The sequence below is a fragment of the Limnohabitans sp. genome (assembly GCF_030158565.1).
In the GTDB taxonomy this organism is placed as follows: Bacteria; Pseudomonadota; Gammaproteobacteria; order Burkholderiales; family Burkholderiaceae_C; genus Limnohabitans_A.
The window spans coordinates 1-55,185 of sequence record NZ_JAOASQ010000070.1 but is presented as its reverse complement, the minus strand read 5'-3'; the positions used below and the strand labels follow the sequence as shown (position 1 = coordinate 55,185).

The 55,185-nt window shown below is 61.3% G+C and carries 58 protein-coding genes and 1 tRNA gene (1 of these 59 only partly in view); 27 read left to right on the top strand and 32 right to left on the bottom strand.

The window, feature by feature from the left end; translation table 11 throughout:
- The 4 genes from Q1W40_RS14340 to Q1W40_RS14325 form a co-directional block, all read left to right on the top strand.
- Window positions 1–48, top strand: the 3' end of a protein-coding gene (locus tag Q1W40_RS14340) for an FAD-dependent oxidoreductase (RefSeq protein ID WP_300713220.1). Its footprint begins 999 nt before the window's first position; 48 of the gene's 1,047 nt are visible here — the last part of the coding sequence; its start codon lies off the left edge, out of view; the stop codon is at window positions 46–48.
- 6 nt (window positions 49–54) lie between these two features.
- A complete protein-coding gene (gene gluQRS, locus Q1W40_RS14335) occupies window positions 55–945 on the top strand; it encodes a tRNA glutamyl-Q(34) synthetase GluQRS (protein ID WP_300713219.1) in 891 nt (296 codons plus the stop codon).
- Window positions 946–1,012: 67 nt separating this feature from the next.
- Entirely contained in the window at window positions 1,013–1,744 is a 732-nt protein-coding gene (trmB, locus tag Q1W40_RS14330) for a tRNA (guanosine(46)-N7)-methyltransferase TrmB (RefSeq protein ID WP_300713217.1), read from the top strand.
- Between the two features lies 1 nt (window position 1,745).
- On the top strand, window positions 1,746–2,657 hold the full coding sequence (locus tag Q1W40_RS14325; protein WP_300713216.1) for a pseudouridine synthase: 912 nt from the start codon (window positions 1,746–1,748) through the stop codon (window positions 2,655–2,657).
- A gap of 1 nt (window position 2,658) precedes the next feature.
- Here Q1W40_RS14325 and Q1W40_RS14320 read toward each other — a convergent pair whose 3' ends face one another.
- The 3 genes from Q1W40_RS14320 to alaS all read right to left on the bottom strand — a co-directional run bounded on the left by Q1W40_RS14320 (window position 2,659) and on the right by alaS (window position 7,175).
- Entirely contained in the window at window positions 2,659–3,777 is a 1,119-nt protein-coding gene (locus Q1W40_RS14320; protein ID WP_300713214.1) for a transglutaminase domain-containing protein, read from the bottom strand.
- Window positions 3,778–3,936: 159 nt separating this feature from the next.
- Window positions 3,937–4,506 (bottom strand): TlpA disulfide reductase family protein, encoded by a 570-nt coding sequence (locus Q1W40_RS14315; protein WP_300713213.1) that lies wholly within the window; start codon window positions 4,504–4,506, stop codon window positions 3,937–3,939.
- Window positions 4,507–4,550: 44 nt separating this feature from the next.
- Window positions 4,551–7,175, bottom strand: a complete 2,625-nt coding sequence (alaS, locus tag Q1W40_RS14310; protein WP_300713212.1) for an alanine--tRNA ligase — start codon at window positions 7,173–7,175, stop codon at window positions 4,551–4,553.
- A 146-nt stretch (window positions 7,176–7,321) separates the two neighbouring features.
- Between alaS and Q1W40_RS14305 the strand changes: the two genes are divergently transcribed.
- Window positions 7,322–8,800, top strand: a complete 1,479-nt coding sequence (locus Q1W40_RS14305) for an NAD-dependent succinate-semialdehyde dehydrogenase (protein WP_300713211.1) — start codon at window positions 7,322–7,324, stop codon at window positions 8,798–8,800.
- A 64-nt stretch (window positions 8,801–8,864) separates the two neighbouring features.
- Here Q1W40_RS14305 and Q1W40_RS14300 read toward each other — a convergent pair whose 3' ends face one another.
- Complete coding sequence (locus tag Q1W40_RS14300; protein ID WP_300713209.1) at window positions 8,865–9,887, bottom strand: tripartite tricarboxylate transporter substrate binding protein; 1,023 nt, start codon at window positions 9,885–9,887, stop codon at window positions 8,865–8,867.
- A 154-nt stretch (window positions 9,888–10,041) separates the two neighbouring features.
- Here Q1W40_RS14300 and Q1W40_RS14295 point away from each other — a divergent pair.
- Together Q1W40_RS14295 and Q1W40_RS14290 are read left to right on the top strand one after the other, a co-directional pair.
- Window positions 10,042–10,115, top strand: a tRNA-Gly gene (locus tag Q1W40_RS14295).
- A 59-nt stretch (window positions 10,116–10,174) separates the two neighbouring features.
- A complete protein-coding gene (locus tag Q1W40_RS14290; protein ID WP_300713307.1) occupies window positions 10,175–10,972 on the top strand; it encodes a plasmid replication/partition related protein in 798 nt (265 codons plus the stop codon).
- A gap of 63 nt (window positions 10,973–11,035) precedes the next feature.
- Here the strand turns inward: Q1W40_RS14290 and Q1W40_RS14285 are convergent, their stop codons facing one another.
- The 3 genes from Q1W40_RS14285 to Q1W40_RS14275 form a co-directional block, all read right to left on the bottom strand.
- Window positions 11,036–11,941 (bottom strand): helix-turn-helix domain-containing protein, encoded by a 906-nt coding sequence (locus Q1W40_RS14285; protein WP_300713208.1) that lies wholly within the window; start codon window positions 11,939–11,941, stop codon window positions 11,036–11,038.
- Between the two features lie 158 nt (window positions 11,942–12,099).
- The gene (locus Q1W40_RS14280; protein WP_300713206.1) at window positions 12,100–12,741 is read right to left on the bottom strand and encodes a 3-oxoacid CoA-transferase subunit B; all 642 of its coding nucleotides are present in this window, start codon (window positions 12,739–12,741) and stop codon (window positions 12,100–12,102) included.
- A 1-nt stretch (window position 12,742) separates the two neighbouring features.
- The gene (locus Q1W40_RS14275; protein ID WP_300713204.1) at window positions 12,743–13,450 is read right to left on the bottom strand and encodes a CoA transferase subunit A; all 708 of its coding nucleotides are present in this window, start codon (window positions 13,448–13,450) and stop codon (window positions 12,743–12,745) included.
- Window positions 13,451–13,590: 140 nt separating this feature from the next.
- On the opposite strand from Q1W40_RS14275, the gene Q1W40_RS14270 reads away from it, so the two are divergent.
- Window positions 13,591–14,151: a LuxR C-terminal-related transcriptional regulator gene (locus Q1W40_RS14270; RefSeq protein WP_300713202.1), complete on the top strand. Its 561-nt coding sequence runs from the start codon at window positions 13,591–13,593 to the stop codon at window positions 14,149–14,151.
- 12 nt (window positions 14,152–14,163) lie between these two features.
- Here Q1W40_RS14270 and Q1W40_RS14265 read toward each other — a convergent pair whose 3' ends face one another.
- From Q1W40_RS14265 to Q1W40_RS14255, 3 genes are all read right to left on the bottom strand, one after another.
- Entirely contained in the window at window positions 14,164–16,482 is a 2,319-nt protein-coding gene (locus Q1W40_RS14265; RefSeq protein WP_300713200.1) for an acyl-CoA dehydrogenase family protein, read from the bottom strand.
- Window positions 16,483–16,552: 70 nt separating this feature from the next.
- On the bottom strand, window positions 16,553–17,224 hold the full coding sequence (locus Q1W40_RS14260) for a nitroreductase (protein WP_300713198.1): 672 nt from the start codon (window positions 17,222–17,224) through the stop codon (window positions 16,553–16,555).
- Between the two features lie 78 nt (window positions 17,225–17,302).
- Complete coding sequence (locus Q1W40_RS14255; RefSeq protein ID WP_300713196.1) at window positions 17,303–17,725, bottom strand: carboxymuconolactone decarboxylase family protein; 423 nt, start codon at window positions 17,723–17,725, stop codon at window positions 17,303–17,305.
- A 67-nt stretch (window positions 17,726–17,792) separates the two neighbouring features.
- On the opposite strand from Q1W40_RS14255, the gene Q1W40_RS14250 reads away from it, so the two are divergent.
- Entirely contained in the window at window positions 17,793–18,389 is a 597-nt protein-coding gene (locus Q1W40_RS14250) for a peroxidase-related enzyme (protein ID WP_300713194.1), read from the top strand.
- 181 nt (window positions 18,390–18,570) lie between these two features.
- Here the strand turns inward: Q1W40_RS14250 and Q1W40_RS14245 are convergent, their stop codons facing one another.
- Window positions 18,571–19,257, bottom strand: coding sequence for a TetR/AcrR family transcriptional regulator (locus Q1W40_RS14245; RefSeq protein WP_300713192.1), 687 nt, complete (start codon window positions 19,255–19,257; stop codon window positions 18,571–18,573).
- A gap of 97 nt (window positions 19,258–19,354) precedes the next feature.
- Here Q1W40_RS14245 and Q1W40_RS14240 point away from each other — a divergent pair, with 97 nt between their 5' ends.
- A complete protein-coding gene (locus Q1W40_RS14240) occupies window positions 19,355–20,260 on the top strand; it encodes a metal-dependent hydrolase (RefSeq protein ID WP_300713190.1) in 906 nt (301 codons plus the stop codon).
- 12 nt (window positions 20,261–20,272) lie between these two features.
- On the opposite strand, the gene Q1W40_RS14235 is transcribed toward Q1W40_RS14240, so the two are convergent.
- Together Q1W40_RS14235 and Q1W40_RS14230 are read right to left on the bottom strand one after the other, a co-directional pair.
- Window positions 20,273–20,695, bottom strand: a complete 423-nt coding sequence (locus Q1W40_RS14235) for an acyl-CoA thioesterase (protein WP_108322506.1) — start codon at window positions 20,693–20,695, stop codon at window positions 20,273–20,275.
- Window positions 20,696–20,706: 11 nt separating this feature from the next.
- A complete protein-coding gene (locus Q1W40_RS14230) occupies window positions 20,707–21,489 on the bottom strand; it encodes an SDR family oxidoreductase (RefSeq protein WP_300713187.1) in 783 nt (260 codons plus the stop codon).
- Window positions 21,490–21,633: 144 nt separating this feature from the next.
- On the opposite strand from Q1W40_RS14230, the gene Q1W40_RS14225 reads away from it, so the two are divergent.
- The 5 genes from Q1W40_RS14225 (at window position 21,634) to gcvH (ending at window position 26,811) form a co-directional block, all read left to right on the top strand.
- Window positions 21,634–23,325, top strand: coding sequence for an electron transfer flavoprotein-ubiquinone oxidoreductase (locus Q1W40_RS14225; RefSeq protein WP_300713185.1), 1,692 nt, complete (start codon window positions 21,634–21,636; stop codon window positions 23,323–23,325).
- A 189-nt stretch (window positions 23,326–23,514) separates the two neighbouring features.
- Complete coding sequence (locus tag Q1W40_RS14220; RefSeq protein ID WP_108322503.1) at window positions 23,515–24,486, top strand: TRAP transporter substrate-binding protein; 972 nt, start codon at window positions 23,515–23,517, stop codon at window positions 24,484–24,486.
- Window positions 24,487–24,574: 88 nt separating this feature from the next.
- Entirely contained in the window at window positions 24,575–25,087 is a 513-nt protein-coding gene (locus Q1W40_RS14215; RefSeq protein ID WP_300713183.1) for a TRAP transporter small permease, read from the top strand.
- On the top strand, window positions 25,084–26,376 hold the full coding sequence (locus Q1W40_RS14210) for a TRAP transporter large permease (RefSeq protein ID WP_108322501.1): 1,293 nt from the start codon (window positions 25,084–25,086) through the stop codon (window positions 26,374–26,376). The genes Q1W40_RS14215 and Q1W40_RS14210 overlap by 4 nt, the downstream gene beginning before the upstream one ends.
- A gap of 72 nt (window positions 26,377–26,448) precedes the next feature.
- A complete protein-coding gene (gene gcvH / locus Q1W40_RS14205; RefSeq protein WP_300713181.1) occupies window positions 26,449–26,811 on the top strand; it encodes a glycine cleavage system protein GcvH in 363 nt (120 codons plus the stop codon).
- Between the two features lie 34 nt (window positions 26,812–26,845).
- Here the strand turns inward: gcvH and Q1W40_RS14200 are convergent, their stop codons facing one another.
- Entirely contained in the window at window positions 26,846–28,000 is a 1,155-nt protein-coding gene (locus tag Q1W40_RS14200; protein WP_300713179.1) for a hypothetical protein, read from the bottom strand.
- A gap of 125 nt (window positions 28,001–28,125) precedes the next feature.
- On the opposite strand from Q1W40_RS14200, the gene Q1W40_RS14195 reads away from it, so the two are divergent.
- On the top strand, window positions 28,126–30,051 hold the full coding sequence (locus Q1W40_RS14195) for a radical SAM protein (protein WP_300713176.1): 1,926 nt from the start codon (window positions 28,126–28,128) through the stop codon (window positions 30,049–30,051).
- Between the two features lie 119 nt (window positions 30,052–30,170).
- Here Q1W40_RS14195 and Q1W40_RS14190 read toward each other — a convergent pair whose 3' ends face one another.
- The 11 genes from Q1W40_RS14190 to Q1W40_RS14140 form a co-directional block, all read right to left on the bottom strand.
- Window positions 30,171–30,869 carry an SDR family NAD(P)-dependent oxidoreductase gene (locus tag Q1W40_RS14190; protein WP_315168516.1) on the bottom strand — a complete coding sequence of 233 codons (699 nt, stop codon included), beginning with the start codon at window positions 30,867–30,869 and terminating at the stop codon, window positions 30,171–30,173.
- Window positions 30,866–31,624: an SUMF1/EgtB/PvdO family nonheme iron enzyme gene (locus Q1W40_RS14185; RefSeq protein WP_300713174.1), complete on the bottom strand. Its 759-nt coding sequence runs from the start codon at window positions 31,622–31,624 to the stop codon at window positions 30,866–30,868. Before Q1W40_RS14185 ends, Q1W40_RS14190 begins: the two co-directional genes overlap by 4 nt.
- Window positions 31,621–31,980: a thiol-disulfide oxidoreductase DCC family protein gene (locus Q1W40_RS14180; protein ID WP_300713303.1), complete on the bottom strand. Its 360-nt coding sequence runs from the start codon at window positions 31,978–31,980 to the stop codon at window positions 31,621–31,623. Before Q1W40_RS14180 ends, Q1W40_RS14185 begins: the two co-directional genes overlap by 4 nt.
- A 24-nt stretch (window positions 31,981–32,004) precedes the next feature.
- Window positions 32,005–32,577: a histidine phosphatase family protein gene (locus Q1W40_RS14175; RefSeq protein ID WP_300713172.1), complete on the bottom strand. Its 573-nt coding sequence runs from the start codon at window positions 32,575–32,577 to the stop codon at window positions 32,005–32,007.
- The gene (locus Q1W40_RS14170) at window positions 32,570–33,379 is read right to left on the bottom strand and encodes a class III extradiol ring-cleavage dioxygenase (protein ID WP_300713170.1); all 810 of its coding nucleotides are present in this window, start codon (window positions 33,377–33,379) and stop codon (window positions 32,570–32,572) included. Before Q1W40_RS14170 ends, Q1W40_RS14175 begins: the two co-directional genes overlap by 8 nt.
- 17 nt (window positions 33,380–33,396) lie before the next feature.
- Window positions 33,397–34,056 (bottom strand): DsbA family oxidoreductase, encoded by a 660-nt coding sequence (locus Q1W40_RS14165; protein WP_300713168.1) that lies wholly within the window; start codon window positions 34,054–34,056, stop codon window positions 33,397–33,399.
- A gap of 196 nt (window positions 34,057–34,252) precedes the next feature.
- Complete coding sequence (locus Q1W40_RS14160; protein ID WP_300713166.1) at window positions 34,253–34,552, bottom strand: hypothetical protein; 300 nt, start codon at window positions 34,550–34,552, stop codon at window positions 34,253–34,255.
- A 152-nt stretch (window positions 34,553–34,704) separates the two neighbouring features.
- Window positions 34,705–35,565 carry an alpha/beta fold hydrolase gene (locus Q1W40_RS14155; RefSeq protein WP_300713301.1) on the bottom strand — a complete coding sequence of 287 codons (861 nt, stop codon included), beginning with the start codon at window positions 35,563–35,565 and terminating at the stop codon, window positions 34,705–34,707.
- A 2-nt stretch (window positions 35,566–35,567) separates the two neighbouring features.
- The gene (locus Q1W40_RS14150) at window positions 35,568–36,755 is read right to left on the bottom strand and encodes an MFS transporter (RefSeq protein WP_300713164.1); all 1,188 of its coding nucleotides are present in this window, start codon (window positions 36,753–36,755) and stop codon (window positions 35,568–35,570) included.
- Window positions 36,755–37,852 (bottom strand): chorismate synthase, encoded by a 1,098-nt coding sequence (aroC, locus tag Q1W40_RS14145; RefSeq protein WP_300713162.1) that lies wholly within the window; start codon window positions 37,850–37,852, stop codon window positions 36,755–36,757. The genes Q1W40_RS14150 and aroC overlap by 1 nt, the downstream gene beginning before the upstream one ends.
- 86 nt (window positions 37,853–37,938) lie before the next feature.
- The gene (locus tag Q1W40_RS14140; RefSeq protein WP_108322488.1) at window positions 37,939–38,403 is read right to left on the bottom strand and encodes a CBS domain-containing protein; all 465 of its coding nucleotides are present in this window, start codon (window positions 38,401–38,403) and stop codon (window positions 37,939–37,941) included.
- Window positions 38,404–38,517: 114 nt separating this feature from the next.
- Between Q1W40_RS14140 and Q1W40_RS14135 the strand changes: the two genes are divergently transcribed.
- The 4 genes from Q1W40_RS14135 to Q1W40_RS14120 all read left to right on the top strand — a co-directional run bounded on the left by Q1W40_RS14135 (window position 38,518) and on the right by Q1W40_RS14120 (window position 42,438).
- Window positions 38,518–39,816, top strand: a complete 1,299-nt coding sequence (locus tag Q1W40_RS14135; protein WP_300713159.1) for an O-acetylhomoserine aminocarboxypropyltransferase — start codon at window positions 38,518–38,520, stop codon at window positions 39,814–39,816.
- A 172-nt stretch (window positions 39,817–39,988) separates the two neighbouring features.
- Window positions 39,989–40,807 carry an alpha/beta hydrolase gene (locus Q1W40_RS14130; protein WP_300713157.1) on the top strand — a complete coding sequence of 273 codons (819 nt, stop codon included), beginning with the start codon at window positions 39,989–39,991 and terminating at the stop codon, window positions 40,805–40,807.
- On the top strand, window positions 40,804–42,117 hold the full coding sequence (locus tag Q1W40_RS14125) for a cytochrome P450 (RefSeq protein WP_300713155.1): 1,314 nt from the start codon (window positions 40,804–40,806) through the stop codon (window positions 42,115–42,117). Before Q1W40_RS14130 ends, Q1W40_RS14125 begins: the two co-directional genes overlap by 4 nt.
- Window positions 42,118–42,138: 21 nt before the next feature.
- Entirely contained in the window at window positions 42,139–42,438 is a 300-nt protein-coding gene (locus Q1W40_RS14120) for a DUF962 domain-containing protein (protein ID WP_300713153.1), read from the top strand.
- Between the two features lie 43 nt (window positions 42,439–42,481).
- Here Q1W40_RS14120 and Q1W40_RS14115 read toward each other — a convergent pair whose 3' ends face one another.
- The gene (locus Q1W40_RS14115; protein ID WP_300713151.1) at window positions 42,482–43,741 is read right to left on the bottom strand and encodes a YihY family inner membrane protein; all 1,260 of its coding nucleotides are present in this window, start codon (window positions 43,739–43,741) and stop codon (window positions 42,482–42,484) included.
- Between the two features lie 21 nt (window positions 43,742–43,762).
- Here Q1W40_RS14115 and Q1W40_RS14110 point away from each other — a divergent pair, with 21 nt between their 5' ends.
- Window positions 43,763–44,170 (top strand): DUF2069 domain-containing protein, encoded by a 408-nt coding sequence (locus Q1W40_RS14110; RefSeq protein WP_300713148.1) that lies wholly within the window; start codon window positions 43,763–43,765, stop codon window positions 44,168–44,170.
- Between the two features lie 34 nt (window positions 44,171–44,204).
- The gene (locus tag Q1W40_RS14105; protein ID WP_300713147.1) at window positions 44,205–45,647 is read left to right on the top strand and encodes an FAD-binding oxidoreductase; all 1,443 of its coding nucleotides are present in this window, start codon (window positions 44,205–44,207) and stop codon (window positions 45,645–45,647) included.
- 55 nt (window positions 45,648–45,702) lie between these two features.
- Here the strand turns inward: Q1W40_RS14105 and Q1W40_RS14100 are convergent, their stop codons facing one another.
- The 5 genes from Q1W40_RS14100 to Q1W40_RS14080 are packed head-to-tail and all read right to left on the bottom strand — an operon-like array spanning window position 45,703 to window position 50,169.
- Window positions 45,703–46,794 carry a sulfate ABC transporter ATP-binding protein gene (locus Q1W40_RS14100; protein WP_300713145.1) on the bottom strand — a complete coding sequence of 364 codons (1,092 nt, stop codon included), beginning with the start codon at window positions 46,792–46,794 and terminating at the stop codon, window positions 45,703–45,705.
- A 23-nt stretch (window positions 46,795–46,817) separates the two neighbouring features.
- Window positions 46,818–47,735, bottom strand: a complete 918-nt coding sequence (gene cysW, locus Q1W40_RS14095) for a sulfate ABC transporter permease subunit CysW (protein WP_300713143.1) — start codon at window positions 47,733–47,735, stop codon at window positions 46,818–46,820.
- Window positions 47,732–48,595, bottom strand: a complete 864-nt coding sequence (cysT, locus tag Q1W40_RS14090; RefSeq protein WP_300713141.1) for a sulfate ABC transporter permease subunit CysT — start codon at window positions 48,593–48,595, stop codon at window positions 47,732–47,734. The genes cysW and cysT overlap by 4 nt, the downstream gene beginning before the upstream one ends.
- Window positions 48,596–48,607: 12 nt before the next feature.
- A complete protein-coding gene (locus tag Q1W40_RS14085; protein ID WP_300713139.1) occupies window positions 48,608–49,600 on the bottom strand; it encodes a sulfate ABC transporter substrate-binding protein in 993 nt (330 codons plus the stop codon).
- Window positions 49,597–50,169: an alpha/beta hydrolase gene (locus tag Q1W40_RS14080; protein WP_300713137.1), complete on the bottom strand. Its 573-nt coding sequence runs from the start codon at window positions 50,167–50,169 to the stop codon at window positions 49,597–49,599. Before Q1W40_RS14080 ends, Q1W40_RS14085 begins: the two co-directional genes overlap by 4 nt.
- 253 nt (window positions 50,170–50,422) lie before the next feature.
- On the opposite strand from Q1W40_RS14080, the gene Q1W40_RS14075 reads away from it, so the two are divergent.
- A complete protein-coding gene (locus tag Q1W40_RS14075; RefSeq protein WP_300713135.1) occupies window positions 50,423–51,937 on the top strand; it encodes an acetyl-CoA hydrolase/transferase family protein in 1,515 nt (504 codons plus the stop codon).
- Between the two features lies 1 nt (window position 51,938).
- On the opposite strand, the gene Q1W40_RS14070 is transcribed toward Q1W40_RS14075, so the two are convergent.
- On the bottom strand, window positions 51,939–52,946 hold the full coding sequence (locus Q1W40_RS14070) for a sulfate ABC transporter substrate-binding protein (protein WP_300713133.1): 1,008 nt from the start codon (window positions 52,944–52,946) through the stop codon (window positions 51,939–51,941).
- Window positions 52,947–53,122: 176 nt separating this feature from the next.
- Here Q1W40_RS14070 and Q1W40_RS14065 point away from each other — a divergent pair, with 176 nt between their 5' ends.
- The 4 genes from Q1W40_RS14065 to Q1W40_RS14050 form a co-directional block, all read left to right on the top strand.
- A complete protein-coding gene (locus Q1W40_RS14065) occupies window positions 53,123–53,965 on the top strand; it encodes a thymidylate synthase (RefSeq protein WP_300713131.1) in 843 nt (280 codons plus the stop codon).
- Entirely contained in the window at window positions 53,965–54,453 is a 489-nt protein-coding gene (locus tag Q1W40_RS14060) for a dihydrofolate reductase (protein ID WP_300713129.1), read from the top strand. Before Q1W40_RS14065 ends, Q1W40_RS14060 begins: the two co-directional genes overlap by 1 nt.
- Before the next feature lie 10 nt (window positions 54,454–54,463).
- Window positions 54,464–55,036 (top strand): DUF4337 domain-containing protein, encoded by a 573-nt coding sequence (locus Q1W40_RS14055; protein WP_300713127.1) that lies wholly within the window; start codon window positions 54,464–54,466, stop codon window positions 55,034–55,036.
- 15 nt (window positions 55,037–55,051) lie between these two features.
- A partial coding sequence (locus Q1W40_RS14050) for an endonuclease/exonuclease/phosphatase family protein (protein WP_300713299.1) occupies window positions 55,052–55,185 on the top strand: 134 nt, incomplete at its 3' end.

Below are 55,185 nucleotides of genomic sequence, written 5' to 3'. Positions count from 1 at the left end.
TTTGTCTCGGGTCTGGAGCTGGCGCTGTCAGTCCTGCAAAAACGCTGACCCCGGATGGGTGTGAGGTACACAGGCCGGTTCGCGCCCTCGCCGACCGGCCTTTTGCATGCAGGCTCTCTGGTGGCGGCGCTGGCCAGCTGGCTGGACGCCCGCGCCCACGCAGGCCGCTGGCTGGTGCGCATCGAAGATGTGGACACGCCCCGTTGTGTGCCGGGCGCCGATCAGCGCATCCTGGAGCAACTGGCCCAATGCGGCCTGCAGCCAGACGAAGCCCCCGTCTGGCAAAGCCAGCGCAGTGATGTTTACCAGGCTGCGCTGGACACGCTGATCGCCCAAGGCTGGGCTTACCCCTGCGGCTGCTCCCGAAAAGAGATCGAAGCCGCCCAAAGCCAGGCCGTGGCTCGGCACCATGCAGCGGTCTATCCCGGCACCTGCCGCCAGGGGCTGCAAGGCAAAACCGCACGGGCCTGGCGGCTCAATGTACAGGCTGTGCAACAAGCCTTGAACTTGCCTGCCCTGACCCATTGGCAAGACCGCCGATTGGGCGCACAAGTGCAAAACGTGAGCGAAGAAGTGGGCGACTTCGTGCTGCGCCGGGCTGACGGCCTGTGGGCCTACCAACTGGCCGTGGTGGTAGACGATGCGGCGCAAGGCATCACCCATGTGGTGCGCGGCCAAGACCTGGCCGACAACACCGCACGGCAGATCGTGCTGCAAGGCGCCCTGGGTCTGCCCACCCCGCAGTACCTGCACACGCCCTTGGTGCTGGGCCCCAATGGCGAAAAACTGAGCAAGCAAAACGGTGCAAAAGCGCTGGATCTGAATGCGCCACTGGCCTCGCTCAACCAGGCAGCGCAGGCACTGGGCCTGGCTGTGGTGCCTCAAGACACGCCCCTTGCACAAGCCCTGGCCCTGTGGTGTCAGGACTGGGCTGCCCACTGCTGAAGCACAGCAGGGGGCGACGCGTGGCCAACCGCGATAATCAGGGCTTACGCGAAACACTGACCGCCCCATGACCACGCCAGAAGACACCACGACCGCATCTGCCACCGCGCCCGCAGAGGCCCCTTTCATGCGCACCATCAAAACCTATGTGCTGCGCGCCGGGCGCATGGGCTCGGGCCAAGTGCGGGCGTTTGAGCAGTTTGGACCGCAATTTCTCGTGCCCTACAGCGCCGAGCGGCTCGATGTGCAAGCCGCCTTTGGGCGCAGTGCGCCACTGATTCTGGAAATCGGTTTTGGCATGGGCGACGCCACCGCCAAGATCGCGCAAGTGCGCCCGGATGACAACTTTTTGTGCTGCGAAGTGCACGAGCCGGGTGTGGGCGCTTTGCTCAAGCGCTGCGGCGAAGAGCACATCGACAACATCCGCATCGTGCGTCACGACGCCATTGAGGTCATGGACCACATGCTGGGCACGGACAGCCTGGACGGCGTGCACATCTTTTTCCCGGACCCTTGGCACAAAAGCCGCCACCACAAGCGCCGCCTGATCCAGTCGCCCTTCATTCAGCGCTTGGCCCAGCACATCAAGCCCGGCGGTTACCTGCACTTGGCCACCGACTGGCAGCCTTATTCCGAGCAAATGATGGGGGTGCTGCGCGCCGAGCCCTTGCTGGTCAACACCAGCACTGCCGCCGACGGCTTTGCCGCCAAGCCCGACTACCGGCCTTTGACCAAGTTTGAAAACCGGGGCCTGAAACTCGGCCACGGCGTGTGGGATCTGGTGTTCCGCCGGGTCTGACATGAACGCATCAGGGCACATCGTTCAGCTGCCCATGCGCGATGGCGTGAGCGCCAGTGTGGTGTCGGTGCCCGCAGGCCACTGGCCCAGCGTGCTCGATTTTTTGGCCCAGCGCATGCCCGGCATCGCCCGCAGTGAGTGGGCCGATCGCTTGCAACAAGGCCTGGTGCTGCACCCCAACGGAAAATGCGCACTGCCAAACCAAGCCTGCCAGCCGGGCGAGCGCCTTTACTACTACCGCAACCTGGCCGATGAACCCGTCTTGCCCGTGCAAGCGCACATCGTGTTCGAAGACGAACACCTGCTCGTGGCCGACAAACCGCACTTCATGCCCGTGACGCCTTCGGGCCGGTATGTGCAGCAAAGCCTGCTGGTGCAACTCAAGCGCCTGACGGGCTGCGCCGATTTGGTGCCGCTGCACCGCATTGACCGCGAAACCGCTGGCCTGGTGCTGCTGGGCAAACGCCTGCAAGACCGCGACGCCTACCACGCGCTGTTTCGGGACAAAGACATCCACAAGATTTACCACGCGGTCGCTGCTGCGCCGCTGGGCCGTGATTTACCGTCCGTTTACGCCAGCCGTCTGGTGCCCGGCGAGCCGTTTTTCAGAACGCAAGAAGTGCCTGGACAGGCCAACAGTGAAACCCGCATCCGTGTTCTCAAAACCGAGGGCGCGCGCGCGCTGTACCAACTCGAACCCATCACCGGCAAGCGCCACCAGCTGCGGGTGCACATGAACGCTTTGGGCATACCCATCGAGGGCGACTTGTTTTACCCCACGGTGTTGCGTGGGCCGGATGCACCGGAAGACTTCAGCCAACCCTTGCAGCTGCTGGCCCAGTCGGTGCAGTTCACTGACCCCCACACGGGGCAAGCCCGTGTGTTTGAAAGCCAGCTGCAACTCACGCTGTGAGTCAGCCTTTGACTTCGGTGGCCGAGATCGTGTACTTGAACGCGTCGGGCGTGTAAGAGTCCAAACGGCCTTCTGCCGTTTCGGCCACGGGGTACATCAAGAAATTGACAGGCCCGCCCTTGGCACCCGGCAAGCTCACATCGTGCGATGTGTTCCAGGCCATCCAGTTGCCTTCCCAGCCGCCAAACAGATGTTTGTACACCGGGGCCACCACGGGGTGGTTGGTCTTCTTGATCCACTCGGCGGTTTCCAGGCGCATGACCTTGGCCACATCGGCCGGGTCCATGGCCACCCAGCCATAGGCTTGCAAATACACCTCGGCGCGGCAGTGCTGTGCGCCCTTCAGGCTGGCCGGATTACCAGACAGTTCTTTGTAGCCAAACGCCGACGGGGCCAGGCGGATGCCATACACATCGCGCGCAGGCAGGCCCACAGCGCGGCACAGGCCCACAAACAAGGCGTTCAGGTCAGCACACTTGCCGCCCAGGTTGCCGGTCTCCAGCATGGTCTTGATGTCGCCCTCTCCACAACCGCGAGTTTTGGGGTCGCGGAAAGCATTGCTCACCACCCAGTCGTAAATCGCACGGGCTTTTTGCTCGTCGGTTTTGGCCCCCTTGGTGGCGGCCAGCGCGGTGGTGCGCACGATGCCATCGGTAGGCAACATCTGGGTGGCACGGGTGTAGTGGCGCAGCGTATCGGCCGCCTCTGCGGTGAAGCTGCGGCCAGGGGTCAACTCGGCCGCGCGGTTTTGGGTTTGAACGCGGCTGGTGATCTCGATCACCGGACGCACACCGGCGGCGAACTCGGCCGTCACAAAGCGCGCGCCTTCGACCAGGTCGCTGCCCATGCGGGTGTTGCCGTTGCTGCTGAAACGGGTGTCAAGCGAATGCTGCCAGTCGGTGTTGACGCTTGGCACGGGCAACCAAACGCGAGTGGCCCCCTGGGGATCGGCGATTTCGACACGGGTGGTCACATCAAAGGTACGCCAGGTGCCCACTTCGGGGGCAAAACGGCGTTCGGCTGTGGCAGCCGAAGTTTGGGCGTGCAACCAGGTGGGTGCAACGAACATGGCGCCCAGAGCGGCGCCTCCTTTGAGCAAAGAGCGGCGAGCGGTGGTCATGGAAAAGAACTCCGAAATTGGGATGAGACCTGTCGGCACACACAAGGCGCTGAACAGCGCCAATGCCCCGAAGGCAGGTCGCCTGGCACAAAGCGAGCAAGGCCCGGCGATTATGACCGACCGCGTCGGCCTGATTGAACGGGTGCGGGCACCAGAGGTTTACTTGGAGCCCGACTTGGATATCGCGGGCAGGGCTTGCAACTCCTTCACCCAAGCCCGAGCGATGGGACCATTCCAATCCAGGTCGCCCACCACACGCCAACGCGCCCGGCCATCCGCCCCGATCAAGACCGTGGTCGGGTAAATGCGCACGCCCCACTGCCGCGTCAAATCGCCTTGAGGGTCCAGCACCACCGGCAAATCCAGGTGCTGCGCCGCCAAAAATCGGCGTACCGTACTGGGCATTTCTTTGACATTGATGCCGATCACGACCGCTGGACTCGCGTCGCTTGGGCCTTGGCTTGGGTCTTTTTGCAAGGCCTGCAAAGAGGGCATTTCCTCTTTGCATGGCCCGCACCAAGTGGCCCAGAAGTTGAGCACCACCACCCGGCCTTTCAGCGCAGCGCTGGTCCAGCGGTGGCCATGAAGGTCGACCATGTCGATGGCGGGCGTGGCCTGCGTGCGGAGCCAAGGGGTTTTGTCGAACTGGGCATGCGCCAAGCTTTGCGCCAGACAAGCCAGCAAAGCCAAGCACAGGCGCAAGAAAAAGCGGCGTCCGTTTTTCAACATGACACCGCCTGAAGCTTGAAAAAGAGTTTCAAGCCGGACCCCGATCAGAGCCGTTCAGTCACCCAAGCTTGCACGCTGGCCAGCGCTGCAGGCAAAGCTGCGGGGTTGGTGCCACCGGCCATGGCCATGTCGGGCTTGCCGCCGCCTTTGCCGCCCACCTGGCCCGCCACATAGCTGGCCAACTCGCCGGCTTTGACTTTGCCCATGGTGTCGGCGGTCACGCCCGCAGCAATCTGCACCTTCTCGCCGTCCACAGCGGTCAGCACGATCACAGCGGTCTTGATCTTGTCTTTGAGCTTGTCGACGGTGTCGCGCAGGGTTTTGGCATCGGCCCCTTCCAGTGTGGCCACCAAGAGCTTGATGCCTTTGATGTCCACGGCCTGCTTGGCCAACTCGTCGCCCTGGGCCGAAGCCAGCTTGCCTTTGGCAGCGGCCAGTTCTTTCTCCAGCGCTTTGACCTGGTCCAGCACTTGGGCGATGCGGTTGTTCAGCTCGGCGGGCTGCGCTTTGAGCACACCAGCCGCTTGCGTCACGGTGTCTTCGAGCGATTGCAGATAGGCCAGTGCGTTGGCACCGGTCACGGCTTCGATGCGGCGCACGCCTGCGGCAACGCCGCCTTCGCTCACAATTTTGAAGAGGCCAATGTCGCCGGTGGCTTTGACGTGGGTGCCGCCGCACAGTTCTCGGCTGGAACCGATGTCGAGCACGCGCACGGTCTCGCCGTACTTCTCACCAAACAGCATCATGGCGCCGGTTTTCTGGGCGCTTTCGATGTCCATCACACGCGCTTGTGCCGCAGCGTTGGCCAAAATTTCGGCGTTGACCTGGGCTTCGATCTGGCGGATTTCGGCGTCGGTCACGGGTGCGTTGTGCGCAAAGTCAAAACGGGTGCGCTCGGCGTTGACCAAGCTGCCCTTTTGCTGCACATGGCTGCCCAATACTTCGCGCAAGGCCTTGTGCATGAGGTGGGTGGCGCTGTGGTTGCGCACGGTGGCGGCGCGCAGGTCCATGTCCACATGGGCTTGCACCGCGTCACCCACTTTCAGGCTACCGGATTTGACTTCGCCGTGGTGGCCAAACACATCGGCCTTGATCTTGAGCGTGTCGGCCACGTTGAACTGGCCGCCCGCGTTGTGGATCATGCCCTGGTCGCCCACCTGACCGCCGGACTCGGCGTAGAACGGTGTCGTGTCCAGCACGACCACGCCCGCCTGACCGGCCTTCAGTTCGGTCACCGCATTGCCGTCGGCGTACAAAGCCAGCACCTTGGCGTTGGCCGTCAGGTCTTCGTAACCCACAAAGTCGTTGCCCTCGCCGGTGTAGTCCAGCGCCTTGTCCATCTTGAACTTGCCTGCTGCGCGGGCCTGGGCCTTTTGCTTTTCCATGGCCACGGCGAAATCGGCTTCGTCCACGCTCAGGTCGCGCTCGCGGCACACGTCGGCCGACAGGTCAAGCGGGAAGCCATAGGTGTCGTGCAGCTTGAAGGCCACTTCGCCGGGCAGCACTTTCACGCCGCCTTCGAGGGCCGAATCCAGAATCTGCATACCGCTTTGCAGCGTCTCGAAGAAACGCTCTTCTTCGATGCGCAAAATGTCGGTGATGCGGTCGGCCTGGTCGGCCAGATTGGGGTAAGCCGCGCCCATGAGCTTGACCAGATCGGGCACCAGCTTGTGGAAGAAAGGCGACTTCTTGCCGAGTTTGTAGCCGTGGCGGATGGCACGGCGCACGATGCGGCGCTGCACGTAGCCACGACCTTCGTTACTGGGCACCACACCGTCGCTCACCAAAAACGCGGTGGCGCGGATGTGGTCAGCGATCACGCGCAGGGACTTGTTGCTCAGATCGGTGCAACCGGTCTCACGGGCGGCGGCCTTGATCAGTGCGTCAAAAATGTCGATTTCGTAGTTGCTGTGCACGTGCTGCAGGATGGCGGCCAGGCGCTCCAGGCCCATGCCGGTGTCCACGCAGGGCGCGGGCAGCGGCGTGACCGAGCCGTCCTCGGCCATGTTGAACTGCATGAACACGTTGTTCCAGATCTCGATGAAACGGTCGCCGTCCTCATCGGGGCTGCCCGGGGGGCCGCCGGCGATGTGGTCGCCGTGGTCGTAGAAGATCTCGGAGCACGGGCCGCAGGGGCCGGTGTCGGCCATCATCCAGAAGTTGTCGCTCTTGTAACGCCCGCCCTTGTTGTCGCCGATGCGGATCACGCGCTCGGGCGGCAGGCCGATCTCTTTCGTCCAGATGTCGTAGGCCTCGTCGTCCTCTTCGTACACGGTGGCCAGCAGACGCTCTTTCGGCAGCTGGTAGACCTCGGTCAGCAGCTCCCAGGCCCACTTGAGCGACTCGCGCTTGAAGTAGTCGCCAAACGACCAGTTGCCCAGCATCTCGAAGAAGGTGTGGTGGCGCGCGGTGTAGCCCACGTTTTCCAGGTCGTTGTGTTTGCCACCGGCGCGCAGGCAGGCCTGCACGGAGGCTGCGCGCACATAAGAGCGCTTGTCCGAGCCCAAAAACACGTCCTTGAACTGGACCATGCCCGAGTTGGTGAACATCAGGGTCGGGTCGTTGCCCGGCACCAGGGGGCTGGACGCCACCACGGTGTGCCCCTTGGACGCGAAAAAGTCCAAAAAGGTCTTGCGGATGTCGGCAACGGAAATAAGGGCTTGGCTCATGGTCTTGACAGCTTTCTAGTGCAACCGGTGATTATAAGTTTGCCCCTGCCCCAGTTGTCTGTGTGACAGCCCCGGCTCGGCCTGAGCGATAAGCTCGCAAACATGGCACAATTTATTTAACAGGTTAAATAATTAAAGGAGACCCCATGGACATGAAGACTTCACCCTTGGCCCTGCTCAAGGACGCCACTTTGCTCAAGACCGACTCGCTGATCAACGGCCAGTGGGTGGCCGGTAGCCAGCGCTTTGCCGTAACCGATCCGGCCACGGGCGGCCACCTGGCCGATGTGGCTAACTTGGGCGCTGCTGAAGCCGAAGCGGCCATTGCCGCCGCCAATGCCGCCTGGCCTGCCTGGCGCGCCAAGACCGCCAAGGAACGCAGCATCATCCTGCGCAAATGGTTTGACCTGTTGATCGCCAACACCGAAGACCTGGCCCGCTTGATGACCGCCGAAAACGGCAAGCCCATCGCCGAGTCACGGGGCGAAGTGGCCTATGGCGCCAGCTTTGTGGAGTGGTTTGCCGAAGAAGCCAAACGCATCAATGGCGAAACCCTGCCCCAGTTCGACAACAACCGCCGCCTGCTGGTGCTGCGCCAGGCCATTGGCGTGTGCGCGGCCATCACGCCCTGGAACTTCCCTCTGGCCATGATCACCCGCAAGGTGGCCCCGGCGCTGGCCGCAGGCTGCCCTGTCATCATCAAGCCCGCCGAGCTGACCCCGCTCACGGCTCTGGCTGCGGCCGAGTTGGCCATCCGCGCAGGCATTCCAGCAGGCGTGCTGAACATGGTCACGGCCGACAGCGACAACTCGATTGCCGTGGGCAAGGTGCTGTGCGCCAGCGACGTGGTGCGCCACATCAGCTTCACCGGCTCCACCGAAGTGGGCCGCATCCTGATGGCGCAGTCGGCACCCACCGTGAAAAAAATGTCGCTGGAACTCGGCGGCAACGCGCCTTTCATCGTGTTTGAAGACGCCGACATCGACAGCGCTGTCGAAGGCGCTTTTGCCAGCAAGTACCGCAACGCGGGCCAGACCTGCGTGTGCTCCAACCGCATCTATGTGCAAGAAGCCGTCTACGAAGAGTTCGCCACCAAATTTGCCGCCAAAGTCAAAACCGCCAAAGTGGGCAACGGCTTTGAAGATGGTGTGAACCAGGGCCCACTGATCGAGCCCGCCGCCCTCGACAAAGTCGAGCGCCACGTGAAAGACGCCATTGCCAAAGGCGGCCGCGTGCTCACCGGTGGCAAGCGCTTGGGCGGCCAGTTTTTTGAACCCACCGTGATCGCCGATGCGACGGCCGACATGGTCTGCGCCAAAGAAGAGACCTTCGGCCCGTTTGCGCCCATCTTCAAGTTCAAGACCGAGCAAGAAGCGGTGGGTGCGGCCAACAACACCGAGTTTGGCCTGGCCAGCTACTTCTACAGCCGCGACGTGGGCCGCATCTTCCGCGTGAGCGAAGCGCTGGAATACGGCATGGTCGGCATCAACGTGGGCATTCTGGCCACCGAGCACGTGCCTTTTGGTGGCGTCAAGCAGTCGGGCCTGGGCCGCGAAGGCTCCAGCCACGGCATTGAGGACTATGTGGAGATCAAGTACCTCTGCGTGGGCGACATCCTGAAATGAAAAAAGCCGCCAGCAATTCTGGCGGCTTTGGCATCTTGGACTCAGGCACCTTCGGGTGCCTTTTTCATGCCTTCTTGGCCAAGCCCAGGCGCTCGATGGTGGCGCGCTCGGCTTCAAACGTGCGCTGTCCGTAGCGGGTGTATTCCTCGGTGCCCATGTAGATCACGGGCTGGAAGAAACGGTCCAGGGTTTCCAGCACCTTGGGGTCCTCCAGCGTTTTCTTGAAGGCATCGTGCAGCACCCGCACCACGGCCGGGTCCATGCCCTTGGGGCCGCCAATGCCAAAGGGCGACTCGGTGATGGTGTCCCAGCCGCTTTCCTTGACGGTGGGAATGTCCGGAAAGGCCTTGGTGCGGTTACGCCCCAAAGTGGCCAGCAAGCGCAACTTGCCCTCTTTGACCAGCGGCGCGAATTCGGTGGTGCCGCTCATGACGCGGATGTGCCCGCCCAAAATGGCTTGCATCAATTCAGCAGAACCTTTGTAGGGGATGTGGTTGAGTTCAATGCCCGCCTTTTGCGAGAACTCTTCAATGGCCAAGTGAGGCGTGGTGCCGGTGCCAGTGCTGCCGTACTCGACTTTGCCCGGATTGGCCTTGGCATATGCCACCATTTCCTTGAGGGTCTTGAACGGCGCATCCATGGTGGCCACCAAGCCAAAGGTGTAGCCCGTCAGGCAAGCGATGTGCGTCAGGTCCTTGACCGGATCAAACGGCATCTTTTGCATGTGAGGCAATCGGTACACGCCCAGCGGCAGCTGCGTGAGGGTGTAGCCATCAGGCCGGGCGTTGACCATCGCCGTAGCGCCCAAGGTACCGCCAGCACCGGGCCGGTTGTCCACGATGACCGACACGCCCAGGACGCGCGAGGCACTCTCGGCAAAAGCACGCATGACCGCATCACTGCTGCCACCGGGCGGCCAGGGTGCAATCAGGGTGATGGCTTTGCTGGGAAATTTGTCTTGTGCCCAAGCAGGCGCGCTGATCAGCGCAGGAGCGCTCATGCCAGCCAGAATGCCGGCCATGCCTTGCAAGGCTTTACGCCGTTGTGCATCGGTAGTTTTGTTCAGGGTCTGGAGATCAATGGTCATGTTCAAAAACTTCGGTTGTGCAGAAAAGTCCAAGTTACGCGAAGTACAAGCGGACGTCCACCGGGTAAGCCTGCACATCGCTTGAAATTCGTCACACGTGAGACTGTTCCGCGCACAAACCAGGCACTTGGGGACAACGTACAATCGGGCAATCGCGGGTGTCGTTCAATGGTAGGACTCTTGCTTCCCAAGCAAATAACGTGGGTTCGATTCCCATCACCCGCTCCAGTTCCATGAAGGCCCCGCAAGGGGCCTTCGGCATTTCCGAAACAGACAAAGCCCTCACCATGAACATCATCGTCAACGAAGAACTCAAGGCCTACATCGACCCCTTGACGCCCGATGAGCACAACGCACTGGAGCGCAGCATCCTGGCAGAGGGTTGCCGAGATGCCCTGGTTTTGTGGGGCGATGTGCTGGTGGATGGGCACAACCGGTACGGCATCTGCCAAAAGCACGGTCTGCCCTTTCAGACAGTGCAGCACACAAAGTTCAGATCCATGGAGGATGTGCATCTGTGGATGATTGACCAGCACCTGGGACGGCGCAGTGTCTCTGACTTCCAGCGCGGTGTGCTGGCTTTGCGCAAACGCGAAATTCTGGAAGAACGCCAAGCTGCAGTGGTTGCTGAAAATGGCGCTTTTGTCCGAGACAGCTTATCTGAATCCACTGACGTGGAAGCGTTGAAGAACCGCACCGATATCGCCAAAGCCGCACGATTGAGCAGCACGCAGGTCATGCAAATCGAAAAGATCCAAAAGCAAGCCGCGCCTGAAGTGGTCGCAGCAGTCAAAGCAGGCGACATTTCCATCAATGCTGCCGCAGCAGTGGCCACGCTGCCTCTTGAGGAACAAAAAAATGCAGCGTTGGCCGGCAAGGACAAGCTCAAACAAGTGGCCAAGCGCGTGCGCGATGTCAAACGGGCCAATGCCATGGCCATACCCATGCTGTCCGAGGCTGAGCCAAGTGCAACAACTGAAGCCCCATCCATCCATGGCCTTCAAGAACAGGTGATAGCCCTGAGGGCCGAAAACCATCAACTGCGCCAACTGGTCGCACAACTACAAGCCCAACTCAGGCATTGAGCGCGCCCCATTCAAAAGGCCCCATCATTGGGGCCTTTTATTTGTCTTTGCAATCTACGGGTTTCAATATTCTCCGGGAACTTCCTTCAGCAGCAAGGCTCGGGGCTCACCATCTGGCCAATAAATCTTTTGGCCTTGAAAGAACATCTGCATGGACACGATCTTGTCGATGTGCAAATGCCAAGGGGATTTCCCCAAAATAGTTTTTGACTCTTGAGCCTTGAGCGTCAGGGGTGTTTTCTTGCCTGCACCATCAATGATGCACATCGACAAGTCTTCCAAAGCCACCAAATGAACACTGTTTCCCGCTTTGGACGGTTGACTTGGGGTGACTGTGGTCTGCGACACTTGGCTGTCACACAATGTTTCTGCGACAGATGCGGCCATTTCTGAGGTCTGTGACACCGCATGGGCTGGTGGCACTTCCGATGGGGTCGAATCCGGTGACTTGGCGTCTACAGCTACGGGTGTTGGTGCCGGAGCAGAGAACGTTTCAAAGATTTTTTGAGATTGGAACCAAGCTGTAACGGCTTGACCATAAAAACCAACGGCACCCGCAAGCCACAAAGCAGCAAAAAGGGCAGTAGCCCATTTCCACGAGAAGATACGCTCACCCGACGATAGTTCTCTGGCTTGCGATTGCTTCTTCAGTAAGTCAGCCAAATCGTCCAGTATCTGTAAATCTGGCAATCCTCCCTTGGAATGCTTTGCAGGCAGCGCCTGATTACCCCAGAGCGTTTTGGCATCTGCACCCAACACTTGCGCAAGTTTGGATGCTGCTTTTTCCTTGATGGCTACGGTGTAAAACAAGGAGCGCCCACCAAGGGTCAATTCACCGGACTCCAACTCAAACACTTGCCCAGATGACAAATTAACAAGCCGAGCCACTTCTGCAACATCCAAGTTCTGAGCCTCTCGCAGGCTGCGCAGCAAGTCGCCCCGCGAGCGATCAGAAGATGGGTTGTTCATACCAAGAAGTTGACTCAATAAATCATGATTGCTTAATTTTTGAATATAAACGATATATAAAAATATTTCAATGGGTATTTATTAATCATTTAATGCATTGAAACCATTAAAAAAGCCGCGATATACGCGGCTTTAGTCAAATCAAAACAAACGGCTGATCAGAACATCAGCTTCACACCCGTCTTGCTTTGCAGCACCTCTGGCGTCACGCCCGGGGCCAGCTCCACCACTTTGAGGCCCGCGTCGGTCACGTCCATGACGGCCAAGTCGGTGATGATGCGGTCCACCACGCCCACGCCGGTCAAAGGCAAGGTGCAGCTGGGCAAAATCTTCAGGTCTTCGGTGCCGTCTTTTTTCTTGGCCACATGTTCCATCAGGATGATCACGCGCTTGACGCCTGCGACCAGGTCCATCGCGCCACCCATGCCCTTGACCATCTTGCCGGGGATCATCCAATTGGCCAGATCGCCCTTTTCGCTCACCTGCATCGCGCCCAGGATGGACAGGTTGATCTTGCCGCCACGGATCATGGCAAACGACTGCTCGCTGCCAAAAATCGACGAGCCCTTGATGGTCGTCACCGTCTGCTTGCCCGCGTTGATCAGGTCGGCATCGACCTCGTCTTCGGTCGGGAAGGGGCCAATGCCCAGCATGCCGTTTTCGCTTTGCAGCCAGACTTCCTTGTCGGCCGGCACAAAGTTGGCCACCAGCGTGGGGATGCCGATGCCCAGGTTCACATAGAAACCGTCTTCCAGTTCGTGGGCCGCACGGGCGGCCATTTGGTCTTGACTCCAGCTCATATCAGACTCCTGCCTTTTCAGTGATGGTGCGTTTTTCGATGCGCTTTTCCGGTTTTGCGTTCAGCACAATGCGGTGCACATAAATGCCAGGCAGGTGCACGCTGTCGGGGTGCATGTCGCCGGTCTCCACGATCTCTTCGACCTCGACCACGCAAATCTTGCCGGCCATGGCCACCGCCGGGTTGAAGTTGCGCGAGGTGTAGCGGAACTGCAGGTTGCCAGACTTGTCGGCGCGGTGCGCCTTGACCAGCGACACATCGGGCACCAGCGAGCGCTCCATCACATAGGTCTCGCCGTCAAACTCGCGCAGCTCCTTGCCTTCGGCCACCAGGGTGCCCACGCCGGTCTTGGTGAAGAAAGCCGGAATGCCCGCGCCGCCCGCACGCAGCTTCTCGGCCAGCGTGCCTTGGGGGGTGAACTCCAGGGCCAGCTCGCCCGCCAGGTACTGGCGCTCGAACTCCTTGTTCTCGCCCACGTAGGACGAGATCATTTTCTTGATCTGTCGGGTCTGCAGCAGCTTGCCCAGGCCGAAATCGTCCACGCCCGCGTTGTTGGAAATCGCGGTCAGGTTCTGCACGCCGCTGTCACGCAGCGCGTCGATCAGGGCTTCGGGAATGCCGCACAGGCCAAAGCCGCCCACGCCAATGAGTTGCCCGTCAGCCACGATGCCCTTGAGGGCTTCGGCTGCGGAGGGAAAAATCTTGTTCACACCGGTCTCCAGGAAAGGATGAAAGCGCTACGATACTACGTATTCTCATACGTAGTTTTTCGTAATGGTCTGCCCTCAGTCAACCGAAACACTGGATCGCCACGCTACCCTCGCGATGACACCTTCCTTGGTATCCCACCATGACGAACGACATCGATTACCGCCTGGCCTTTGACCTGGCCCCCATCGGCATGGTGCTCTCGCGCAACCGCACCATGGTCGACTGCAACCAACGGATGTGCGAGATGTTTGGCGTGCCCCGCGAACAGCTGATCGGCCAGACCTTCCAGCTGCTCTACCCCAGCGCCGACGAATACGAACGCACCGGCCAGCGCATCACCCCCATCCTGAACGCCAAGGGCGTGTACGCCGACGACCGCGTCATGAAGCGGGTGGACGGCCGCTTCAAGGGCGAAACTTTTTGGTGCCATGTGACAGGCCGAGCCCTGAACCGCGACGCCCCGCACGAAGCGGGCATCTGGACTTTTGAAGACCTGTCGGAGCGCAAACCCGTCAAGGCCGAACTCACCGCGCGCGAACGCGAAGTCGCCGCCCATTTGATGGACGGCCTGACCAGCAAAGAGATCGGCAAAGCTCTGGGGATCAGCCACCGGACGGTGGAGATTTACCGCGTCAAGCTGATGCGCAAATACCAAGCCTCAGGGGCGGCGGATTTGATTCAAAAATTGATGCGGGGCTGAACGCCCAAAGCCTCAGTCACGGGAGAACCCCGCCACCCGCCGCAAGTGCTGCGCCACCCCACCAAACTGTTGTTCGATCACCGTGAGCCGCTTGAAGCCATGGCCCACGGCCAGCTCGTCGGTCATGCCCATGCCGCCGTGCAACTGCACAGCGCCCTGCCCCACCAGGCGGGCCGCACGCAGCACCGTCACATGTGCCGATGACACCCGCTCGGCACGGCGCTCCGGGCTGTCGCCCGCCACATCGGCGCAGGCGCCTACCGCCGCCGCGGCTTGCACCAGCGCGAGGTACATGTCGGCCATGCGGTGTTGCAGGGCCTGAAAGGCCGCCAGGGGCTGGCCAAACTGTTTGCGTTGGCTGGTGTAGTTGAGCGTGTCGCGCATCAGGGCCTGCATCACGCCCACAGCTTCGGCGCCTGCGGCCAGGGTGGCCGTGTCCCACGCTTGCGTGAGTGCGGCCAGCGCATCGCCCTGGCCCAGGACGGCCTGCACGGGCGTTTGGTCAAAGGCCAACTCGGCGGCCCAGGCACCGTCAATCAAACGCACATCGCGCCGCTGCACACCGCCGGATGCGGGGTCGATCAGGCAAATGCGCAGCTGGCCCGCATCGTCTCGCGCACTCACCAGCCAGTGCGTGGCACCGCTTGCGCCGCGCACCAGGGCTTTGCGCCCGCTGATGTGCCACTGGCCGTTCGCGTTGTGCAAGCGGGTCTGCACCCGGCTCAGGTCGGTGCGGCCAGCAGGCTCGAGCGCCGCCACGGCCAGGCGCACCTGCCCGTCGGCCACGCCTTGCAGCAAAGCATCAACGGCCGGGTCGCTCAGCGCTTGCAGCAAGGTGGCGCCCAACACGGCGGTGCTGCTGTAGGGTTCGGCCACCAAGGCCGCGCCCAAGGCCTGGCAAATCAGCATTTGCTCGGGCAAACCACCGCCCATGCCCCCCAGGCTTTCGGGCAGCGCCGCGCCCAACAGGCCCAGCTCACGGGTGAGGCCTTGCCACAGTGGCGCAATCGCCTCGGGGCTGGCGATCATTTGTGCGCGTTTGTCGAAGGGCAACTTGTCTTGCAGCCAGCCTTGCAGACTGGCCAAGAGCATGGCCTGCGTTTCGTCGGTGGGCACCACAGGCTCCACCACCTCGGCGCCCAGAATGTGGCGGGCGATCAGGTTGCGCTGCACTTCGTTGGTGCCGCCATAAATCGAGGCGGCGCGGTCGTTCAAATACGCACGGGTGGCGAACACCGACTCTTCGGGCACAGGCAGCGCATGGGCGCTGGCCTCTTCCACCGTGAGGCTGGTGGCACCGTAAGGGCCAGCAATGCTCAGGCCCAGCTCGGTCAGGTGCTGCTTGAGCTCGGTGGCCAGCAGCTTGCCCATGGATGGCGCTGCGGGCAGCCAGCAAGGCGGCACGCCGCCGCCAATGCGAGCCATCAACACCTGTTGTTCCCAAGCGTGCAAGGCGTCGATGCGGCACTGCGCGTTGGCCAGGGTCAAGGCGATGTCTTCACGCTCGGAGTCTGCGTGTCCTGATACAAACGCCTCGCTCAAGGACTCGTGCAGCCGCGCCAGACGCCCCCGCAAGAACGGCGCAGACGAGCCACCCCGCTCGTGCTCCAACAAGAATTTGGCAATCGTCCAGCCCTGATTTTCTTCGCCGATCAGGGCGTCAGCAGGCACGCGGGCTTCGTCAAAAAAGACCTGGTTGAATTCGTGGTCGCCCGAGATGCTGATGATCGGCCGGATCTGGATGCCAGGGTTGTTCAGCTCGAACATCAAGAAGCTGATGCCTTGCTGCGGCTTGCCGCTGCTGTCGGTGCGCACCAGGCAAAACATGTGCGTGGCGCGGTGGGCGTGGGTGGTCCAGATTTTGGAGCCGTTGATCACCCACTCCTTGCCTTCGCGGCGGGCGCGGCATTGCAGCGAAGCCAGGTCGGAGCCCGAGCCAGGCTCGCTGTAGCCCTGGCACCAGTAGCTCACGCCGTTGCGGATGTCGGGCAACCAGCGCTCTTTTTGGGCCTGCGTGCCAAACGCCACCAGCACGGGCGCGGCCATCACCAGGCCCAGGGGCGAGACCTTGGGGGCGTCGGCCGCCGCCATCTCGCTGGCAAAGATGTCGTGTTGGCGCGGGGTCCAGCCGCAGCCGCCCCACTCTGCAGGCCAGTGTGGCGCAGCCCAGCCGCGCTTGGCCAAAATCCGCTGCCACGGGATGCCGACCTCGTAGTCCGAAAAAATGCCCGAGGTGCGGTGCCCGCCCAGGCGGATCTCGTCGGTCAGCTCGGCCGCCAAAAAGGCGCGCACTTCGTCGCGGAAAGCCAGCTCTTCTTTGCTCAGGTTCATGGGGACTTTGCTCCAAGGGACGGAAAGAAAAGGCCGCCATCGCAAGATGGCGACCCGGTCAATGACAGGTTCAGAAACCGACGTAACGCACAAAATTGGCTTCGTCTTCGCGCACCGACTTGACGGTGTTGGCCACAAAGGATTCGTCCGGGTAGCCCATGGCGATGCAGATCATGATGTTCTGGTCGTCAGGAATGCCCGCATGCTCGCGCACCACGGCCGACTGCATGATGCCCTGGCCGTTGATCACGGTGCCCAGGCCCCGCTCCCAGGCAGCCAGCACGATGGCGTGCGACAAGGCACCCAGGTCAAACTGGCTGATGGCGGCGGGCTCCAGGTATTTGTCGTAGGTCAGCACCAGGGACACAGGCGCATCGAACTGCCGAAACCCCCGCATCACCCAATCGGTGCGGCGCTCTTTGTCGTCGCGCGCGATGCCCATGGCGTCGAAGAGCTGGATCGCGATGTCCACCTGTCGCTTGCGGTGGATGCCCTCGTAGGCCTCTTTCATCGGAAAGTCGCGCTTGGGCGGCACGCCCTTGACCATGTTCTCGGTGTTACCCCGGCGGATGCGCTCCAGCGGCTCGCCGGTGACCACATGCACATGCCAGGGCTGCGTGTTCATCGACGAAGGCGACCATTTGGCCACCGCGAGGATTTCTTCGATCACCTCGCGGGGGACCGGTTTTTGCTGGTAACCGCGAACGCTTTTGCGGGCCTTGATGAGTTCTGAAAATTCCATGCTTTGTCTCCTTATCCGAAGATGAGGGAAAAGCACTGAACCGTCAATGCAAGCGTGATGCCTAGGTTACTCAAGCCATCAAGTCTTGGGCTCGATGACCTCTGTGGCGCAGCGGAAAGCGTCAATCGCCGTCGGAAAACCACAGTAAACGGTGGCGTGCAGCATGAGTTCGCGGATTTCCTCCGGGGTGGCACCATTGGTCAGCGCGCCGCGAATGTGGGCTTTGAGTTCTTGCTGTTTGCCTTGGGCCGTGAGCATGGCCACGGTGATCAGGCTGCGGGTTTTGAGGTCAAGCCACGGACGCTGCCAGACATTGCCCCAGGCGTTGCGCGTGATGAACTCTTGCATGGGCTGGGTGAACTCGGTCGCGCCACCCAGGGCCCGTTCGACGTAATCGGTGCCCACGACTTGGCTGCGGGTGGCCAAGCCGTTTTGAAAATCGGTGTCGGTTGGCCATTCAAGCGGCGCTGAATGGGCAACAGGGGTGTTCAAAGCAGTCATGGTGAAACTCCATTTGGTAGAAAATGAGCCAAGCATAAACATTTTGAAACCCTTGACGAGCACACCCATGACAACACGCTACCCCGCCCCCGAAATCAATGATTTGCCCGAAGACATCAAAGCCAAAGTGCTCGAAGTCCAGGAAAAAGCGGGTTTTGTGCCCAATGTGTTTTTGGCGTTTGCACGCCGCCCGGCCGAGTGGCGCGCTTTCTTTGCTTACCACGACGCCCTGATGGTGCCCGAGTCGGTGGGCCGCGAGAGCGGCCTGACCAAGGGCGAGCGCGAGATGATCGTGACCACCACCAGCGCGGCCAACCATTGCCTGTACTGCGTGGTGGCACACGGCGCCATCTTGCGCATTTACGAAAAGAAACCCTTGGTGGCTGACCAGGTGGCCATCAACCACCGCAAAGCAGACATCTCACCGCGCCAGCGCGCCATGCTCGACTTTGCGCTCAAGGTCTGCAACCACTCCGACGAGGTGGAAGACGCCGACTTTGCCGCCCTGCACGCGCACGGCTTCAACGACGAAGACATCTGGGACATTGCGGCCATCACCGCTTTCTTTGGGCTGTCTAACCGCATGGCCAGCTTCAGCGGCATGATGCCCAACCCCGAGTTTTACCTGATGGGGCGTGCGCCCAAAGTCAAGCCTGCGGCCTGAAGGGCCTGCTGTCACCCGCGACTAGATCGGCGAGCATGGCCTTCGACTGACATGGATACCCGGTCAAGCCGGGTATGACATCAAACGTGCGTGGATACCCGGTCAAGCCGGGTATGACATCGAAGGGGCGCTTGTGCGTGCGTGGATACCCCGTCAAACCGGGCATGACGTTGAAAGCTTGTCACCCCCGACTTGATCGGGGGTCCATACCTGGCTTGGCCAGCAAGGCCCAGGCCATTTGGGTGAGTGCATCTTCAAACGCAGGGCTGCCCAGCAGCGGTGACTTTTCGAGGCTGGCGCTGCGCAAAGTCCCGATCACCGAGCGCGTCAGCACAAACATCTGCGCGGCGCTGGGGGTTTGCAGCGCGGGGTGGGCGATCCGCTCGAAAAAGATCGCCAAGCGGTCTGCCACTTGGCGCACCGCGTTGGCGGTTTCGTCGGGTTGCTCCAGTGTCCAGCCAAGTCGGATCAGGGTCTGGCTCAGGCCTTTGCCCTTGGCAAAACCCTGCAACAAGATGTGGATGGCTTTGCCCAACAGTTCACGGCCATCCATGTGTTGCACATCGGCGCAGGTTTCCAGTTCGCGCAAATACCCCTCCAGCTCTTGCAACACCAGATCTTGCCCGCGCGCGGACATGGCGCGCACCAGCATTTCCTTGCTGGGAAAGTACTGGTAAAGCGTACCAATCGAAAAACCGGCGACGGCAGCCACCTTGTTGGTGGTCAAACCGGCCTCGCCTTCCTTGTCCAAAATCTGAGCAGCGGCTTTGAAAAGGGTTTGAATCGTCTGCTGCGCTCGTGCCTGCGTCGGCTGGCGACGCCCGGCGGGCGGTGCTTGTGGCTTGCTGGCGGGTCTGGAAGATGGCATGGCAATGGCCTTGAGAATATCTGAGCGGATTGCGAGTTGTGCAGCGCCCGAAAAGCTGAATAATGCTCATATTCTGCTCGATCACGAAAACCACACCATGCAAGCCAAAGCCAAAGCCAAACCCAACACCGCACAGGCCCCCACCGACTTGACCGTCCGCAGACTTACCGTGGACCTGTCCAAAGGCTTTTCGCGCCACTGGAATGGTGGCGACGCGTTTTTGACGGCGTACACCAATGCGCTGTCAATGAGCTTCCCGGTGGGCGAACAGTCTTTCATTGATGCGGTGAAAAACGGCGCCAAAGCCTTGCCCGACACCCCCGAAAACGACGACCTCAAAAGTGTCGCCAAAGGCTTCATCGGCCAAGAGGCCACGCACCGCCACCTGCACGGCTTGTACAACGCACACCTTGAAAAACAAGGCTTGGTCAACCACTGGGGGCCTCGCGCAGAGCGCCGCCTGAAAAAAGGCCGAGAAGAGTTCTTCAGCAAAAGCGCCAAGGGTCACCTGCATGAATTGGCCATCACGGCTGCCTTTGAGCACTTCACATCGATTTTTGGCGACCTGACCCTGGAAAATCTGGATCAACCGGGCGACTGGTTTGCGGGCGCCGAAGAACCCCTCAAAACCCTGTGGCGCTGGCACGCGGCCGAAGAATCCGAGCACAAATGCGTGGCTTTCGACCTGTACCAACGTCTGGGCGGCAACCACGCTTGGCGCATGCGCTGGTTCTGGTACGTCACGATCCAGTTCAGCACCGATGTGTTTCGCCAAACGGTCAACAACCTGTGGCACGACAAAACGCTGTTCAAACCCTCTACATGGTGGTCTGCCAGCAAGTTCCTGTTCGGTCGGCGCGGCATGGTCTGGCGTGTCGCCAAGCCTGTGTGGGAATACACCCGCAAAGACTTTCACCCGATGCAGTTGGGTCACCCCACCCAGGCCAGCGACTGGCTGACCGAGCACGCCAGCCAGTGGACCGCCGTGGGCGCCAAAGCCTGAGCCGTCAGCGCCTCAAGGCGTGACCAAGGCCTTGACCCAGTCGGGCAAAGTCACCGATTTTTGCTGAGGGAAATCCACCCAGATCGTGGTGGCCCCGCCTGCCGCAAACACCACGCCCGCTTGATCGGTGCGCTCCAAGGTGCACCAGCTTTCAAAGGTGGTGCGACCGGGATCGCTCACATACATCTTGGCCAGAATGTCGCCGGGGTACTCGAACTGTTTGTAGAAATTGCAAAACGCGTTCACGATCACGGGCCCCTGCCCTTGCGGGTTGACCTGACAGCCGATCGCCTCAAACCAGTCGATGCGGATGGTTTCCAGGTAGCGGAAATACACCGTGTTGTTGACATGGCCCATCGCGTCCATGTCGCCCCAGCGGATGGGGATCACCATCTGGTGCACAAGTTTTTTGTGCTCTGGCAATTCAAATTTCATGGCGCGACTCCTCAGACCGCGAAGCCATCATCGGCCGAGATCACGGCGCCGTTGATGAAATGGCTCTGGTCGCTTGCGAGCATCACCAGCAAGGCATCCAAGTCTTGCGGTTGGCCCACGCGTTTGCGCGGCAGCATGCTGATCAGCTTTTGACCCTGTTCGGTTTCCCAGTGGTGGTGGTTGATCTCGGTGTCGATGTAACCGGGGCAAATCGCGTTGACGTTGATGCCAAAACGACCCCACTCCACCGCAAAGGCCTTGGTCATCTGGATCACGGCCGCCTTGCTCATGCAGTACACGCCGATTTGCGGCAAGACCTTGAGGCCCGCCATCGAGGCGATGTTGATGATGCGCCCGCCCGTGAAGCTGCCCGGCGCTGCGCCTTTGGCGCGGGCCAGCATGCGTTTACCCACCTCTTGCGCCACAAAGAACGCACCGCGCACATTGGTGTCCATGACGAAGTCGTAATCTTCCTCGCTCACGTCCTGAATGCGTTGGGTCGTGCTCACGCCCGAGTTGTTGACGAGAATGTCGATGCTGCCCATCTCGGTCTCGGCATGCGCCACAGCGGCGGCAATGCTGTGTTTGTCGGTCACGTCCATCGCCACCACATGGGCGTTGCCGCCTGCGGCCTCGATCTCGGCGCGCAAATCCTTGAGCTTGTCCACCCGGCGGCTGGCCAGCACCACGCCCGCACCGGCTGCAGCCAGGGTTTTGGCAAACTGGGCGCCCAAACCGCTGGATGCGCCCGTCACCAAGGCCACGCGGCCGGACAAATCGATTTCATACGCCATGACAACTCCTTCAATGTGCACAATTCAGTGGAAACCACAGGTGACGCCATTGTGCGGGGGAACGGCGCTATAGCCGCATAAAATGAGTCACTCGCCCGACAGACCGTCGGGCATCTGCATTCACAACTTCATCAAGAGACGTTCATGAGCCCCGAAGAAATTTTGAGCACTTACGGTCCCCGCGAATCCATGGAATACGACGTGGTCGTGGTCGGCGGCGGCCCTGGCGGCCTGTCCACTGCAATTCGCCTGAAACAACTGGCCGCCGAAAAAGGCCAGGACGTCTCGGTGGTGGTGCTGGAAAAAGGCGGTGAGCCTGGCGCGCACATCCTGTCGGGCGCCATCATGGACCCCAAGGCCCTGACCGAACTCTTTCCCAACTGGAAAGAACTGGGCGCCCCGCTCAACCAGCCCGTGATCGACGACGCCTGGAGCTTCTTGTCCGAGACCGGCGCCACACGCACCCCTGGCATCTTCTTGCCCGAATGCGCGCAAAACCACGGCAACTACATCATCAGCCTGAGCAACTTCACGCGCTGGCTGGCCCAGCAGGCGGAAAACCTCGGCGTGGAAATCTTCCCTGGCTTCACCGCCGCGGAAGTGCTCTACAACGACGACGGTTCCGTCAAAGGCGTGGCCACCGGCAACATGGGTGTGGGCAAAGACGGCGAACCGACCGAAAACTTCCAGCTGGGCATGGAACTGCACGGCAAATACACCGTGTTCGCCGAAGGCGCACGCGGCCACTTGGGCAAGCAGCTGATCGCCAAGTTCAAACTCGACGAAGGCCGCGATCCGCAGACCTACGGCATCGGCATCAAGGAAGTCTGGGAAATCGACCCCTCACGCCACACGCCCGGCTTTGTGATGCACACCGCCGGATGGCCCATGAACAACGACACCTACGGCGGCGCGTTCATGTACCACATGGAAGACAACAAGATCGCCATCGGTTACGTGGTGGGTCTGGACTATGCCAACCCCTGGCTGAGCCCCTTCGAGGAATTCCAGCGCTGGAAGACCCATAACAACATCAAGTGGTACTTCACCAACGACAATGGCGAAGTCAACGCCAAGCGCATCGGCTACGGCGCACGCGCCATCACCGCAGGCGGCCTGATGAGCCTGCCCAAGACTGTGTTCCCGGGTGGTGCGCTGGTCGGCTGCGATGCCGGTTATCTGAACGTCAGCCGCATCAAGGGCAGCCACGCCGCCATCAAGACCGGCATGCTGGCCGCCGAAGCTGCCTACGACGCGCTGCTGGCAGGCCGTCAGCACGACGAGCTGACTGCCTACCCCGAGGCCTTTGAAGCCAGCTGGTTGCACACCGAACTCAACAAGTCGCGCAACTTCAAGACTTGGTTCAAGAAGGGCCTGACGGTCGCCACGTTGATGAACGGCTTTGAGCAGTTCGTGCTGCGCGGCCACATTCCGTGGACGCTGCGCCGCGACAAGGCCGACCACACTTACCTGAAGCCTGCGGCCGATTGCCCCAAGATCGACTACCCCAAGCCAGACGGCAAGCTGACCTTTGACCGCCTCTCCAGCGTGTTCATCAGCAACACCAACCATGAAGAAAACCAGCCGGCGCACCTGACGCTCAAAGACGCCTCGGTGCCCGTGAGCATCAACCTGGCCAAGTTCGGTGGCCCCGAGAGCCGCTACTGCCCGGCCGGCGTCTACGAATTCGTCAAGAACGAAGACAACAGCGACCGCCTGCAGATCAACGCGCAAAACTGCGTGCACTGCAAGACTTGCGACATCAAGGACCCCACGCAAAACATTGTGTGGGTGACACCTGAAGGTGGCGGCGGACCGAACTATTCGGGCATGTGATGCGGCTCGATTGAACCCAGGAGGCCCTCGTGGCCTCCTTTTTTTTGCCTGCAGGGCCACTTGGGCGTCACCTTGGCATCACACCAAGAGAAAACCCTTATTGGCCTTGTCCCGCTTGTCGCCATAATCAAAGTTGTATGACAAGTTGAGTTTTCTCGACTGCATCACCCCTTCAACTGGAGACATTCAATGAAACTGAACAAATTGGCCATCGGCATGGGCATGGCTCTCGGTCTGATGAGCGCCGCTTCTGCACAAACAGTCCTCAAACTGGGCTATGCCACATCGGCAACGTCCCACTATGCCGTGGGCTCCACGGTCTTTTGCGACGACATTGAAAAAGGCACGCAAGGTCGCTACAAGTGCCAGCAATTCCCCAGCGGTTCGCTGGGTGGCGAGCGTGAAATGATCGAAGCTGTCCAACTGGGCACACTGGATCTGGTCAATACCTCCACCGGCCCTGTCGGCAACTTCGTGCCCGAAGTCAAGATCGTGGACATCCCCTTCCTGTTCCGTGACTATGACCACGCCCGCAAAGTCATGGACGGCCCCATTGGCCAAGACATCCTGACCAAGTTCCCCTCCAAAGGCTTGATCGCTCTGGCCTGGACCGAAAATGGTTTTCGCCACATGACCAACAGCAAGCGCCCCATCGTCAAGCCCGCTGATGCATCGGGCCTGAAGATGCGCACCATGGAAAACAAGGTGCACATGGACGGCTACAAAACCTTCGGTATCCAGCCAACGCCCATGGCCTTCCCTGAAGTGTTCGGCGCTTTGCAGCAAGGTACTGTAGATGGTCAGGAAAACCCCATCCCCGTGATCCTGGCTTCCAAATTCTCACAAGTGCAAAAACACCTCTCCTTGACAGGGCACGTGTACTCGCCAGGCCTCTTGATCACATCGCCCCGCTTGATGAACAAGCTCAGCGATGCAGACAAAAAGGTCTTCTACGACGCAGCGCAAAAAGCCAAAGTGGCCCAACGCAAGAAAGTCAACGAAGATGAAAACAACGGCATCGCCCAGCTGGAAAAAGACGGCATGACTGTTGTGCGCAAAGTGGACGGCCAAGCCTTCCGCGATGCTCTGGTGCCTGCTTATGCCTCATACTCGAAAGAGTTTGGTGCTGATAACATCCGCAAGATCCAGGAAATTCGCTGAACAAACTCTTGCGGGTATTTGGGCCTGTGCTGCCAAAGGTGGCACAGGCCTTTTTGATGGGTGATGGTCTTTGAAAGGCCGGTACGTGATGAAAAAATTCGAAGACTATTTTCTGGCATTCAACCGCTGGGCACTGATCCTGATTCTGGCAGCCATGTCGGTGATCATTTTCACCAACGTGGTGCTGCGCTACACCACCAGCCAGTCGATTGAATGGGCCGAAGAAGTAGCCCGCCACATGATGATCTGGTTGACCTTCATCGGCTGCGGCCCGGTCTTGCGTTACGGCGGTCACATCGCCATCGACAACTTGCAAGACGGCATGCCTACCAAAGCTGCGCAAATGCTGCGCGTGCTGATCGCTTTGCTGGTGACCGCTTTTTGCGTGTTTTCCATCTGGTTCGGTATCCAATACATGGACCGCACCCAATACCAAATCACCCCTGCCACGCAGATCTCTTTTGCCTGGGTTTACCTGGCCCTGCCACTGGGCATGGGCATGACCTTGATCCATTGGCTGCTGATCGTGCGCAGCTACATCGCCCGCCGTGAATTCGCGAGCGATGCCCACTTTGACGCCACCGCGAGTGCATCCCTATGAGCGCCAGCCTGATTCTCTTGATTTCCGCCTGCATTTACCTGGCCATTGGTGTGCCAGTGGCCTTTGCGCTGGGCCTGTCCACCGTGACCGCGCTGGTGCTGTCCGATGCGTACCCCATGCTGGCCCTGCTCAAAGAGACCTTCACTGGTGTGGACAGCTTCCCGCTCATGGCCGTCCCCTTCTTCATTCTGGCTGCCGAGCTGATGAGCGGCGGCTCTCTGACCGAGGTGCTACTCAAGTTCGCTGGTCAGTTTGTGGGTCACAAGCGCGGCGGTCTGGGTTACACCAACGTGGTTTCGCTGACCTTCTTCTCGGGCATTTCAGGCTCGGCATTGGCCGACGCTGCAGGCCCGGGCTCCATGCTGATCCGCATGATGGACAAGGCAGGATACGGCCGACCCTACGCCGCCGCGCTCACGGCGTCCACCGCCATCGTGGGCCCGATCATCCCGCCATCGATCATCATGATCATTTACGCCCTGGCCGACGACAACGTCTCGGTGGGCGCCCTGTTCATTGCGGGTTTGATTCCAGGCTTGCTGATCGCAGCAGCCATGTGCCTTGTCAACTTTTACGTTTCCAAGCAACGCAATTACAAGGGTGACGGCCAATTGCCCACAGGGGCTGAGATTTTGGCGACCACCTGGAAGGCTCTGCCCGCCATCTTGCTGCCCGTGCTGATTTTGGGCGGCATGCGCGCCGGCTGGTTCACCCCCACAGAAGCGTCGGTGGTGGCCGTGTTCTATGCGCTGATCTGCGGCAAATACGTGTACCGCACGCTGGAGTGGAAGGCTGTGCCGGACATTCTGTCGCGCTCCGCGCTTTTGACCGCATCGGTGCTGTTGATCATTGGCACATCGGCCTCGTTTGCCTGGATCTTGACCATCGAAGGCATGCCGCAAACCGTGGCCAATTGGATCTCCGGCATGAACCTGAGCGTCTGGGGCTTCCTGATCGTCATCAACATCTTCCTGCTGATCTTTGGCATCTTCATCGAACCCCTGCCGGGCGTGATGGTGCTGGTGCCGATTCTGGCGCCCGTGGCGGCCAAGCTGGGCATTGATCCGATCCACTTCGCGATGGTGGTGATCTACAACCTCACGCTGGGCATGATCACCCCGCCTGTAGGGGGCTTGCTCTTTGTCACCTCAAATGTGTCCAAGGTGCCCCTGAATGACCTGACCCGCGAGCTCAAGCCCTTCCTCTGGGCGCATGGCGTTGTGCTGGTCTTGCTGACCTTTGTGCCTGCCTTGTCCAATTGGTTGCCGCATGTGATGGGCTTCAAGTAAGACTGCCTATAATCGAAAAAACGAAACGCCCTTCGGGGCGTTTCTTGATTTCAAGCCCCATTCGAGTCGCTCATGTCATTCCTTTTTTCAGACGAACACACCTGGTTGAAACGCGATGGCGACATCGCCGTCATGGGCATCACCGTCCATGCGCAAGACACCCTGGGGGACATTGTTTTCGTGGACCTGCCAGCCATCGGTGCCACTTTTGACGCCAAGGCCGTGGCTGGTGTGGTCGAGTCGGTCAAGGCCGCCGCAGACGTGCACATGCCCGCTGGCGGCGAAATCATCGAGGTCAACGAGGCCTTGCGCGCCGATCCTTCGCTGGCCAACTCGGACCCACTGGGCCAAGGGTGGTTCTTCAAGGCCCGCCTGACCAACTTGGTCGATCTGGACAGCCTGCTGGACGAAGCGGCCTACCAAAAAATCATCTGATCAGGCGCGCCCAAGGCGATGCCTGGGCCGTCGCTCAATCCCACCAGCCCGCAGGTTCCTGGCGGGCTTTTTCTTTGGCCAGCTGCGCCTGCTCTTTGAGCCAGCGTTTGAGCTCGGCTTCGTGGGCAATCCGCCTCAAATCGGATTCCAGACTTTCCACTTCGTGACGTTGATCGGCTTGCATGCGCTGCAGCGCCTGGGTCATCGCAGCCTCATCGGCATCGGCGCGCACCGGAATACACAGCTCGCGTGACAGACGAAACTGCATCTGGTCCAAATCGTCCTCCAAAGCCGACACCTGCTCCTTGAGCAAGAGGCACATGGCCTGGAGCTTGTCATCGGCCATGCGCGCACTGGCCTGTGGGTCCACCTGCGTGACCTGCATTTGCAAACGCATCAAGGTGCTCAGGTCGGCTTTTTCATACGCGGCATTGACCTCGCTCATCCAAATGGTTTTGCGTTGGCGCTCTTGTTCGTCGGGCTCACGGTCCGGGTGCAAGGCACTGGCCAACTGCCGATATATGGTGCGCAAAGCGGTTTTGGCATCGGTTTGCTGCACCTCGGCTTTTTCGGCCACCGGTTTGTTTTTGGCTTTGCGCGCAGCACGCTTGGCGGCCTTGCGATCGTCGTCGGCTTCTTGTTGGCGCTGCCACTGGCGCATGCCCGCGGCCACCATGGCTTCGGGCGTGCGGTATTGGCTGGGGTTGTCGATGGGCTGACCCAGCGCCGCCTCGATCTTGGCGCGCACACGCTCAGCGGCCTCGGCCAGCTCCTGCGCTTCTTCCTGATCGACTTCGTCGTCGGCATACAAATCGGCCAGCGCCTGCACTTGCGGGTCGGCCAGCGGTGACAACAGGTCCATCAAACTGCGCAGCTTGTTGCGAGCCATGCGTTGCTGCTGAGCGGTCAGATCGGCGCTGTGCAATTGCTCGTGCAAAAACAGCAGCAAACTTTTTCGCAACTCTCGCGCCTGTTGCGCGGCGGTGTACAGGGCCTGCACATGCGCATGCCGGTGCCGATCCGACCAAGCCTGAAGGCGCTGCACCTGATGGGTCAGGACTTCGATCCTGGCCAGCAGTTCGTTGAAGCGTTTTTGGACCGGGCTGAGCTTGGCATGGTCAGGCGCACGCAGGGCCAAACCCGAAAAATCCGTCAGAGGCAAAGCATTGGGGGCAGAGGATTCAGTCAAGGGGAACTCACATCACGGACTGGGGCTTGGCAAGGCGCATCCGTGCCAGCGTCGAATGGCCCCGATGTTAAGGCCTTGAGCCTGAACACCGATAATCACCCATCCGATCCGCCCCAGGCCCCTTCATGTTCAGCCCCGCCCCGTTCAAAGTGCTCAGCCTCATCCCGCCGATGACGCAGCTCAACACTCCCTACCCGTCCACGGCTTACCTGACGGGTTTTTTGCGTTCGCGGGGTTTCGATGCGGCACAAGTTGACCTGGCCCTGGCCACGGTGCTGGCCTTGCTGAACAAAAAAGGGCTGACCGACCTGCGCGACGCAGCCCTGGCTTTGCCCATCGAAGACCGCTCGGGCCCGGTGAACTTTTTCCTCGACCACTTCAAGGACTACGCGGTCAGCATCGACCCGGTGATCGCCTTTTTGCAGGGCCGCGACAGCACCCTGAGCCACCGCATCGCAGGCCGGGGCTTTTTGCCCGAAGGTCCGCGCTTTGCGGCGCTCGACGCCTACGAAGACGATGGCACGGGCGACCCGATTGGCTGGGCTTTTGGCGCCCTGGGCCAGACCGACCGCGCACGGCACTTGGCCACGCTGTACCTGAACGACCTGGCCGATGTGTTGCGCGATGCGGTGGATGAAGGTTTTGAGTTCGTGCGCTATGCCGAGCGCTTGGCCGCGAGCCAGCCCAGCTTTGATGCGCTGGCCGAAGCATTGGCCGAGCCGCCTAACTTGATCGACACCACGCTGGAGCGCTTGGCCTTGCAGGCCGTTGAGCGCCAGCAGCCCACGCTGGTGTTGCTGTCTGTGCCTTTCCCCGGCTCGGTCTATGCGGCATTTCGCATCGCCCAATGCATCAAGCGCTCGCACCCGCACATCCGCATTGCCCTGGGCGGCGGCTTTGTGAACACCGAGCTGCGCGAGCTGAAAGACGCGCGGGTGTTCGACCATGTGGACTACGTCACGCTGGACGGTGGCGAACGCCCGCTGCTGAGCCTGATCGAGCACCTGCAAGGCCAGCGCAGCTTGCAAAGATTGCAGCGAACTTTCATCCGAAACGATGCAGGCCAAGTGCAGTACATCAACCTGCAAGAGCCCGACATCGCTTTTGAAGACGTGGGCACGCCCACCTGGGACGGCCTGCCGCTGCACAAGTATTTGTCGCTGCTCGACATGCTCAACCCCATGAACCGGCTGTGGAGCGACGGGCGCTGGAACAAACTCACCGTGGCGCACGGCTGCTACTGGAAGAAATGCAGCTTTTGCGACGTGAGCCTGGACTACATCAGCCGCTACGAAACCGCGCAGGCCAGCACCCTGGTGGACCGCATCGAGCAAATCGTGGCCGAAACCGGCCAGACCGGTTTTCACTTTGTGGACGAAGCCGCACCACCCAAAGCCCTCAAGGCCCTGGCCGAAGAGCTGCTGCGCCGAGGCGTGCAAATCTCTTGGTGGGGCAACATCCGCTTCGAGAAAACCTTCACCCCCGAGCTGTGCGAGTTGCTGGCGCAAAGCGGCTGCATTGCCATGTCGGGCGGGCTCGAAGTCGCCTCCGACCGCTTGCTGGGCCTGATGAAAAAAGGCGTCTCGGTCGAACAAGTGGCGCAGGTGACCAAAGGCTTTGCCGACGCGGGTGTGCTGGTGCATGCCTACCTGATGTACGGCTTTCCCACGCAGACCGTGCAGGACACGGTGGACGCGCTCGAATACGTGCGCCAGCTGTTTGAAAACGGCTGCATCCACAGCGGCTTTTTCCACCGCTTTGTCTGCACCGTGCATTCGCCCGTGGGGCTGAATCCCGAAACCTACGGCGTGAAACTGCTGCCCCTGCCCGAAGGCACCTTTGCCAAAAACGATGTGGGCTTTGTCGACCCGACCCCCATGCCGCCAGGCGTAGACCACGACCTCTTGGGCCAAGGCCTGAAAAAAGCCATTTACAACTTCATGCACGGGGTGGGCGTAGAAGCCGATGTGCGGCAGTGGTTTGACTTGCCCAAGGGCCAGTGCCCCAAGACCACCGTGCCGCGCCACAAGATCGCCAAAGCGCTTGGGTGAACCTGCTTAAACATTGGGCATGCTCCGCTGAGCCAACGGGCATGCGGGTTTCAGCGCTTGTTCATGGGTTTATCCACAGCTTGACGCACAGTGCACGGGGGTAACTTGGCACCCTCGATTCACCAGGGAATGGTCTGCCCTTGGTGATCCACAAACTGCGCCCGGCCGTTGGACTGCAAGCCATCGAGCACCGCCAGCAAACGCTCGGCCGAGACCTCGGGCGCCAGCGCATCGTCACCCACAAAGGGCTGGCTCAAGGTCGAACGCACCGTGCCAGGCTGCAAAGCGGCCACCACAGCCAAAGGCCTGCGACGGCTGATCTCGATGGCCGCCGTTTGCAGCAGCATGTTCAGTGCCGCCTTGGCTGCGCGGTAGCCGTACCATCCGCCCTTGCGGTTGTCTTCGATGCTGCCCACACGCGCCGACAGCTTGGCCCAGATGACACGTTCGCCCGAAGCCAGCAAGGGACTGAAATGCTTGAGCAACAAAGCCGGGCCCACCGCATTGAGCTGCATGGCCCGCAGCAGATGATCTGCATTCAGCTCGTCCAAGCGTTTTTCAGGCCCCCGGCCATCGATCATCAAAGCACCCGTGGCATCGATGACCAAATGAAACGGCCCCAAGTGCGCCAGCGCGGCCGCACAAACCGCCATGCTGTCCTCGTTCAACAGATCGAATGCCGGATCGCTTTGCCGAGACAGCGCATGCACTTGCTGGCAGCGCGGATCTGACCCCAGCTGGTTCACCAAAGCCCCACCGATGGCACCGCTCGCCCCCAACACCAGGGCCCGATAGCCTTGAGACAAAGACTGCATCATGGCTGCGCCTTGTCCTTGCCGGGCGCTGGAGCTTGGTGGTCGTACACACAGCGAAAGCCGATGTACACCGCGTAAAAATCTGCCGGCTTGAACGCCACCACATCGGCCTTCATGTTGAAAGACCCGTACCACCAGGAGCCGCCCACCGTTCTGCGGGCGGGGCCCTGCGTGTCGGTGGTCCACTCCCACACATTGGCGCCCATGTCGAACAAACCGTTGACCCCTGCGCGCGTGGCGCCCGCAGGCGCTGCGCGGGGCCACGGGTCAGTGTCACTGGTGTTGGCCCCTTGCGGGCTGTCACCCGTGGTCCAAGGGTAAGTGCGGCCCTGGAGCCAAGGCGCAGGCGGCGCATCGCGTGACTCGGTGAAACCGGCTTTTTGCCATTCAGCGCCCGTCGGCAATCGGCCCCCCGCCCAACGGCAATAAGCCTGGGCCTCGGCAAAATCCAAATGCACAGCGGGCATGTCGCTGCGCGCTGGCACACCATCTGGCTTGCGCCATGACCAGCCCGGGCGGCGCTCCCAACCTGCACCGTATTCAAACCCACCGCCTTCTTTTTCGGCCCTTGTGACGGTGCCCGTGGCCCGCACATAACGCTCAAATTGAGCGATGGTGACCTCCGTGCGGTCAATGGTCAAAAATGGCAGCACCACCTTGTCGCCCACCTGGGCCTGCGCCAGTGCGGTGTGCATGACCCACAAAGCGGCAAGAGCGACCAGGGTGCCCACTTTGGAAAAACGGTTGCTGCAGCTCACAAACGCCCCTCCCCCGACCATTGCCGAACCCACTTTTGCAAGCTCGGGCGCAAAGGCAAGAACAAACGGTAAGCCAGCTCGAAAACCCAGGACATGGGTGGCCAAGCCGACACATAGCCCAGCCATCGCCAGCCCGGGAAGACCCGCCACATGCGCGAGAACGCGGCTGCACCGCTGAACAAGCGTCCTTGGGGGTCACGCACATGAAAGCGGGCCATGGCCGCCGCGCAGCTGAGCGCGCCGCCCAAGCCTTTTCCGGCACTCACGTCCACCCAAGCGATGGCCGTGGCCTCGGGCAAGCGGCGGTACATGGCGATCTCGCGCCGACACAGCGGGCATGAGCCATCGAAATACACCGTCAAACAACTAGGGCTGATCGTTCATGCCGCCATCCGCCCACGGGCCAGCAAACGGCCTTGCCGGTCCAGCAAAAAGGCTTCACCCAAGTCGGGATAGGCCCCGGTCAAGGCGGTCATGTTGACTTGGTGGGTCACCCAGACCTCCATGCGGGAATCGGGCATCTGGCGCAGCCGCGTCCGCATGGCCTCTTCCTGAGCGGCCGCTTCACCCTGCCCAGCAAAAGTGGAATTCAACGCAGGCCAATCTTCGGCCCGCCCGAACGCCAGCTGTGCCGTGTCCCGGCAGCGGCACCACTGGCTGCTGAGCACAGCATCCGGGCGCAGTTGCTGCTGCACCATCCAGCGGCCCATGGCCTGCGACTGCGCACGCCCCTGCGCGCTCAAGTTGCGCTGGGTGCTGCACTGCCCCAAAGTGAAACCCGGCGGATCGCCCACGCCGGGCTCGGTGCTGGCGTGGCGGAGCATCACCACCCCGCGCGACCGGCGCCAAAGCTCGGCAAGCTCAGAAGGTGGCGTCTGGGCAGCTGCCCAGCGGGCAGACACCGTGGCAGCGCCACCTGCGGCCCACTGCAGCCATTGACGACGGTCAAGCATGCGATCCCTCCAGACTGAAAGCATCCATCGACAGCGATCCGTAAATCACCTCGTGGCTGATGTACTGCGGCAAAACCTCGGGGCTTTGCCCCCAGCCCGCAGCCCCCAAAGCAAAGTAGATCGGCAGGAAGTGCTCGTCCGTGGGGTGCGCACGCGCAGCACCCGGCGCTCGGGCGCGGTAGTCCAGCATGGCGCTCAGATCGCAGCTGTGCAAGGTGTGCTCCACCCAAGCGCAAAAGTCGGTCACATAAGGCTCGGTCGGGCCGTCTTCGCGCCGCAGCTCGCGCAGGTTGTGCGTCATGCTGCCCGAGCCGATCAGCAAGATGCCTTGCTCACGCAGTGGCGCCAGGGCCTGACCGATGGCGTAAATTTCCGAGGTGGGCACATAGGCGGGCAAAGACACCTGCACCACAGGCACCATGGCATCGGGGTACATCTGGCGCAAGGGAATCCAGGCGCCGTGGTCATAAGGGCGCTCGGGGTCTTCGCCGCAGGGCAAGTCGGCGGCCTGCAGCAAATCCAGCACCTGGCGTGCCAAGGCGGGATCGCCCTTGGCCGGGTATTGCAGCTGGTACAGCGCATCCGGGAAACCGCCAAAGTCGTGCCAAGTCTCGGGCTCAGGCGTCGTCATGACGCCAATGCCCCGCGTCATCCAGTGCGGCGACATGATCACGATGCCCTTCAAGGCTTGCGTTGGCGCATGGGCCTGCACCCAAGCGGTCAAAGCAGGCCCTGTGGTGCCGGGGTTGAGCGCAAACATGGGTGAGCCATGCGAAACAAACAAAACCGGTGTGCGAGGCATGGCGGTCTGACCTGCGCTCAAGACACCTGGCCTGCAGCGATCTGGCGCAAGGCTTGTTCAAACACCTCGACGGGTTGACCACCGGAAATCAAATGGCGGTCGTTGATGATCACCGCTGGCACTGAACGGATGCCGGCCTGGGTATAAAACTGCTCACGCTCGCGCACGGCCAAGGCGTTGTCCTGGCTGGCCAGAACGGCCCGCGCAGCCTCGACATCCAGACCCGCCTCGGCCACGGCGGCCAACAAAACTTCCGGGTCTTCGACACATTCAGCGCGACCTTGGTAGGCACGCAACAAGGCTTTCTTCAGGGCGTGCTGACGGCCATCTCCTTGGCCCTCAGCCCAGTGCAGCAAGCGGTGCGCCTCGAAGGTGTTGTACACGCGGCCACGGCCACCGGGATGGAATTCAAAGCCCACCTCGGCACCACGCGCGGCGATGGCCTGACGGATCTGCGCCTGCTGCTCGGGCGTGGAGCCGTATTTCTCGGTCAAGTGCTCGCCCAGGTCCTGGCCGCCGGGGCCCATCTGGGGGTTCAATTCAAACGGCTGAAAATGCAGCTCGGCCTTGACTTCGCCTTGCAAGCGCTCCAGCGCTTTTTCGAGCGAGCCCAAACCCACAGCGCACCAGGGGCAGGCGATGTCAGAGACGAAATCAATTTTCAAAGTGGTGGTCATGGTGGCTTTTGCAACAGATTAAATGTCAGCATCTTGCCGCAAATGATCCACGATGGCGTCATTGGCCCACAAGTCCTTGTTCGTCACCATGAAAATGGTGCAGAGAAAGGCATCAACCTCGCTTTGAACACGGCTCAAATAAAGCAAAACCGCCATGCAACTCACGCAGCATGGCGGTCCTTAAAGGTGATTTGAATCAGTTTTTGATTTCTGACGAAATTGCAGGCTTTACCGGCACTATTCCTTCGCACTTTTTCTGTACGGCAGCTTGTTGTACCGCATCGTATTCGCCCTTGAGTCGGCCGTATTCTGCTTCCTGCTGCTTGGTTCCACCCAATGCGAAAAGAGCTGGCCAGAACAACAAGCCGCCCGCAGTGGCAATCGCTTTGTCATTGGCCGCAGCTTCATCCAACCTTCCACCCAGCTGGTTAACACGCTGCAGCAAGCGTGTCGATTCTGCAGACAGTTGGCTGCATTCGTAGGCTTGATACTGCATAGGAGAAATATAGGCAGTGGGAACGTCTTTAGAAGCCGTTGCACAGCCAGCGAGTACAGCGCAGACGGCGCTAAGGGTCAGGAGTTTTTGGTATGTCATTTTTGAATAATAACATACTAGTTTTTTTAAAATAATTAATAAATTATTTTATCTCAAAGAGGCATCAACTGACTGAGCAGCGCCGTATTGAAAGCATCGGCCGCCTCGTACTGCACCCAATGCCCGGCCCCGGGCACGGTGTGCCACTGCCCCCAATGGGTTGACCAGCCCTGCATGGCCGCCTGTAGCTCGGGTAAACGACCGCGGTACAAGGCGTCGTGTTCGCCATAGATGGCGCTCACGCGGGCTTGCAACTTTGGCAAGGTTTGCGCCACGATGTCGGTCGATGACAAACGCCTGCGCGGCATGCGGTCGCGCTGCACATTGGCCGTGTGCAAGCTCAGCGCCAGATCGTCCAGGGCCTCGGGCGTTTGCAGCATGAGTGCCATCAGGTTGTGCCGGTGCACCTGGGCCTGCGCCTCGGGGGTGGGCAAATGCCGCCAGCCCTTGAGCGGGATGCGCTCAGGCACCGCGAAGCCCATGCCGGGCGCTCCCACCAACACCAGCTGCTGCGCATCTTGCGGAAAAGCTGCCAGCCACAAAGCCGCCGTCATGCCCCCAAACGAAAAACCCACCAAGGCCACAGGGCCTGCTGGTTTCAGCTGCTGCAGCCCCGCGTGCAAATGCACGGGCAAACCATCCACATCGCTGCAGCCTGTCGGCAAATCGGAGTCGCCAAAGCCCGGCAAGTCAGGCACCAGCACGCGCCAGCCTGCGCCCTGCAAAGGCGCGATGTTGCGCACCCAATGCGTCCAGCTGCCACTGCCGCCATGCAGCAAGACCACCACCGGCCTGTCGGCATCACCCCAGGCATGCCAGACTGTCTGGGCACCGTCGCAGTGCGTGACATGGCGTTGTACACCCGCCAGTGCGTGCTGCAAATCAGCGGGTAAAAATGCAGGCAAAAGACCCATGCTCAAGTCGGCATCCAAGCCGTTTTTGGATGCTGCAAACGCCACACCTTGTACGCCGCAGCCGTGGCCACCCCGCTGGTCAGCACGCTGGCCAAAAAGACCGACTGCAAGTCCCAGCGCTCACTGAGCACACCGCCCAGCAAGCCCCCCAGAACGCCTGGGAAACCATAAGCGATCACGGTGTACAGCGCCTGACCGCGCCCGCGCAAGCGACCCGGAAAGTGGTGCGACAACAAGGCGATGCAAGCGGTGTGGTGCGCCGCGAAGGTCAGGGCATGGATGGCTTGCGCCAACAACAAGACCCACAGCACATCGGCCCACACCGTGGTGAGCACCATGCGCAGCACCATGGCCGCCGAGCACACCACCAGCCAGCCTGTCAAAGGCAGACGCGGCAGCCAGCGCGATTGGGTGAAAAACCACACGATTTCGACCGCGACCGACACCGCCCAAAGCACGCCGATCATGGTTTTGCTGTAGCCCAACGAATCCAGGTACAGCGAGAAAAACACATAAATGCCGATGTGCGAGAGCACATGGAAAAACGCCGCCGCAAAAAACCAGAGCACCGGTTTTTGCCCCAGCACGGGCCAAACCGGCAGGTGCGCATGCTCGGCATGCGCCGCTTCTTTCAGATCGGGCAACCAAAAAGCACTGAGCAACACAGCGCCCAGGCTGAACACCGTCCAGCCCGGAAAGTGGTGCATGCCAAAGGCCTCGAACCAGGCCCCGGCGACAAACACGGTGACCAGAAAACCGAGCGAGCCCCACAGGCGCACGCGCCCATAGCGCTTGGCGTCAAAGCCCCCACCCTGGCTGACCAGGTGGGCCATGGCCGCTTCGCTCATGGGCATCATGGAACTCGTGTGCGTGAACATGACCAGCAAGACCAAGCCCAAGCCCACCGGCCCCCAGTCCAGCCAGAGCAAACAAGCCGATGCAAACGCGACCGCCGCGCCCAGGCGCAGCAGCTTGACCCGCTCGCCCGTGCGGTCGCTCAAGGCACCCCAGGCATAGGGCGCAAACAAGCGGGTGGCCGCCTGCACCGAGGTGAGCACGCTGATGGCCAGCAGGCCCATGCCCATCTCTTTGAGCCACAGCGGCAGGTAGGGGTTGAAAAACCCGATGTGCGCGAAATACGCGGCCGACATGGCCGCAAAGGGCAGCAGCTGCTTGCGGCTGTCGGGCATCAGGGTTTGACGGCAGCGATCGGGGCCACGGCGTGCACCACATCACCGCACTGGGCGCGGTGCTGCAAGACATGGTCCATGACCACCAGCGCCAGCATGGCCTCGGCAATCGGCGTGGCGCGGATGCCCACGCAAGGGTCGTGGCGGCCCTTGGTGATGACTTCGGTCGGCTGGCCGTTCGAGTCGATCGACTCGCGTGCAATCAAAATCGAGCTGGTCGGCTTGACGGCGATCGACACCTCCATGTCCTGCCCAGTGCTGATACCGCCGAGCACGCCGCCTGCGTTGTTGCCCACAAAGCCCTCAGGCGTGAGCGTGTCACCCGCCGTACTGCCCTTTTGCGTGACGCAGCCAAAGCCAGCGCCAATCTCCACGCCCTTGACCGCGTTGATGCCCATCATGGCGTAAGCGATGTCGGCGTCCATCTTGTCAAACAGCGGCTGGCCCAAGCCCACCGGCACGCCACGCGCCACCACACGCAGGCGAGCACCGCAGGAATCGCCCGACTTGCGCAGCGCGTTCATGTAGTCCTCCAGCGCCGACACATCGGCCACCGGGGCAAAAAACGGGTTGTTGGGCACGTGGTCCCAGCTCTCAAAGCCAATCGGCACATCGCCGATTTGCGTCATGCAGCCGACAAAGGTGGTGCCCAGTTTTTCCTTGAGCCACTTCTTGGCGACAGCACCCGCAGCCACCATGGGGGCGGTCAAACGTGCCGAAGAGCGGCCACCGCCACGCGGGTCGCGCAGGCCGTATTTGCGCCAGTAGGTGTAATCGGCATGACCGGGGCGGAAGGTCTGCAGGATGTCGCCGTAGTCCTTGCTGCGCTGGTCGGTGTTCTGGATCAGCAGGCAAATCGGGGTGCCGGTCGTCAGGCCCTGGTACACGCCCGAGACAATCTGCACCGCATCGGGCTCGTTGCGCTGGGTGACGAATTTGCTGGTGCCGGGGCGGCGGCGGTCCAGGTCGGGCTGGATATCGGCCTCGCTCAGCGGCAAGCCCGGAGGGCAGCCGTCGATCACGCAGCCAATGGCCGGGCCGTGGGATTCACCAAAGTTGGTGACGTTGAATAGGGTTCCGAAGGTATTGCCGCTCATGCAGGGATTATCCCCGAATGGCAGCGCCGCCATGAAAAAGGGCCTGACACCACGACGGTGTCAGGCCCTTGGGATCATCAGGCAGCTCAGATCTTGACGCCTGGCTCTGCGTTGGCTTCGTCTGGCCAATCGCGGATGTAGGCCTTGAGCATCTTGTTTTCGAAGTTCTGGCCATCGACCACGGCCTTGGCCACGTCGTAAAAGCTGATCACGCCCATCAGCATGCGCTCGTCCATCACGGGCATGTAGCGGGCGTGGCGGTCCAGCATCATGCGGCGCACATCGTCCAGATCGGTTTCGCTGGTGCAGGTCATGGGCGTGCTGTCCATGGCGTCATTGACGGTGGTGTTGCCCACCTGACCGCCGTTTTTGACGATGCGCTGGATCACCTCACGGAAAGTCAGCATGCCGGCCAGGGCCCCCTTGTCCATCACGACCAAGGAGCCAATGTCCTTTTCGGCCATGAAACTCATGGCGGTGCCCAGAGGTTCATCCGGGTTGACGGTGAACAAGGTGTTGCCTTTGACGCGGAGGATGTCGCTGACTTTCATGGTGTGTCTCCTGAGGGTCGAACCGAGGTGAATTTGAGTATCAATATAGCCCACAATGGATGCAAAGCGTAGCGAAACAAGCTTGCCGCGCACTTTCTTTTTCGGAGACTTTTCATGGCTGGTTACAGCGACCCCGGATTTGACACCCTCGCCCTGCACGCAGGCGCCGCACCCGACCCGGCCACCGGCGCCCGCGCCGTGCCGATCCACCTGACCACCTCCTTCGTGTTCGAGTCGAGCGACCAAGCGGCGGCCCTGTTCAATCTGGAGCGCCCGGGCCATGTCTACAGCCGCATCAGCAACCCCACCAACGCGGTGCTGGAGCAACGCATCTCGGCGCTTGAAGGCGGCATCGGGGCCATCACCACCGCCAGCGGCCAGGCGGCCTTGCACCTGAGCATCGCCACCCTCATGGGCGCGGGCTCGCACATCGTGGCCTCCACCGCTTTGTATGGGGGCTCACACAACCTGCTGCACTACACCCTGAGCCGATTCGGCATCAGCACCACCTTCGTCAAACCTGGCGATCTGGACGCCTGGAAAACCGCCGTGCAACCCAATACCAAGCTGTTTTTTGGCGAGACCGTGGGCAACCCCGGCCTGGACGTGCTGGACATCCCGGCCATCAGCGCCATCGCCCACGAAGCCGGCGTGCCACTGCTGGTGGACTCCACCCTGACCTCGCCCTGGCTGATCAAGCCCTTCGACCACGGGGCCGATCTGGTTTACCACTCGGCCACCAAGTTTTTGTCGGGCCACGGCACGGTGGTGGGCGGCGTGGTGGTCGATGGCGGCAGCTTTGACTGGGACAAATCGGGCAAGTTCGCCGAGCTGAGCCAAGCCTACGAAGGCTTTCACAACATGGTCTTCAGCGAAGAAAGCACCGTGGGCGCCTTTTTGCTGCGCGCCCGACGCGAAGCCCTGCGCGACTTTGGGGCCTGCATGAGCCCGCACACCGCCTGGCTGATTTTGCAAGGCATCGAAACCCTGCCCTTGCGCATGGCCCGCCACATGGGCAACACCGAAAAGGTGGTCGAGTTCTTGGCCGCACACCCGCTGGTCAGCCGCGTGGGCCACCCCATGCTGGAAAGCCACCCCTCCCACAAGCTGGCCCAGCAACTGCTGCCACGCGGCGCAGGCTCGGTGTTCAGCTTCGACATCAAGGGCAGCCGTACCCAAGGCCAAAAGTTCATCGAGACCCTCAAGGTCTTCAGCCACCTGGCCAATGTGGGCGACTGCCGCAGCCTGGTGATCCACCCGGCCAGCACCACGCACTTCCGCATGAGCGACGAGGCACTGGCGGCCAGCGGCATCGGCCCCGGCACCATCCGCCTGTCCATTGGCCTGGAAGACCCCGACGATTTGATCGACGACCTCAAAAAAGCCCTGAAGGCTGCGGAGAAAGCCGCATGACCATCGCTCCAAGTCATCATGGCGGTTTCACCGCGATTGGTCACACCCACAACACCCCCAAGTGTCATTCTCGCGAACGCGGGAATCCATGGACCCCGGATCAAGTCCGGGGTGACAACCTGCTCGCAGCTCTGCGCCCGAAAGACCGCTTTCATCACTTGGACGGCAAGTCATGATCATCTCTTTACCCACACACACCCTCTACGCCTACACCGGCGGCAAAGACTTCAACCCCGCGCAGCCGACCGCCGTCTTCATCCACGGCGTGCTCAATGACCACAGCGTCTGGATTTTGCAAACACGGTATCTGGCCCACCACGGCTGGAACGTGCTGGCGATTGACCTGCCGGGCCACTGCAAAAGCGCAGGCACACCGCCGCAAAGCGTCGAAGAAGCGGCCGACACCGTCATCGCTTTGCTGGACGCGTTGAAGATTGAAAAAGCCGCGCTGATCGGCCACAGCTTTGGCTCGCTGATTGCGCTCGAGGCCACCGCACGCGATGCACAAAAATCGCCTGGCCGCGTGAGCCACCTGGTGATGGTCGGCACGGCCTACCCGATGCGCGTCTCGCCCGCCCTGCTCGACTTGTCGGTCAGCGCCCCGTTCAAGGCCATCGACATGGTCAATGCGTTTTCGCACTCCACACTGGCCCCACCACCTTCGGCCCTGGGCCCGGGCACTTGGCTGTATGGCGGCAGTAAAGCGCTCATGCGCCGCGTGCTGGCCAGCAACACGCAAATCAACGTGTTCCACACCGGCTTCAAGGCCTGCGACAACTACGTGGGGGCGGAAGCGGCCATGCCCCAAGTGACTTGCCCCACCTTGTTTGTGCTGGGCAGCGCCGACCAAATGACACCCGCCAAAGCCGCGCAAAGCCTGATCCAGCTGTGCGCCCAACCCACCGTGGCGCAACTGCCTGCGGGCCACTCGCTGATGACCGAAGCGCCCGAAGGCGTGCTGCAAGCCCTGAAAGATTTCCTCAAGCCATGAGCATCACCCCACCGCTGTCGCCCGAACGGGCGCAAGAGATCGCCCGCACGCTGGACCTGCGTGCCCTGCCCCGCGATTTCTTGGACAACCCCTACCCGGTGTATGCCGCACTGCGCGAGGCCGAGCCTTTCAAGCGCATGCCCGATGGGTCTTATTTTCTGACGCGCCACGCCGATCTGGTGGCCGTTTACCGCGACGCCAAAGTCTTCAGCTCTGACAAACAAGTCGAGTTCGGCCCCAAATACAACCACGCACCCTACAACGAGCCGCCCTACACGACGGCGGGCGGTGTGGCGCCGCTGTTCGAGCACCACACGAACAGCCTGGTCTTCAACGACCCGCCGCTGCACACGCGGGTGCGCCGCCTGATCATGGGCGCCCTCACCCGCCGCGCCATCGAGGCCATGGAGCCCGGCCTCGTGACCTTGGTGGACAGCCTGCTGGACAAGATCGAGGCCCAAGGTGGTGGCGACCTGATCGAGGACTTTGCCTCCGCCATTCCGGTCGAGATCATCGGCAACCTGCTGGATGTGCCGCATGCCGACCGCGAACCCTTGCGCGGCTGGTCGCTGGCCATTTTGGGTGCGCTGGAGCCGTCTCTGACACCTGAACAAGAAGCGCTGGGCAACCGCAGCGTGAACGAGTTTCTGGCTTATCTGCGCGACTTGGTGGCCCAGCGCCGCCAGCACCCGGGCGACCCCGAGCACGACGTGCTGACGCGCTTGATCCAGGGTGAGGAAAATGGCGACGCCCTGAGCGAAGTGGAACTCTTGCAAAACTGCGTCTTCCTGCTCAACGCCGGGCACGAGACCACCACCAACCTGATCGGCAACGCGCTCATCAGCCTGCAAGAGTGGCCCGATCAACGCATGCGCCTCTTGTCGGACCTGCAGCAAGCGCCCGACGAAGCAGCCGAGGAGCACATTCTGGGTTTGGCGGTGGACGAGTTTTTGCGCTTTGAATCGTCCAACCAACTGGGCAACCGCCGCGCCTTGCAGGCCACACAGGTCAACGGCGTGGACCTGCCCGAAGGCGCGCTGGTCACGCTGTGCATCGGCGCGGCCAACCGCGACCCCGCCGTGTACGAGAACCCCGAGCAACTGGACCTGCGCCGCACCGGCAACAAACACCTGGCCTTTGGCTTTGGTGTGCACCAGTGCGCGGGCCTGAGCCTGGCGCGGCTGGAAGGCCGCATTGCGATTGGCCGCTTTTTGCGGCGCTTTCCCGAGTACCGGCTCCAAAGCGATCCCGAACGCGGTGGCCGCGCCCGCTTTCGTGGGTTCTTGAGCGCGCCCTTCAGCACCCGATAAAAAACACCCCGGAGACCCCACATGACCCACAACAGCTTTGCCGAGTTCTACCCGTTCTATTTGAGCGAGCACAACAACCGCACCTGCCGCCGCCTGCACTTTGTGGGCAGCACGCTGTCCTTGTTGTGCCTGGCCATGCTCGCGATCACCGGCAAGCCGCAGTACTTTGTATACGGCTTGCTGTGCGGCTACGGCTGCGCCTGGGTCGGGCACTTTGTGTTCGAGAAGAACAAACCGGCCAGCTTCAAGCGGCCGCTCTACAGCTTCATGGGCGACTGGGTCATGTACAAGGACATCTGGACGGGGCGCATCCCGTTCTGAAGACAGCTCCATGCTGTCGGGGCTGAAGCCGCCGACATGCCCCTCAGTTCTGCGCACTCGACGGCAGCGGCAACAGTGCAGACAAAGCCATCTGGTCCAGCCCTGTCGCCATCCAGAACGGGTAAGACGCCGCTTCGCGCAAGACCAGCAAGCGGTTGGCCAAAGGCCCCGATGGCGTCAGAGCCGGGTTGATGAGCAAGACATAGCGCGATGCTTGCGGGCCGCCATCGTCGCGCAGCAAGCCCAACCAATCCAGACCCCGCAAGACTTCCAGCACCGAAGCCACCTCGCGTGCATCCAAACGCAATTGCACGCTCAAGGCCTCGGCCGTCATGCCATGCGGCGCACTTTGGCGGGTGGCGTTCAACGCCGAAATCACCTCCAGCGCCACGCGGAAGGCCCAGCCCGCCCCATCGGGCTGGCGCAAATGTTGCCTGCGCACCTCGGGCATGCTGGCGGCAATCACGGCCCCCAGCAGCACGATGACCCACATCACATAAATCCAGACCAGCAAAATCGGCACCGCCGCAAACGCGCCATAGATCACCGAATAGGTCGGAAACTGCGTCAGGTAAACCGCCAGCAATTTCTTGGCCACCTCAATCCCGCCGGCCACCAAAAAACCGGCCGTCAGGGCGTGGCGCCACTGCACCCGGGTGTTGGGCACGTAAAAATACAAGCCACTCACGCAAGCGACCAGCAAGAAGAACTCCACACCGTCGAGCAAGCCGCGCACGATGCCGGGCAAGACGTTCACCACGTCCTGCGAAGCCGTGACCACATACGAAGTGATGGCCAGACTGGCGCCCAGAAACAAGGGGCCCAAGGTGATGGCCGCCCAGTACAGCAAGACCCGCTGCGCCAAGGGGCGCTGGCGGTCGATGCGCCAGATCTGCCCCAGCGTGCGCTCGATCGTGACCATCAAAGCGACCGCAGACATGAGTACCGCCACCAAGCCCACGGCACCCAGCCGACTGGCCTTGCGCGAGAACTGCGTGAGGTAACTGAGCACCTGCCGAGAAATGCTCTCGGGCATCAGGCTGTCGATCAGCCAACGCTGGATCGTGTCCTGGAACTTGCCAAACATCGGGAAGGCGGCAAACACCGACAGGCCCACCACAAACAAAGGCACCAAGGCCAGCACGGTCGTGAAGGTCAGCGAACTGGCGCTCACGCCCAGGCGCGCATCGCGAAAACGCTGGGCCAAAACGCTCAACATCTGGCGCCAGGGCAGCTCGGTCAGCTCTTGCCACCAAGCGCGGAAATGTTCGCGCCATGTCTGCACGGGAGGAAGGGATTTCATGACCGGTATGATGCCACCGCCATGAACACAAATACTGACAATATCCCCTCTGGCGTGAATTTCACGCGCTGGCTTGCCGTGGGCAGTTTGCTCGGCCTGATTTTGGTGGGCTTGGCCTGGGAGTTGTGGCTCGCGCCGCTGCGCCCGGGCGGCTCTTGGTGGGCCATCAAGGTGCTGCCTTTGTGCCTGCCGCTGGCGGGTTTGCTCAAGCACCGCATGTACACCTACCGCTGGGTGAGCCTGCTGGTTTGGCTGTATTTCACCGAAGGCGCTGTGCGTGCCTGGGGCGACAAATGGCCGTCCAACGGCCTGGCCCTGCTGCAAGTGCTGCTGTGTTCCAGCCTGTTTGTGGCCTGCGCCCTGCATGTGCGCATCCGGATCAAAGCCGCCAAGGCGACGGGCAACTTTGTGCCCGTGCCCAAAGATTGAGTTTTCTCTGCTGCAGCCACGGGCTGACCTGAACATGAACGACCTGCCCCGCCAAGCCCTCATCGCCCAACTGCGCCAGATCTGCGGCACAGCCAACGTCATCACACATGACGATCCCGGTGCCGACCTGAGCCCTTGGGAGCAAGACTGGCGCAAACGCGTCAAAGGCCGTGCGCTTGCCGTGGTGCGCCCCGGCAGCACGCCGGAAGTGGCCGCTGTGGTCAAGGCCTGCGCGGCAGCGGGCACGCCCATCGTGCCGCAAGGCGGCAACACCGGCCTGGTGGTGGGCGGCGTGCCGGACGATTCGGGCACGCAGATCGTGCTGAGCATGACCCGCATGAACGCGGTGCGCGCCATCGACCCGGCCAACCTGACCATCACGGTAGAAGCCGGTTGCGTGCTGCAAAACCTGCAAGCCGCAGCCGAAGGTGCTGGCTTTCTGTTCCCTTTGAGCCTGGGCGCCGAGGGCAGCTGCACGATTGGCGGCAACCTGGGCACCAACGCAGGCGGCACACAAGTCGTGCGCTACGGCAACACCCGCGAGCTGTGCCTGGGCCTGGAAGTGGTGACCGCCCAAGGCGAGATTTGGAACGGCCTGACCGGGCTGCGCAAAGACAACACCGGTTATGACCTGCGCAATCTGATGATCGGCAGCGAAGGCACGCTGGGCATCATCTGCGCCGCCACCATGAAGCTCTACCCCCTGCCCGCTGCGCAGCTGACCGCTTGGGCCGCCGTGCCGAGCATGGAAGCGGCCGTGCAGCTGCTGGGCCTGGCCCACCAGCGCCTGGGCCCGGGCCTGACAGGCTTTGAGGTCATGGGCCAGTTTGCGCTGGGCTTGGTGGACAAGCATTACCCGCAACTGCGCGTGCCGCTGTGGAAAGACACGCCCTGGTGCGTGCTGCTGGAAAACTCCGACAGCGAAAACGAAGCCCATGCGCGTGCTCAGTTCGAAGCCTTGCTCGAAGCCGCTCTGGAGGCAGGTTGCGTGAGCGATGCCGTGGTGGCCGAGAACCTGACCCAAGCGCGTGGCCTGTGGCACATCCGCGAAAGCATCACCTTGGCGCAGGCTACCGAGGGCCTGAACATCAAGCACGACATCAGCATCCCGGTCTCGCGCATCCCGGCCTTTGTGGCGGAGACCGACGCCCTGCTGGCGCGTGAAGTGCCCGGCGTGCGCATGGTGGACTTTGGCCACCTGGGCGACGGCAACCTGCACTACAACGTGCAAGCCCCCGAAGGCGTGGATGGCAAGGCCTTTTTGCGTGACAACGAAGAGCGCGTGAACACCCTGGTGTTTGACCAGGTGCTCAAATTCGACGGATCCATCAGCGCCGAACATGGCGTGGGCGAGCTCAAAGTGGGCAAACTGCCCGACTACAAAGACCCCACGGCCCTGGCCATGATGCGCGCCGTCAAGCAAGCGCTGGACCCACAGAACCTGCTGAACCCGGGTCGCGTGCTGGCCCGGCCTTGAGGGTCTGCCGTCTGCGGCGCTTCATGCGCTGCAGAGGCACGGCGCTTGGGCTCAGTCAGACCTCCACGAACACCCTCGCCTTGCGGGGCGTCAGCACCAGGGTCTCGCCTTCCTTGAAGTCTTGCTGGCGGTATTGCGAGGCCGACAACTGCGCTTCGATGATCGCGTCCTTGCCGAAGTGGCTCTCCACCGGTTCCAGCTCCAGCCGTGCCACCGGCCCCACCACAATGGCGCGGGTCAGCTTGGCCACGATGCCGGCATTCACGCCACCAGGCGTGTAGCGGGCCACATCCAGGTCGTGCGGGCGCACATAGGCAAAAGCCTTGGCATCCTGCACCAAGCCATGCTCGGGGCTGTCCAGGCGCACGGCGTGCTGGTCGGCACCGATCAGCATCTCGCCTTCGTGGGCGCGGCCATGGAACAGGTTCACATCGCCCAAAAAGCCATACACAAAGGGGCTGGCGGGGTGGTCCCACACGTCTTGCGGCGAGCCGATCTGCTCGATGTTGCCCTTGTTCATCAGCACCACGCGGTCGGCCACTTCCAAGGCTTCTTCCTGGTCGTGCGTCACAAAAATGCTGGTTACGTGCAGCTCATCGTGCAGGCGACGCAGCCAGCGGCGCAGTTCCTTGCGCACCTTGGCGTCCAGCGCACCAAAGGGCTCGTCGAGCAACAGCACTTTGGGCTCCACGGCCAAGGCTCGGGCCAGCGCAATGCGTTGGCGCTGTCCGCCCGACAACTGCGAGGGGTAACGGTCGGCCAGCCAATCGAGCTGCACCAAGCCCAGCAACTCGTGCACCTTGCGTTTGATTTCGGATTCGCTGGGGCGCTCTTTGCGCGGTTTGACGCGCAGGCCAAAGGCCACATTCTCGAACACCGTCATGTGGCGGAACAAGGCGTAGTGCTGGAACACAAAGCCCACCTGGCGCTCGCGCACATGCACATGCGTGGTGTCTTCGCCGCTGAAGGCGATGGTGCCCTGGTCGGCCGTCTCCAGGCCCGCGATGATGCGCAGCAAGGTGGTCTTGCCGCAGCCGGATGGCCCCAGCAAGGCGACGAGTTCGCCCGATTCGATGTCGAGGCTGACGTTGTTCAGCGCAGTGAAGTCGCCAAACTGTTTATGGACGTTGCGGATTTCGATGCTCATGATTCAAATGCTTTCCGTCAGTTTCAGACGAGGGCGTCAGGGGTCGGCGTGACAGGACGCTCAGGCGGGATGTCGGCAGCGGCTTTCAGCTCTTGCTCATGACGCCACTCGATCACCGACTTGATGACCAAGGTGACCAGCGCCAGCAAGGCCAGCAGCGAAGCCACGGCAAAGGCGGCCACAGACTGGTACTCGTTGTACAAAATCTCCACATGCAGCGGCATGGTGTTGGTCTGGCCACGGATGTGGCCCGACACCACCGACACCGCGCCAAACTCGCCCATGGCCCGCGCATTGCACAAGATCACGCCGTAAATCAAGCCCCACTTGATGTTGGGCAGCGTGACGTACCAAAAGGTCTGCCAACCGGTGGCGCCCAGCACGATGGCGGCCTGCTCTTCGTCGTTGCCTTGCGCCTGCATGAGCGGAATCAGCTCGCGGGCGATGAACGGGAAGGTCACGAACACCGTGGCCAGCACGATGCCCGGCACGGCGAACACGATCTTGATGTCGTGGGCCTGCAGCCAGGGGCCAATCCAGCCCTGCGCGCCAAACATCAGCACATAGATCAAGCCCGCCACCACAGGCGAGACCGAGAACGGTAAGTCCACCAGCGTGGTCAAAAAGGCTTTGCCCTTGAACTCGTACTTGGCAATCGCCCAAGCGGCGCACACGCCGAACACCAGGTTCAGCGGCACCGCAATCGCAGCCGTGATCAAAGTCAGGCGGATCGCCGACCAGGCATCGGGCTCTTGCAAGGCTTCAAAGTAAGCGCCCAAGCCCTTGCGCAAGGCTTCGGTGAACACCGCCGCCAAGGGCAAGACCAGAAACAGGAACATGAAGGTCAGCGCCACACCAATCAAGGTGTAGCGCACCCATGCGGGCTCGGTGGTGCCGGCCTGGGCACGGCGAGCAGAAGGTTTCAAAGCAGCGGCGCTCATGCGGGGGCTCCTGTGTGGCGGCGTTGCCAAGCCTGCAAGGCATTGATGATGAGCAGCAAGATGAACGAAAACACCAGCATCACCAAGGCCACGGCGGTGGCACCGGCATAGTCGTACTGCTCCAGCTTGCCGATGATGATCAGCGGCGTGATCTCGGAAATCATGGGCATGTTGCCCGCGATGAAAATCACCGAGCCGTATTCACCAATCGCCCGCGCAAAGGCCATGGCAAAGCCGGTGAGCAAGGCAGGCGCAATCGACGGAAAAATCACCTTGGTGAAGGTCTGCCAGCGCGTGGCGCCCAAGCAGGTCGCGGCTTCTTCGAGTTCTTTTTCGGCGTCTTCCAAAATCGGCTGTACCGTGCGCACCACAAAAGGCAGGCCAATGAAGATCAGCGCGATGACCACGCCGTTGGGGTTGAAGGCCAGCTGAATGCCCAAGGGCTCCAGGTACTGCCCCACCCAGCCGTTGCCCGCCAACAGGGCCGTGAGCGAGATGCCCGCCACCGCGGTGGGCAGCGCAAAAGGCAAGTCCACCAGCGCGTCCACAATCTTTTTGCCAAAGAAGTTGTAGCGCACCAGCACCCAAGCCACCAGCAAGCCAAACACCACATTGACCAGCGCCGCGATCAGGGACGCGCCAAAGGTCAGGCGGTAAGACGCCATCACACGCGGGCCGGTCACAGCGGCCCAGAACTGGTCCCAGGTCAGGGTGAAGGTTTTGAAAAACAGCGCCGACAAGGGAATCAGCACGATCAAGCTCAGATAAAAGATCGTGAAACCCAGGGTCAGGTTGAACCCGGGCAACACTTTGGCTGGCGCTCGCCGCTTGGCGAGCGCCTTCTCAGGCAATGCGGTCATGGATGGAAAGACTTATTTGACGGTGTACAGCTTGTCGAACTGACCGCCATCGTTGAAGTGGACTTTTTGCGCTTCGCCCAAAGAGCCAAACAACTCTTGCACGGTGAACAGCTGGATCGGCTTGAAGGTGTTGGCGTACTTCTTCAAGATGGCCGGGTTGCGCGGACGCAAGGCGTGCTTGGCGGCGATCTCTTGCGCTTCGTCCGAGTACAGGTAGTTCAAGTAGGCCTTGGCCAGATCGGCCGTGCCCTTCTTGGCCACGGTGCGCTCCACCACCGCCACCGGGTTTTCGGCCACGATGCTGATGGACGGGTGCACCGCATCGACCTTGCCTGCGCCAAATTCGTTGTCCACCGAGACCACTTCGGACTCAAACGTCACCAGCACATCGCCGATGTTGCGCTGCAAGAAGATGGTGGTCGCATCACGACCGCCCTTGGCCAAGACCGGCACGTTCTTGTAGAGCTTGCCCACAAACTCGGCGGCCTGGGCGTCGGTGCCGCCCTTCTTCTTGACATAGCCCCAGGCAGCCAGATAAGCCATGCGGCCATTGCCACCCGTCTTGGGGTTGACCACGATCACCTGAATGCCGGGCTTGGTCAGGTCGTCCCAGTCCTTGATGTTTTTGGGGTTGCCGTTGCGCGTGAGGAACAGCATGGTCGATGTGGTGGGCGAGGCGTTGTTGGGAAAACGCTTTTGCCAATCCTTGGCCACCACACCGGTGCTGGCCAAAAAGTCCACATCGGTGGTGGTGTTCATGGTCACCACATCGGCGTCCAAACCGTCGTTGACCGCACGCGCTTGCGCACTGGAGCCGCCGTGGGCCTGGTCGATCTTGACGTCTTTGCCAGTGGTCTTTTTGTAGTTCGCCACAAAGGCCGCGTTGTAGTCCTTGTAGAACTCACGCGCCACGTCGTACGAGGCATTGAGCAAGGTCTGGGCGCTGGCGCTCAGGCCCGACAGGGCCAAGGTGGCGGCCAATGCGATGTGTGTGAGTTTTTTCATGCTGTTTCCAATTGAGATTCAGAGGTACCGCTCCAAGAGAGCGATGCGGTCAAGGATTGCAAAAGCGCCAGGCCCAAAGGCCATTCGCCAAAGCCGGATTCAATGTTGATGTGCCCTGCGTTTTGCAGTCGCACCACCTCGCTGCCCCAAGACCGGGCATAGGCACCTGCGGTGCGCACGGGGCAAAACGGGTCATTGGTGCTGGCCACCACAATGCTGCGGTAAGGCAAAGGCTGGTAGGGCACAGGGGCAAAGTCCGACAGCACGCCCCGGCGTTCGGGGTCGGCTGGGGCCACCAGCAAAGCGCCTTGAATGCGTTGGGCCGCCTCGGTCGGCAAATGGGTGGTGGCAATGCAGCCCAGGCTGTGCGCCACGACCACCACCGGCCCCGGCTGGGCCAGGATGGTGCGGGCAATCGACGCCACCCAGGCGGTGCGCACCGGCGTGATCCAGTCGTCCTGGACCACACGCACCGCGCCCGGCAAGGCCTCGGCCCACAGGCTTTGCCAATGGCCGGGGCCCGAATCGCGCCAACCGGGCACGATGACGATGGTGGGTTGTGAAGACATAGGGCGCGATTGTGGGCAGATTGCGTTCAATCACAAACGAATCATTTGTAGTTTGCTTATTCTTTATTCAACATAAAGAAAACATCACCGCACACGCCTTGCGCCGCCCTGTGCAGTGGCACTCACGCCAAACGCCGCAAAACCAAGGGTTAAGCCGTTGATTTGTCAGGCGACTGATAGACTTTGTGGCCTGTTCAAACTGAGCACCAGGGTGCTGGCCAGGCTTGGCCACGCAACCCTCTTCGGAATCCTCATGAGCTTTCTTGACCGCATCCGGCATGCCGCCCTCCACGCCTTGGTCATGTCTGCCGCCCAAGCGGCCGAGCTGATCCCGGTGGGGGCCAATGTGGGCATGAGCGGCTTCACCGGCGCGGGTTACCCCAAAGCCGTGCCGCAAGCCTTGGCCGAGCGCCTGACGGCCCTGCACGCGGCGGGGCAAACCCAGGCCAGCATCAACTTGTGGACCGGCGCCTCGACCGCACCCGAGTTGGACGGCGTTCTGGCCAAGGCGCATGGCATCCAGATGCGGCTGCCCTACCAGTCCGACCCGACGTGCCGTCAGCTGATCAATGCCGGGCAAATGCGCTACACCGACATGCACCTGTCGCATGTGGCCCCCATGGCCCGAGCGGGCTTTCTGGGCCCACTGGATGTGGCCGTGGTCGAAGTGGTCGGCATCCTGCCCGATGGGCGTTTGATCCCGTCCACCTCGGTGGGCAACAACCCAACTTGGCTGGACCAGGCCCAGCGCATCATTTTGGAAGTCAACCTGCACCAGAACCCGGCGCTCGAAGGCATGCACGACATTCAGCGCGACACGGCCATGCCGCCGCACCGTCAGCCGATTGCCCTGACCCACCCCAGTGACCGCATCGGCACGCCCTACCTGCACTGCGATGTGTCCAAGGTGGTCGCTGTGGTCATCACCGATCACGCGGACCGCAACTCGGTCTTTGATGCGCCCAATGAGGTGTCGGCCCAAATCGCCGGGCACCTGATTCATTTTTTGCAACACGAAGTCAAAGCCGGTCGCCTGCCGCCAGACTTGCTGCCGCTGCAATCGGGGGTGGGCAACACGGCCAACGCGGTGCTGGCCGGGCTCAATCAAGGCCCATTCAAAAACCTCACGGCTTACACCGAAGTGCTGCAAGACGGCATGCTGGACATGCTGCGCTCGGGCAAGCTGGTCTTTGCATCGGCCACGGCCTTGTCGCTCAGCCCGGCAGCCTTGGCCGAGTTCAACGCGAACATCGACTTTTACCGCCAGCGCATCGTGCTGCGCCCGGAAGAAATCAGCAACCACCCCGAGCTGATTCGCCGCCTGGGCGTGATCGCCATGAACGCCATGATCGAGGCCGACATTTACGGCAACGTCAACTCCACCCACATCATGGGCTCGGGCATCATGAACGGCATTGGCGGTTCGGGCGACTTTGCGCGCAATGCCTACTTGTCAATTTTCATGAGCCCTTCCGTGGCCAAGGGCGGCCAAATCTCCAGCATCGTGCCCATGGTTTCGCACCATGACCACACCGAACACGATGTGCAAATCATCGTGACCGAACAAGGCTTGGCCGACCTGCGCGGTCTGGCCCCCACACAACGGGCAGCGCTGATCGTGGAACGCTGCGCCCACCCCAGCTTCAGGCCACAACTGCGGGACTACATGGACCGGGCCAAGCACAGCGGCGCGGGCCTGCACACACCGCACCTGCTGGATGAAGCACTGAGCTGGCACAGTCGGTATTTGAAGACTGGGCAGATGTGAATCAGTTCTTGGTGTAAATCTGGTCGAAGCTCGCGCCATCGGCAAAGTGGTCTTTGGCCGCTTTGGTCCAGCCCCCAAAGGCCTGGTCAATCGTCACCAGATTCAGCTTGGGGAACTGTTTGGCGTATTTGGCCTGCGCCTTGGGCGAGATGGGGCGGTAGAAGTTCTTGCCCGCGATGTCCTGGCCTTCGTCGCTGTACAGGTACTCCAGATAAGCCTGGGCCACGGCGCGGGTGCCTTTCTTGTCCACGTTCTTGTCGACCACGGTCACGGCAGGCTCTGCCAGGATGGACAGCGAGGGGTAGACCACGTCGAACTTGGCCGAGAACTCTTTTTCGAGCAGGTAGGCTTCGTTTTCCCAGGCGATCAGCACATCGCCCTGGTTGCGCTGAGCAAAGGTGATGGTGGAACCTCGTGCGCCGGTGTCGAGCACGGGCACGTTTTTGTAGAGCGCGACCACGAAGTCTTTGGCTTTGGCGTCACCGCCCAATTTGCGCTTGGCAAATTCCCAAGCGGCCAGGTAGTTCCAGCGCGCACCGCCCGAGGTTTTGGGGTTGGGCGTGATCACCTTGATGCCGGGCTTGACGAGGTCATCCCAGTCCTTGATGCCTTTGGGGTTGCCCTCGCGCACCACCAGCACGATGGTCGAGGTGTAGGGCGAGCTGTTGTGCGGCAAGCGCTTTTGCCAGTCTTTGGGGATCAGCTTGCCGTTGTCGTGCAGGGCGTCGGTGTCACCCGCCAGGGCCAAGGTGGCCACATCGGCGTCCAGGCCATCGATGATGGAGCGGGCCTGCTTGCCCGAGCCGCCGTGCGACTGCTTGAAGTTCACGTCCTGACCGGTCTTGGCCTTCCAGTGTTTGGCAAAGGCTTGGTTGAACTCGACGTACAGCTCTCGGGTGGGGTCGTAAGACACGTTGAGCAAGGACACCGCCTGGGCCTGGGCAGACGCAGCCGCCAGGGTCAAGGCCGCAGCGGCGATCAATTGAAAAAATGGGCGTTGGGTTTTCATGGGAAGCTTTCAAAATGGCTTCGTCTTTTTGACGATGGATGGATTCTGAAAGCCAGCCTTTAAAACTCAAACGACTGAATAATCATTTCTAAATGAGGCAAACATCTATCAAGACCTCATGCATGCGCCAACCCCGCGCCAAAAGCCCTCAGGGCCAATGCCGTAAACTGACACCCATGAGCACCGCAGCCCCCCGCCCCATCCGCAGCCAATACGAAGACTTCATGCGCCATGTCTACACGACCGGCGTGCAAAAAGGCGACCGCACCGGCACCGGCACGCGCAGCGTGTTTGGCCACCAGATGCGGTTTGACCTGAACGAGGGCTTCCCGCTGGTGACCACCAAAAAGGTGTTTTTGCGGGCCATCATCGTGGAGCTGCTGTGGTTTTTGCGTGGCGACAGCAATGTGAAGTGGCTGCAAGAGCGCGGCTGCACCATCTGGGACGAATGGGCGCGCGAGGACGGCTCGCTGGGCCCCGTGTATGGCGTGCAGTGGCGCAGCTGGCCCACCCCCGGTGGTGGCCACATCGACCAAATGCAGCAGGTCATGGACACGCTGAAAAACAACCCCGACTCACGCCGAATCATCGTGAGCGCTTGGAACGTGGCCGAGCTGGACCAAATGGCGCTGATGCCTTGCCATGCGTTCTTCCAGTTCTATGTGGCCCCGCCGCAAAAAGCGGGCGACAAACCCAAGCTCAGCTGCCAGCTGTACCAACGCAGTGCCGACATCTTTCTGGGCGTACCCTTCAACATCGCCAGCTATGCGCTGCTCACCCACATGGTGGCCCAGCAGTGCGACATGGATGTGGGCGACTTCATCTGGACCGGCGGCGATTGCCACATCTACAGCAACCACCACGAGCAGGTCGAGTTGCAGCTGAGCCGCACACCCATGGCCTACCCCACACTCAACATCAAGCGCAAACCCGCTTCGATCTTCGACTACGCATACGAAGACTTTGAGGTGCTGGGCTACGAATGCCACCCGGCCATCAAGGCGCCCGTGGCGGTTTGATGAAACTGCACCTGATTTATGCCCGCGCCCGCAATGGCGTGATTGGCGCCAACAACACCCTGCCCTGGCACCTGCCCGAAGACCTGGCGCATTTCAAGCGCACCACGCTCGGCCAGCCGGTGATCATGGGCCGCAAGACCTGGGATTCGCTGCCGCCCAAGTTCCGTCCCCTGCCTGGCCGCGTCAACATCGTGGTCACGCGCCAGGCCGATTGGCAGGCCGAGGGCGCTTTGCGTGCGGGCTCCATTGAACAAGCCAAGCAACTGTGCCCCGAAGCCACCGATGCCTGGGTGATCGGCGGCGCCGAGATTTACGCGCAGGCTGAACCGCACGCCAGCACCGCAGTCATCACCGAAATTGACCAGGATTTCGAGGGGGATGCATTCGCCCCTACACTCGGCCCCGGCTGGCAAGAAGTCCAGCGCGAATCGCATGTGGCGGCCAGTGGCTTGCCCTTCAGTTTCGTCACCTACCAACACCACATCTGAGGAGACTTTCATGTCAGGACACGGTTTTCACGTTCACGGCCCGCACGACCACGAACTCGAGCACGCAGCCCAAGGCCATGGCGACGGCCACACCAGCTCGATCGCCATGTTCACGGCGGTGATCGCCACGGTGGGTGCCTTGTTTGGTTACATGGGCGGTGCCACGCAAGCCAATGCGGGCCTGTACAAAAACAATGCGGCCATCAAAAAGACTGAAGCCTCCAACCAGTGGAACTATTACCAGGCCAAGAGCAGCAAGCAAAACCTGAGCGAGCTGGCCATGGAGCTGGCGCCTGCCAAAAAAGAGTTCTACCAGGAAGAAATCAAGCGCTACAAAGGCGAAAAGGCCGAGATCAAGATCGGTGCCGAAAAGCTGGAAGCCGAAGCCAAAGCCTGGGATGAAAAGTCTGACGAGCAAATGCACCAGCACCACCGCTGGGCGCAAGCCACCACCGTGCTGCAAGTGGCCATTGCCATGGCGGCGATTGCCCTGCTGTCCAAAAAGAAATGGCTGGAATACGTCATGTACGGCGCAGGCACCATGGGTGTGGTGGTTGGCGTTTTGGCTTACCTGCACATTTGAGAGACCCGCTGCTTCATGAAAATCGCGACCTGGAATGTGAACTCGCTGTCGGTGCGCTTGCCTCAAGTGCTGGACTGGCTCGCTGCCAACCCCACCGATGTGCTGGCCCTGCAAGAACTCAAGCTCACCGACGACAAGTTCCCGGTCGC

Coding starts and splice junctions, on each gene's coding strand:
- gluQRS (WP_300713219.1), top strand. CDS start 55: ATGGGTGTGAGGTACACAGGCCGGTTCGCGCCCTCGCCGACCGGCCTT.
- trmB (WP_300713217.1), top strand. CDS start 1,013: ATGACCACGCCAGAAGACACCACGACCGCATCTGCCACCGCGCCCGCA.
- Q1W40_RS14325 (WP_300713216.1), top strand. CDS start 1,746: ATGAACGCATCAGGGCACATCGTTCAGCTGCCCATGCGCGATGGCGTG.
- Q1W40_RS14320 (WP_300713214.1), bottom strand. CDS start 3,777: ATGACCACCGCTCGCCGCTCTTTGCTCAAAGGAGGCGCCGCTCTGGGC.
- Q1W40_RS14315 (WP_300713213.1), bottom strand. CDS start 4,506: ATGTTGAAAAACGGACGCCGCTTTTTCTTGCGCCTGTGCTTGGCTTTG.
- alaS (WP_300713212.1), bottom strand. CDS start 7,175: ATGAGCCAAGCCCTTATTTCCGTTGCCGACATCCGCAAGACCTTTTTG.
- Q1W40_RS14305 (WP_300713211.1), top strand. CDS start 7,322: ATGGACATGAAGACTTCACCCTTGGCCCTGCTCAAGGACGCCACTTTG.
- Q1W40_RS14300 (WP_300713209.1), bottom strand. CDS start 9,887: ATGACCATTGATCTCCAGACCCTGAACAAAACTACCGATGCACAACGG.
- Q1W40_RS14290 (WP_300713307.1), top strand. CDS start 10,175: ATGAACATCATCGTCAACGAAGAACTCAAGGCCTACATCGACCCCTTG.
- Q1W40_RS14285 (WP_300713208.1), bottom strand. CDS start 11,941: ATGAACAACCCATCTTCTGATCGCTCGCGGGGCGACTTGCTGCGCAGC.
- Q1W40_RS14280 (WP_300713206.1), bottom strand. CDS start 12,741: ATGAGCTGGAGTCAAGACCAAATGGCCGCCCGTGCGGCCCACGAACTG.
- Q1W40_RS14270 (WP_300713202.1), top strand. CDS start 13,591: ATGACGAACGACATCGATTACCGCCTGGCCTTTGACCTGGCCCCCATC.
- Q1W40_RS14265 (WP_300713200.1), bottom strand. CDS start 16,482: ATGAACCTGAGCAAAGAAGAGCTGGCTTTCCGCGACGAAGTGCGCGCC.
- Q1W40_RS14260 (WP_300713198.1), bottom strand. CDS start 17,224: ATGGAATTTTCAGAACTCATCAAGGCCCGCAAAAGCGTTCGCGGTTAC.
- Q1W40_RS14255 (WP_300713196.1), bottom strand. CDS start 17,725: ATGACTGCTTTGAACACCCCTGTTGCCCATTCAGCGCCGCTTGAATGG.
- Q1W40_RS14250 (WP_300713194.1), top strand. CDS start 17,793: ATGACAACACGCTACCCCGCCCCCGAAATCAATGATTTGCCCGAAGAC.
- Q1W40_RS14245 (WP_300713192.1), bottom strand. CDS start 19,257: ATGCCATCTTCCAGACCCGCCAGCAAGCCACAAGCACCGCCCGCCGGG.
- Q1W40_RS14240 (WP_300713190.1), top strand. CDS start 19,355: ATGCAAGCCAAAGCCAAAGCCAAACCCAACACCGCACAGGCCCCCACC.
- Q1W40_RS14235 (WP_108322506.1), bottom strand. CDS start 20,695: ATGAAATTTGAATTGCCAGAGCACAAAAAACTTGTGCACCAGATGGTG.
- Q1W40_RS14230 (WP_300713187.1), bottom strand. CDS start 21,489: ATGGCGTATGAAATCGATTTGTCCGGCCGCGTGGCCTTGGTGACGGGC.
- Q1W40_RS14225 (WP_300713185.1), top strand. CDS start 21,634: ATGAGCCCCGAAGAAATTTTGAGCACTTACGGTCCCCGCGAATCCATG.
- Q1W40_RS14220 (WP_108322503.1), top strand. CDS start 23,515: ATGAAACTGAACAAATTGGCCATCGGCATGGGCATGGCTCTCGGTCTG.
- Q1W40_RS14215 (WP_300713183.1), top strand. CDS start 24,575: ATGAAAAAATTCGAAGACTATTTTCTGGCATTCAACCGCTGGGCACTG.
- Q1W40_RS14210 (WP_108322501.1), top strand. CDS start 25,084: ATGAGCGCCAGCCTGATTCTCTTGATTTCCGCCTGCATTTACCTGGCC.
- gcvH (WP_300713181.1), top strand. CDS start 26,449: ATGTCATTCCTTTTTTCAGACGAACACACCTGGTTGAAACGCGATGGC.
- Q1W40_RS14195 (WP_300713176.1), top strand. CDS start 28,126: ATGTTCAGCCCCGCCCCGTTCAAAGTGCTCAGCCTCATCCCGCCGATG.
- Q1W40_RS14190 (WP_315168516.1), bottom strand. CDS start 30,869: ATGATGCAGTCTTTGTCTCAAGGCTATCGGGCCCTGGTGTTGGGGGCG.
- Q1W40_RS14175 (WP_300713172.1), bottom strand. CDS start 32,577: ATGCTTGACCGTCGTCAATGGCTGCAGTGGGCCGCAGGTGGCGCTGCC.
- Q1W40_RS14170 (WP_300713170.1), bottom strand. CDS start 33,379: ATGCCTCGCACACCGGTTTTGTTTGTTTCGCATGGCTCACCCATGTTT.
- Q1W40_RS14165 (WP_300713168.1), bottom strand. CDS start 34,056: ATGACCACCACTTTGAAAATTGATTTCGTCTCTGACATCGCCTGCCCC.
- Q1W40_RS14160 (WP_300713166.1), bottom strand. CDS start 34,552: ATGCAGTATCAAGCCTACGAATGCAGCCAACTGTCTGCAGAATCGACA.
- Q1W40_RS14155 (WP_300713301.1), bottom strand. CDS start 35,565: ATGGGTCTTTTGCCTGCATTTTTACCCGCTGATTTGCAGCACGCACTG.
- Q1W40_RS14150 (WP_300713164.1), bottom strand. CDS start 36,755: ATGCCCGACAGCCGCAAGCAGCTGCTGCCCTTTGCGGCCATGTCGGCC.
- aroC (WP_300713162.1), bottom strand. CDS start 37,852: ATGAGCGGCAATACCTTCGGAACCCTATTCAACGTCACCAACTTTGGT.
- Q1W40_RS14140 (WP_108322488.1), bottom strand. CDS start 38,403: ATGAAAGTCAGCGACATCCTCCGCGTCAAAGGCAACACCTTGTTCACC.
- Q1W40_RS14135 (WP_300713159.1), top strand. CDS start 38,518: ATGGCTGGTTACAGCGACCCCGGATTTGACACCCTCGCCCTGCACGCA.
- Q1W40_RS14130 (WP_300713157.1), top strand. CDS start 39,989: ATGATCATCTCTTTACCCACACACACCCTCTACGCCTACACCGGCGGC.
- Q1W40_RS14125 (WP_300713155.1), top strand. CDS start 40,804: ATGAGCATCACCCCACCGCTGTCGCCCGAACGGGCGCAAGAGATCGCC.
- Q1W40_RS14120 (WP_300713153.1), top strand. CDS start 42,139: ATGACCCACAACAGCTTTGCCGAGTTCTACCCGTTCTATTTGAGCGAG.
- Q1W40_RS14115 (WP_300713151.1), bottom strand. CDS start 43,741: ATGAAATCCCTTCCTCCCGTGCAGACATGGCGCGAACATTTCCGCGCT.
- Q1W40_RS14110 (WP_300713148.1), top strand. CDS start 43,763: ATGAACACAAATACTGACAATATCCCCTCTGGCGTGAATTTCACGCGC.
- Q1W40_RS14105 (WP_300713147.1), top strand. CDS start 44,205: ATGAACGACCTGCCCCGCCAAGCCCTCATCGCCCAACTGCGCCAGATC.
- Q1W40_RS14100 (WP_300713145.1), bottom strand. CDS start 46,794: ATGAGCATCGAAATCCGCAACGTCCATAAACAGTTTGGCGACTTCACT.
- cysW (WP_300713143.1), bottom strand. CDS start 47,735: ATGAGCGCCGCTGCTTTGAAACCTTCTGCTCGCCGTGCCCAGGCCGGC.
- cysT (WP_300713141.1), bottom strand. CDS start 48,595: ATGACCGCATTGCCTGAGAAGGCGCTCGCCAAGCGGCGAGCGCCAGCC.
- Q1W40_RS14085 (WP_300713139.1), bottom strand. CDS start 49,600: ATGAAAAAACTCACACACATCGCATTGGCCGCCACCTTGGCCCTGTCG.
- Q1W40_RS14080 (WP_300713137.1), bottom strand. CDS start 50,169: ATGTCTTCACAACCCACCATCGTCATCGTGCCCGGTTGGCGCGATTCG.
- Q1W40_RS14075 (WP_300713135.1), top strand. CDS start 50,423: ATGAGCTTTCTTGACCGCATCCGGCATGCCGCCCTCCACGCCTTGGTC.
- Q1W40_RS14070 (WP_300713133.1), bottom strand. CDS start 52,946: ATGAAAACCCAACGCCCATTTTTTCAATTGATCGCCGCTGCGGCCTTG.
- Q1W40_RS14065 (WP_300713131.1), top strand. CDS start 53,123: ATGAGCACCGCAGCCCCCCGCCCCATCCGCAGCCAATACGAAGACTTC.
- Q1W40_RS14060 (WP_300713129.1), top strand. CDS start 53,965: ATGAAACTGCACCTGATTTATGCCCGCGCCCGCAATGGCGTGATTGGC.
- Q1W40_RS14055 (WP_300713127.1), top strand. CDS start 54,464: ATGTCAGGACACGGTTTTCACGTTCACGGCCCGCACGACCACGAACTC.